Origin of the sequence: Providencia sp. PROV189 (assembly GCF_028480065.1) — a bacterium.
In the GTDB taxonomy this organism is placed as follows: domain Bacteria; phylum Pseudomonadota; class Gammaproteobacteria; order Enterobacterales; family Enterobacteriaceae; genus Providencia; species Providencia stuartii.
Genome location: NZ_JAMPOG010000006.1, coordinates 1 through 57,671, shown reverse-complemented (window position 1 = coordinate 57,671; position 57,671 = coordinate 1). Strand labels below are relative to the sequence as shown.

Below are 57,671 nucleotides of genomic sequence, written 5' to 3'. Positions count from 1 at the left end.
TTCGTGTGGCGACAGAGTTCTCTGAAACTGCCGAAGCGACACTGAAATCCAGTTCAAAAATTAAAGATGACGAGCAGATTTTGGACTTAGGTGATGAGTCTGCTGAGCGTCTGGCTGAAATTTTGAAAAATGCCAAAACCATTCTGTGGAATGGCCCTGTTGGTGTCTTTGAATTCCCTAACTTCCGTAAAGGAACAGAAATCGTTGCTCGTGCTATCGCCGATAGTGAAGCTTTCTCTATCGCGGGTGGTGGTGACACATTAGCGGCTATCGATCTGTTTGGTATCGCGGATAAAATTTCATACATCTCAACTGGCGGCGGTGCTTTCCTTGAGTTTGTTGAAGGTAAAAAGCTGCCAGCGGTTGTGATGCTGGAAGAACGTGCTAAAGCGTAATTAATTTGTCATGAACAACAGGCTGCCGATGCAGCCTGTTTAACACAGGACCTTTTCAAATGTCTAAAATTTTTGATTTTGTAAAACCGGGTGTTCTCACAGGTGATGATGTACAAAAAGTTTTCGCAGTTGCCAAAGAAAATAACTTTGCATTGCCAGCGGTGAACTGTGTCGGTACAGACTCAATTAATGCCGTACTTGAAGCGGCAGCGAAAGTACGTGCTCCAGTTATTGTTCAGTTTTCTAACGGCGGTGCTGCTTTTATCGCAGGTAAAGGCTTAAAAGCGGAAGGCCAACAAGCGGCTATTTTAGGTTCCATTTCAGGTGCTCAACACGTCCATCAAATGGCTGAGCATTATGGTGTTCCTGTGATCCTGCATACTGACCACTGTGCACGTAAATTGCTGCCATGGATTGATGGTTTGCTAGACGCAGGTGAAAAACACTATGCGAAAACCGGTAAGCCTCTGTTCTCTTCACACATGATTGACTTGTCTGAAGAAACTCTGGAAGAAAATATCGAGATCTGTGCTAAATATCTGGCTCGTATGGCGAAAATCGATATGACGCTGGAAATCGAACTGGGTTGTACTGGTGGTGAAGAAGACGGTGTTGATAACACCGGTATGGATAGCTCTGCGCTGTACACTCAACCAGAAGACGTTGCTTACGCGTATGAGAAACTGAGCGCAATCAGCCCTCGTTTCACTATCGCCGCTTCTTTCGGTAACGTTCACGGTGTTTATAAGCCAGGTAACGTACAGTTAACACCAAAAATTCTACGTAATTCACAGGACTATGTTTCTGAGAAATTTAACCTGCCTCACAACAGCCTAGACTTTGTTTTCCACGGAGGTTCTGGTTCAAGCGCTGCTGAAATCAAAGAAGCTGTTAGCTACGGTGTTATCAAAATGAACATCGATACAGATACTCAGTGGGCAACTTGGGAAGGTATCCTGAACTACTACAAAAAGAACGAAGGTTATCTGCAAGGTCAGTTGGGTAACCCAGAAGGTGATGACAAGCCTAACAAAAAATACTATGACCCACGCGTATGGCTGCGTAAAGGTCAAGAATCCATGGTTGTTCGTTTAGAGCAAGCGTTCAAAGAACTGAACTGCGTTGACGTTCTATAATTGTGCTTAGGCTTGGTTAACCAAGCTAATCGCTAAATCAATCCCTCAGTAGGGTTATCTTACTGGGGGATTTTTGTATTTTTGAGCACTGAAACTAAATGTATAACAAGCTAAGATGGAAGTTATTATTTTTTATTTGTTATAAAGGAGATATTTGAGTGAGTCGATCGATCCAGAATTTTTTAATCGCTATTGTTGGTGTCTTATCAATAGGTTGTTCAGTGGCAGGTAACAACGATAGGCTCGTCTATAAATTTGAAAATGATGAGTTTATTTTAGAAAAAGAGTGTGTTTCTGTACTTCAATTGGGACATTCACAGTTAAAAAATGACTATGTTTTGAATATTGAGATCAATAGAACACCTAAATGTTCGGAAAGATTTAATTCTCTTCTGAGTAAAAATATTGGTAAAAAGGTATCTCTTTACTTCGGTGTAAATAAAATTTCTCAAACGTATATCGCAGGGGAAATACAATCTGAAAATGGATATAGACAGGCATTTTCGGATAAAAAAGTAATAAATAATATTTTAGAAAGTTATGGACGAAATGCTAAAAACTAAAAGAAATCACGTTGTACTTCTTTTAGTTTTATATAGTTAAATAATGAATTATTTAGGGAAGCTTATACTGACCGTGATAGGTACTGAATGTGATTTTATGCGTATACTTGCAGTTCCACCACCAGTAGCTTCAATAAGATAAGCTCCTGGTCCCACTGTATTAACCGTTTTCATTCCACTAGATATTGGATATTTAATCTCCACATCAAATGATGACTCTAAGTTTGATGAATTATTAAAATTAACTGTATACGAATGGGGAGTATTGGTAATTTCATTTGGCATACTTGTGAGGAGATCTTTCCACGCACTCCATATCCCTGGCATTGCAATAATACCTGTTGACTGTATAGGCCCTGAATAACCACATGGACCTTGTCTTTCCCTTGCGACTCTGGCTCTATCTAAACTCGCCATAATAATGCTTTTTTTCATATTCCTGAATTGCGCAAATCTTTGACTGTAAATTCTTAAAGCACCCGTCTTATCACCACTATTGATCGCTTTAATTAATTCTTGAAAATTTTTCTCTTTAAGGTACGGACAATTCTTTTCACCACAAACAAGACAAATATTGTTCTTTAATGCATCCTTGACTTCAGGCGGCAAGCTTGCTGGGATGAAGTCATGATTAACTTGTACATCATTGAACTCCCATGCTTTTGAATGTGGATCCCAGTGTGTATCAGGTATATGAGGTATACCACTATTACAATTATAGGGGTCGTAGTTAGGCCGAATAGGGTGTCTTTTCATTTTAATTTCCTTTTATTTATTCCATTAACTATTTAAATTTATTAGATATTATTTTCAATAAACAAATAAAATAGTAGCCATGAAATTGCATAGAGTAAATAAACGAAATTTGTTTATATGTCATAGGAAAGTGTAATCGTAATGACGTTTACGATGCAGCAAAAAAGCATTTATAACGAGCTTGGTGTTCCTTGGTGGAAACGGAGCTGCCATTGGTTGTGATGATTTTTGCTCCAAATCGATGAACGTAGTGTTTGTTTAATACGTATCTCATTATCAAGTTGAAAACTTAAATAGGTGATGAGCACTGTATTCGCATCTATCTGTGCACATTGGAAATTTTCGGAGTGAATTTCCAATAAATTATTAGCTTGGGTGAGTGCTAAAAGTGTCTCTGTTTTATCGGCGCTCACACCAGAGCGGCAAAATTCTAAAAACGCTGGGTGCAGAATATTTTCAAGAAATTCTAAATTATCTCTATTTGAATAATGATGTAGCTTTTTTTCTAGCGTGATTAGGTGATCAAAGAGTTTCTGCATATCATGTTCTTTATCAAAGTTGTTCAAGCTGTCTTGCCAACCGTTCTGCTAACACCTTAATCGAGTCGGAACTATCGTGGACATGCATCGCTATTTCCATCTCTTCGGCGGCGGGGAAACCTTCTTGCTCCGTCAGGATCCGGTGTTGTGGTAACTTAGCGCGTAACGGCAGTAAGCTGATGCCAAGGCCATCGGTAATGGCGCTTTGAATACCTGCAAGGCTTGAACAGGTGTAAGTTATATGCCAAGGGCGCTGTTCAATATCCAGTAAGCGGAACATATCGTTACGATACAAGCCATTTTCAGGGAAAACAATCAAAGGCAAAGAATCGGCATTTAAATACTCATTATTGGCGCTCGTTAGCCAACATAACGGCTCCGGCCAGCGATAATCACTCTTAAATTCCCCCTTGCGCTGCTTAACGATAATCAAATCAAGCGCTCCTTGCTGGTAGTGTTGATATAACTGGCGACTAAGACCACTTGTGACCTCTAAACGAATATTGGGGTGTTCATGCATAAAAGCGGCGAGAGTCGGGGTTACTTGCCCTGAAGCAAAATCTTCCGGAAAACCTAAGCGCAGCGTTTGGATCACCGCATTTCCCGTGATTTTCATAAAAAACATATCGTTGAGCGCGATGATCTTCTTTGCATAACTGAAAAGTACTTCGCCGGTTTCCGTCAGTGTGAGCATACGATGACTACGGATAAATAAAGGCTGCCCAACCAAAGCCTCTAAGCGTTGGATTTGCTGGCTTAGCGTGGATTGAGTTGAGTTTAAATGTTGTGAAGCGACGGTGAAATTACCGGTTTCTGCCACAGTAATAAAGGTCTTAAGTAGAATAAAATTCAGCAATGTATTCATTTTATAGATACCTGACATTTAAATATTTAATTTTTAAATAGCATATATTTTCAGTAGATTAAATAGACGACAAAGGAGGAGCACAATGAAAAAATGGTGTTTAACGACCAAGTGGTTAGCTTATATGTTAGGTATTCTTAGTATGTCACTGATATTAATGGCCAAATCATTTGCACAAGTAGACTCATCGTCGTTGGTGACTCTTGCTGAAAAAGGGGATCTTTCTGGGGTGACTCAAGCCCTTAAGCAAGGTGCAAATATTGAACAGCGTGATTTACGTTTACGTACTCCTTTAATGGCAGCGACACATGCCAATCAAATCGAAGTGGCTCGCTTTCTAATCGAGCAGGGGGCTAACGTCAATGCCCGTGATGCAATCCAAGATTCACCTTATCTGTATGCGGGGGCCAGAGGGCTACAAGAAATTTTAGAGATGACACTAGAAAATGGTGCAGATCTAGCAAGTACTAACCGCTATGGGGGAACCGCATTGATCCCCGCTGCTGAACGCGGTCACGTGAAAACTGTGCAAACCCTAATTGATGCCGGTGTTAATGTTAACCATGTAAATAGACTTGGTTGGACGGCATTAATAGAAGCTATCATACTCGGTGATGGCAGCGAAAAATATGCCACGATTGTGACGCAACTTATCAAAGGCGGTGCTGATGTTAATTTAGCAGATGCGTCAGGCAATTCTCCATTGACGTTGGCAAAGCAGAAAGGATATAGCAACTTGGTTGAAATCCTTGAACGTTCAGGAGCGAAATAATGCAAGATAAACAATTTTTACAACAAGCTATTTCACTGGCTAAAGAGAATGTCAAAGCAGGTGGACGGCCATTTGGCGCCGTGATTGTGCGTGATGGCGCAGTGGTTGCAACAGGTGTTAATCAGATGCTTGAGCTGAACGATCCAACGGCTCACGCAGAGCTAATGGCGTTACGTCAAGCAGGCGAAATCTTAAAACGCACTCGGTTAGAAGATTGTGTGGTATATGCGAGTGGTCAGCCATGCCCAATGTGTTTAGCTGCGATGCGTATGGCGGGGATTTCGCGGATTGTTTATGCGTATTCAAATCAAGATGCAGAGCCATTTGGTTTATCGACAGAGGCCATCGCCCAATCACTGAGAGTCGAGCCACAGCAACAACGTGGGCTGACTTTTATTCAATTAAAACCCGAAAATGAGGCTCAATCCGCGCTTTATACTTTCTGGCGGGAACAACAACATTAATGGCTGGGCATAAAACTGCTTCATTAGGTTTGGTTATGACCATCGTATTAGTCGGGATCAATTTACGGCCCTTTATCACGGGGCCAGGTCCACTGATCGAGGGGATTATCCAAACTACGGGGATGACTTACCAAAGCATTTCATTACTGACGCTGTTACCGATGCTATTAATGGGGGTTGGCGCTTTAATTGTTCCTGCCTTGAACCAAAGGCTAGGTGAGCGAGTTGGGCTTAGCCTTGCGATGTTATTGTTGCTTATCGGCTCTTTATCGCGTCTATTTGTGACTAATGGAGAGCAGCTCTTAATCACCGCTTTTATTTGTGGTGTGGGAGCTGCGTATATTCAAGCGGTATTTCCGGGACTAATTAAATTACGTTTCCCACAAAAAATGGCCGCGATGACGGGGCTATACTCCGCGATGTTAATGGCGGGTGGGGCGATGGGGGCACAGTTGACCCCGATGCTTGCCAATATTTCTTGTAACGAAATGGCACAATCATGTACAACAGCCTCAGGACATTGGCAAATTGCTTTAGCATGGATGGCATTACCCGCTTTATTTGCACTAATCGCCGTTGTCGTTAATATCGATTCATCAGCCACGCATCAAAACCATGGGCGAGGATCGGTTTTTGTCTTTTTAGCGAAGCCGAGGGCTTGGCTACTCATGGTTGGTTTTGGCCTTGTTAATGCAGGATATGGAACGGTAGTCACATGGTTAGCGCCATTTTTTATTGAGCAAGGTATGAGCAGTGCTGATAGTGGTTCACTGGTTGCCTTACTGAGCGTGTTTCAAGCCTTCTCTGCTTTGTTAATTCCCATTCTTGCTTCTCACAATATTGACCGTCGATTTTGGCTGATTGTGACATTATGTAGCCAAATGATCGGGTTTACAGGGTTAGTGTTTTTCCCTCAGTTATTCGCTTTTTTGTGGGTTTGTTTAATCGGTATTGGGTTAGGTGGGTGTTTTGCATTGAGTATTATTGCTTCTCTTGATCATCTTCCGCACCCTGTGAGTGCGGGGGCATTAACCTCCTTGATGCAAGCTGGCGGGTTTATTATCGCGGCCTTTGGGCCTCTATTTGCTGCTTGGTTACATGAGGTAAGCCAAAGTTTTGCTTTGGTTTGGATAGCGCATATTTTGATGATCTTGATAACCTTGTTGTTATTTTTACGTCTTAATCCAAAGCATTACGCCAGATTATTCAATCTAAAATAATTGGCATTGCACAATTTGCAAATGATAATGATTGTTATTTTCTTGTTTATTTGACAAGATAGTCAGCACATCGCCTTTGTTTCGAAAAAAATCATGCAGCAACGTTCTGAAGATAAACTTAATCAAGCGCATTCTAACCGCGAAGATTATACTGTTGGGCCTTTTGTGCGCATCAGTCGCGGTGAGTTTGTGATCCCACATGATCTGGGGATTAATGAAGAACAACAGGCAGGCCTGAAGTTAGTGGCCATACATCAAGGCGCAATGGGTTGTCGTAGCAGCTCTGGACATAATGTCGAGGTTAATTCACCCTCATTGATACTCTCTGGCAGCCAGAAAAATTACCAGCTATGCAACCTGTTTCGCGCCTGCCAACCGATGAAATATACGATGATCGATATTTCACCTGAATGGTTGGAACAACATCAATTAAAGTTACCTGAAAGCTGCTATCATCCAAGTAAAGCTCAATTATTACATTTTTCAATTCCTGCAAGTGTACTAGCAATGACACAGCAGCTATTTGCCTGTCCTACTCATCCATCATTACATCAGCTCTACTTATGCGCTAAAGTGACTGAAATTACAGCGTTATGCTTAGATCACTTTTTACATGAGCCATCGCAAATAGCGCCTAAATTGCGTCAACGTGATATTGATAATTTGCAGATAGCGAAATCTATCTTAATGCAGGAGTTAGAATCCCCGCCTAGCTTGGATGAATTAGCGAAGCGTGTTGGTATGAATACTCGTAAGTTAACGCAAGGGTTTCGCCAACTGTTTGGTAATAGTATTTACGGTTGGTTGCAAGAGTATCGATTGGAAACGGCTTATCAGCTATTGAGCGTCCATGATGCGAATATTTCTACCGTAGCTTATCAGGTTGGCTATACTCCCGCTCACTTCTCCGTCGCTTTTCGTAAGCGCTTTGGCATCTCACCAAATCAACTCAAAAAACGTTAGTTATTGCCGGATAGCGATAGACAAAATCCGGCATTCGAAAGTATCCCACCCCATTAATTGCTAAATTGATAACAATTATCATTTAACTTTTTAGGGTAGAAAATGTTGTCCGTTCATAATGCTAAGCGCTTAAAAGGGCTAAAACTTGCCCCTTGCGCACTGTTTTTAGCAACTGCTCCATGGGCTTTATCAGCAGGGGCAGAACAAAGCTCGCAACCTAAGCATGATGTCATGCAAGTAACAACGACCTCCAGTGCTGATGACGATTATGTGGAGCCTGGCGTCACAACATTAGGCAAAATAGCCCTAAAACCAAGAGAAGTTGCACAATCTGTCAGTGTTATTGACCGCGAGCAAATCGAAAAGCAGAACCTACAAACCCTTGACGATGTTATGCAAAGAGCCACAGGGGTGACGAGTGCCCCTTACGTCAAGTTAACGACCGCCTACTATGTACGTGGCTTCCAAATTGACTCCTTTGAAATTGATGGTGTGCCAGCGTTGCTCGGTAATATGGCGAGTTCACCGCAAGATATGGCGGTGTATGAGCGTGTTGAGATCTTACGTGGCTCCAATGGGCTACTTCATGGAATGGGAAACCCTGCTGCGACGGTCAATATGGTTCGCAAACATGCACCAAAGGAAGATATGGCGAAACTCAGCTTAACAGCGGGGAGTTGGAACCGTTATCGCGGTGAAGCGGATGTTGGTGGATTACTCAATGAATCAGGCAGTGTGCGTGGGCGATTTGTGATGGCGTGGGAGGATAAGGATTTCTTCTATGATGTATCCGATCAAAAAACACGTTTAATGTACGCGACGGTTGATGCGGATCTCACCCCTGATACTTTATTACGTGTTGGTGCACAATATCAAACTATCGATTCAGTCACCAATATGGCTGGCGTACCTATGGGGAAAGATGGTCGTGATTTGCATCTTCCGCGTAAAACCTACCTTGATGTGGATTGGGACCGTTTTAAATGGGATACCACACGCACCTTTGCTGCGATTGAGCACCAGATCAATGATGATTGGCAATACAAACTCAATACTGAATATCAACATGTTAATGCTCGCCTAATTTATGCAGGTGCATGGGGCAATATCGACCCTGAAACTGGGGATGGCGCCATGCTAATGGGGGGCGCTTATAAATTCCGCAATGAACAAATCAGTCTTGATACAAGCTTGAATGGTAAGGTTGAAGGCTGGGGGCAGAAGCATGATGTGATTATGGGGGTTAATTACTCGCATGCGAGTGAAAAGCAGTATAGCGCGGAATTTGACCCTTCACTGAATGTTCCCGTGAACGTCTATCGCTGGGATCCACACAGCGTACCAAAGCCTAATGTCGGGCCTTATAGCTCTCCAGGTGCAACGAAAACAACTCAAAAAGGCGTTTATGGTATGGGGCGCATTAAGGTTGTAGAGCCTGTCACGGTGATCATTGGGGCTCGCGATAGCTGGTGGGAATTGAAATCGCCAACGTCTAAATTTACTGAAAATGGCCGGATCACCCCTTATGGCGGTGTGATTTGGGATTTTGCAAAAGATTGGTCTTGGTATAGCAGCTATTCAACCGTTTATCAGCCTCAAACCGCGAAAACCTGGAGTGGTAAAATGCTGAAACCCGTTGAAGGGCAAACGCTAGAGACGGGGATTAAAGCGGGATTACTCAACGGTAGCTTGAACTTATCAGGGGCTATCTATCAGATAGATATCAAAAACAATCCTCAAGTTGACCCTGATCACCCGACGGGAGGCTTTGATAATTACTTTATTAGTGGGGGCAAAGTACGTAGCCAAGGTTTTGAATTAGAAGGTGTTGGCTATATTACGCCATTTTGGGATGTCTCTGTCGGCTACACCTATACAGACACCAAATATCGCGATGATAGCCAAAACAAAGGTAATGCCTACAACACGTTAACGCCTCGTCATATGTTACGTGTATGGACCAACTACGATCTTCCTTGGGATGAACGTAAATGGAGCATTGGGGGCGGTATGCAAGCACAAAGTGCTTATAGTACCACCAACGGCAATGTCACTTTACGTCAAGGGGGTTATGCACTCTTTAATACGCGTTTGGGGTATCAAATTGACGAAACGTGGAGCGCAGCGGTCAATGTGAATAACTTATTCGATCGCCGCTATTATTCAGGTCTTTTCTCTCCACAATGGAATAACCGTTACGGCGAACCTCGTAACGTGATGTTGACTGTAAAGGCTGATTTTTAATGAAATTAGTCAGTGCGATTTCCATCATTGGCACTTTAATAGGGGGAGTTGTTCTCTCCCTATTATTCGTTCGCATTTACCCTTCGGATGATCTTCTAAACCGCTTGTATGGAGCAGTTTTTCTTGCCGTTTTTTGCACCATGGGGATGTTTGTCTACAGCTTTACCGCGAGTAGCTGGCGACAAATGTTATTACGCAGTTACGGATGGTGGCCGCTTCCTCTATTGTGGTTATTGCTGTGGGGGGGAGGACAATGAAAGTCCCACTGACGCGCAGAATGTCCGATCTACATCGTAGTGCGGGTGCATTTTTGGGCGTTTTTTTATTTGTGATTATGCTAAGTGGCACTTGGAGCTTAGGAAGTGATGCTTTACGTCTTTGGTGGAATAAAGCGCCCCTTTCAGGAGAACTCCTGCCGCTATCACAATTACTAACGTTACAGCCAGAGGCTGCATTGGTGCAGTTACCTCAATCAGCCAATCCTACCATCACTTTTTGCCTTGGGATGGGGCAGTGCGATAACAGCTATAGTGCCATTACGGGCCAAGCTTTAGCGCAGAATACTCCTGCAATGTGGCTGGTCACATTGCATAAAAACCTATTTATTGATTTTCCAGGACGTATTCTGATTAGCCTATTTGGTTTTGCGTTGGCAGTACTGTTAATTAGCGGCTTTATTATCAACCGCCGCAAGCTAGCTTCGATGATGCGCCTACCACGTCGGCTGAATTTACGCTTATTTATTCATGATCTGCATAATTGGCTGGGATTATGGTGCTATCCATGGCTAATTTTATTTGCTGTGACAGGGGCGCTTTCAGGGTTAGGTGCGTTAGGAACCGTTGGCTTGGCATCAAGTGTAAGCCCTGATAATCCACAGTTGGTCATGCAGCAATTGATGGGGGGCTTTCGTAAGGTTGATAACCACCAAGTAGTTCTACGCGAGCATCAACCAGAGCAAGTATTCGAGTGGCTTAAACAAACTTATCCCTCTTTTACGCCACAAACCTTGATGCGCCAAGGCGATTCATTGGTGATTGGTGGAGTACACGCGGGGCAACCGGGTAGTGCCAACTTTGAGCAATATCGTTTTGATTTGAATGAAGGGCGGCTTGTTGGTGTTCGAGACTCCTCTGATCACGCTTTCTGGACTCGTGCTTTTATCAGTATTCAACCACTGCATTATGGTCAGTATCAATGGCTACCAAACGTCGAAACGCTATTTAGCGTTTTGCATTTTATCGCGGGATTTAGTGGCTGTGCCTTGGTAGCGAGTGGGTTGGCAATGTGGTGTTGGCGGCATGCTGCCTCGCGGATTGCCGGGGGGATCGTTGGATGCTGTGGTGGACTGTTGCTGTCAGTAAGCGCATTGCTGGTTGTGATGTCTCTGTCATTAACATTGCCAATAAGTGCTTTTTTCCTGTGCTGGGGAGGCATTTTTATCCTCTGTCTAGTGATTAAAAATGCTCGCAAGATGCTGATTTTAATTGCTGCTTTATCAACTTTACTCTTTTTCATCGCATTTATTTTCTCGTTATGGCAGCAGCCTGCTGGCTTTAACCGTATTGATGTCATGCTGCTATTTTGTGGCTTGTTTTTGTTATTAACACTTGGATGTGTGGCTAAGTTATCTGCGACACAAAAAAGTGGTCGGAGTGGATATGAAAGATCTGTTACAGAATAAACAACTGGTGATGACCTTAGGATTGTTATACCTCGCTCAAGGTATACCGATGGGGATTGCGATGGATGCTCTACCTACCTTTTTACGACATGATGGTGGTGAGTTAAAGGTACTCGCATTTTTGCCACTTGTGGGCTTACCTTGGGTAGTAAAATTTTTATGGGCATCTTTTGTTGATAACCATTGGGGAAAACGGTTAGGACGTCGTAAGAGCTGGATTATTCCTATGCAGGTTATCGTGACACTCACCATGTTTGCACTTAGCTTTATTGGTTTCTCTGTGGAAAATGCACTGGCTTGTGTTGTATTGCTATTTATTGCTTCTTTAGCGAGTGCGACACAAGATATTGCCACCGACGGTATGGCGGCAGAGCAAGTCAGCGGCTCAATGCTATCAAAAATCAATGCCGTGCAGATAGCGGGCGTGATGGCTGGCTTTTTTATTGGTGGTGCAGGGCTGATGATTATGAGTGAGTCATTGGGTCAGCATATGGCATTAGCGATTTTGGCTTGTGTGCCGTTGTTAAGTCTGTTTTTTATTTCGTTGTGCCCATTAAAAACATCACAAGCCATTCAGGAAGATGAAAAAGCGAGCTTATTAAAAACCTTTAAGCGTCAAGGTGCACCTCGTCTACTGCTGCTAACCTTACTTTCTGCGGTGACCGCCGTTTCTGGTTTTGGTTTGGCAAAATTATTCTTAAATGATACAGGTTGGTCGCTGGCTCAGATTGGGAAAATGGGAATGGCGGGTGGCATGGTCACGTTAGTGTTAGGTTGTGGGGGCGGCGCTTGGTTGATTGGTAAAATCGGCGTCTGGCGCGCATTCTCATTTGGCCTATTATTCGCATTACTCTCATCGCTATTATGGACATTCCAGTCGATGAGCGGCGTATCAATGGCATTAGTGGCTACCTGTATCACACTTGGTTCATTATCTTCCGGTGTCACTTCTGTGGCGATTATGACCGCAGGTATGCAATTCGCTTCTCGCTATACGCAAGCAGGAACGGATATGACAGCAGTACAGAGTACTCGTGATATTGGTGAATTGGCTAGCTCAATGATGCTGGTGGGGCTAACGGCGGCGGTAGGCTATTCTGGCGGGTTTATGCTAGGGGCTGGTATTGCGTTTGTTGCATTGTTAGTCACCTTTTCTCACTATCGTTATATGAAAAAAATCGAAGCTTAATTGTCATCTTCCTGCCCACTCCTTGGGCAGGAATTGTTATTTAAAAGCGATAAGTAAAATCAACTGAAACCGTTCTACCTGGCGCAGGCATCAAGCTAAGCGCCATTGGATCAACATAGTATTCATTAGTGAGGTTAGTGACGGTAAGGTTGATATCCGCATTAGGGTTGAACTGATAATTAGCGTAAGCATCATAAGTCACGGTTGATAAATAAATTAACTGGGTTCCCGTCATCCCAACGGTATTCCATGAACGGTTTAACTTATGAGTAGGACCGCTATTATAGATACGGCGAACGCCAATATCTAAGTTGCGTTCATCAAGTAGCCTCACCCCAAGTGTTGTATTGATGCTGTATTTGGGTGGGTTAGTGATATTAACTAACGAGGTGCCAAAACCACCATTCACACAGTTTGGGGTATTAGGATCGCCATAAGCGTACTGACGAAAACGCTCAGCAGTTTTCGTATCACACGTTGTGGCTTCTAAATAGTAGTTACCCGATACATCAGCATAGAAGCGACCTTGATCATAAGCTAAGCTATATTCAATACCGGATGTTTTATAAAGATCCACATTCTCTATGAACCAAGAAGCGTTATTTGGGTGATAGCCTCGAGTGATCATGTCATGTAAGTCACTCTTAAACCAGGATACCTTAGCGGCAAGTTTATCTTCTTCGGTAAATAGTGAGTTTTGTACAGTTGATGCACCGATTTCAAGAACTTTGTTTTTCTCTGGTTTTAAATCAGCAGACGGCATTGAGGTCCAGTTGCCTAAAGTTGACTCAAAGATAGTTGGGTTCTTAACGGCTTCACTGTATTTAACATAGATTTGACTATTGTCATCAAGGTGAAATGCCAGCCCTACCTGTGGGCTGAAATCGCTTCCTTTCCGCTCAATAGGTTTGGTGTAAGCGTATTCTGTGGTGACTTCTTTTTTCAGATAACCTTTTTCCCCTCTTGGGTCAGGGTCATAACCATCAAAGTCATACTTTTCGCCAAGCGTTGTGTTTGCGTATGGGGTTTTCTTTAAAGAGTCTAATGTGTAGTTTCCTTGTTCATCAGGCCACCACTCCATATACCAGCTTTCAGGCCATTTGGTGAAATATTCACCGTTTTTCTTTAGGCGAGCAAACGTGTACTCTTGAGTGCGAGATTTCGCCGCATAAGCGGTGCTGTTTCTATCTCTAACATGATATTCGGTATAACGCCCTCCAACTTGAACTGTTAACCAATTCACGGGTTTATATTCTAGGGAGCTTGATAAGCTATACTCTTTGCGAACACCACTACGCAAGAAATAGTTTTTTTGCAGATTTTCTTTTAGGACAGGAGAATTAGGGCCGGTATCTTCATACTGGAAAGCACCACCAATTGTTAAATTAAACTCACCAAGACGATTTTCGAACGTTGAGCGGTTGGTTAAATTCACGCCATATCTATCCGCTTTAATATCGGATAATAGCCCTTGTTTGTACTCTTCACTTTGTGGGTCTGGACGCTGCTCAGTACTTTGATCGAAAACAGGAACGTTACCGATATTTGCATTGTACATACGGCTGACTGAGTGGGTATACCACAATTCAGAGGTCAAATTGACCCAATCATTATCCGGATCAAAATTGTGCTTTGCTGATAATGAATCAATGGTAATTTTACTCGGGATAAATTGATTAGATTCCCCTTTGCTATTGGGGGTTGTAATCATCGATGGCATGATTTCACCCCATTTAGCGTCATAACGGCGATAAATTAACTCGAGCTTTTGGGTATCAGTAAGCTCGCCAGCCCCTTTGACTAACCAAGATTAACTACGGCTATGGGTATCAAGAACCTCTTTTCCAGCAGGATAGGCGTCAATCACCGCGGCTGTTGTCATCCCCGTGCCACCCGTTGACGAATAATGGGCGTCACGATAGCGTTTCGCGCCGTTTTTACCTGCAAAATAGTTACCTTGATTACGGTAGGCGTAAGCTGCAAGTAATTGATAGCGATCCTGATCTGTTGCGATAGCGACACTACCAAAGCGGCTATTCATATTCGGCCACGGATTGGCGTCATTACTCTCTTTGGTTTTAGTATAAAAACCGGATCGTTCTGAGACCGTGTTATTGGCAAGCCCCCCTCTTAAACGTACCCCAAAAGTTTCACCTTTCGGAATAACATCGGCAGGTTGTAAGGTTGTGACCCGCACCGCTCCTCCGATAGCTCCCGCGCCATCTGTCGCAAGGGTAGGACCTTTGTCGATGGTAACATGGCTAATCAAGTCGGGGTCTAAATAGCTGCGTTGCTGTACACCAGCGTAACCACGGTAAACATCAATGGATTGCTGCGTACCGTCGACAATAACGGGAACGCGGCTTTGGCCTTGTAAACCGCGAATATTGACATCTAACGCTCCGCCATTACGAATATCCCCAAGATGGACGCCACTGACGCCACGTAGAAAATCGGCAGCTGAATTACCTCGGAATCTCTCAACGGTTTTGCCATCAATATAGGACGAGGAGCCAAGCTGCAAATAAGGATATTCAGCATCTAGCTCCTTTTGTGATTTTGCGGAAACTTTGAGAGGGCCTAGCTGTGTTGGTTCTTGAGTTGCACTCTGTGCAGTCATCATGCCGCTTGCCATAAACGGACTCACACCAATCATTAATTGAAGAAGCCGAGTGACAGGCTTCATAGTGTCATTTTTCATAGCCATTATTGTTAAAGATCAATCGGTAATGAGATTGTAAATAATAATTATTATCATTCAATAAAATAACTAAGCATTAACAATAAAAGATAGATTTGTACTAATGTATTGATTTAGAAAAATTATAAACATGACTAATTTGTATTTAGGCAGTCAATATAATTACATAGTGTTTGTTGGGATATTGAAAAAAAGAAGGGTGACTGTATCGGTAGGAACATATTGCTTAGAAAGGACTTTCTTAGCGTTGGATCAAAAAGAGGGGCTATATCGCATAGCCCCTCTAAGCATATTGATGGTTTAATCCGTTATGCGGTTACTGCTAATGTCTGGTGCATAACTGGGTGGAATTTACGTTTGAAGTAAATTAACCCGTGACCTTCTTCTCTCACGATAATCTGCTTCATTTCAACCAAATAAACAGAATGCGTACCAATGTCTTGCACTTGGGTTATTTCACCCTCTAGGTTAGCAAGTGCATCTTTCAATAATGGTTGTTGCAAAATACCTTTATCCCAGATGCTCCAAGCAAAGCGCTCTTCCATTGTAGAGCCTTTCATTCCCGCGAAGTGGCACGCCATCTCTTCTTGTTCATGGTTAAGGATATTGACACACAGGCGGCCATTTTCTTGAAAGACCGCATTCATAGCGCTGTTGCGGTTAACACACACCATCAAAGTGGGTGGCGTGTCCGTGACTGAACAGACTGCTGTTGCAGTAATACCGCAGCAACCTGCTGTGCCATCCGTGGTGACTATGTTAACTGCTGCACCAAGACTTGCCATCGCATCTCTGAAACGCAGGCGATGTTCATTTTCTAAAGACATATTGACCTCCTGCTGCCGATTATTTCAGCAGCGAATCTAACTTATTAATATCGTTGTTGTTATGCAGGTGTGGGCGTTTCCAACCATGCTGATCGTAATCAGACAGGCAGCGGTCAACCATATCTGTCATTGCTTTCATATTACCCGAACCATAAGCATGGCGTAGACATTGCAGACGAATTTCGTCCTGACTACCCGCATAGTTGATTTCATAAAGCTCATGACGTCCGCCAAACTCGCTTCCAATCGCATCCCACATTAGCTTTAACACCTTGATACGTTCTACATGATCCATACCGTTAGAGCCACGCACATATTTTGCCAGATACTTATCGATTTCTGGGTTGTTCATGTCTTTCACACTGGATGGTAGATATATCAAACCACTGGTGACATTACTTTCTATGATATTCTTGATTTTCGTATAGGCCATTGGTGCCATTACGCGATAAGTTTGGATTGCTTGCGTATCTGGCAGATAGGCTCCGCCTTCCCAAGCCTTCGCTTCCGAAGTCATTGCATCGGTAAGTGACCAGAATAAATTACGCCATGCGACCACTTCACCTAAGTCTGCTTGTACACCACGGAAGTCGACAACTCCAGTACATTCAAGGCTTTTTTGCAGTAAGCCTGTAATGAAATCCAATTTAACCGCTAAACGCACGCAGGCTTGTAATGGGAACAAGCGAGCGAAACCACCTTGTACAGCCCAATTACGCGCTCTATCAAAATCACGATAAATTAATACGTTTTCCCATGGGATCAACACATGATCCATGACTAATATCGCATCATTTTCATCAAAACGGCTTGATAGTGGGTAGTCAAAAGGTGCGCCTGTTACGCCAGCAACTAATTCGTATGATGCGCGTGAAATTAGTTTCACACCATCAGCGTCCATTGGTGCGACGAACATCAGTGCAAAATCAGGGTTATCCCCCATCACTTGTGCAGAGCCGAAACCGATAAAGTTGTAGTGAGTTAGGGCGGAGTTAGTGGCAACCACTTTTGCGCCGCTGACGATAATACCTGCATCAGTTTCTTTTTCCAGCTTGATATAGACATCTTTTACTTCATCAGCAGGTTTATGGCGATCGATTGGTGGATTAACAATCGCATGGTTAAAATAAAGCCCACTTTCTTGAATACGTTTATACCAATTACGCGCGTTATCAGCGAATTGGCCGTAATATTCTGGGTTAGCCCCTAAACAACTGGCGAATGCCGCCTTATAGTCTGGAGTGCGTCCCATCCATCCATAGCTTTGGCGTGACCAATCAGCGATGGCGTCACGTTGTTGGCGCAGTTCATCGGCGCTGGTGGCGAAACGGAAGAATTTGTGTGTATAGCCGCCGTTTCCGGTATCTGTTCCCCAGCAAAGGCTGTCATGAGTTGCTTTATCATGGAGTGCATCATATAACTGTCCTATTGAAGCGGCTGAATTACGAAATGCTGGGTGAGTGGTGACATCTTTAACACGCTCACCATAGATATAAATTTCACGGCCATCTTGTAGGCTTTTTAAATATTCTTGGCTGTTAAATGGGCGTTTGGCATCTGAGCGAAAATCTTCTGGTTTCATGTCTACCTCGTTATCTCACAAACAGCGCCGGCGCATCATAGGGTACATATTTTCGCTGGCATCTGGATTATGTTAATTTTATGTTTATTTTGTGTTTCTTAATTGAAGCTTTTTATTTAAAAATAAGAAAGAGACTTTAGAAAGGATCGCTGGTACTTTTCGTTGAAAAAGAGAGTTTATGATAAGAATGTGATCACGGTAGTATTTTTAATATTAACAAATGATCGATGTACTATAAAAATAATCATTTAATTCAATAAATTAAAATTTATTAACTACTTAATGAGTTTAAATTTTACAGGATTTTTTGATAAAAAAACTACCAATAAAAATTGCTTTATCAGTGATTTTTAAAAGAAAAAGTACTTTTCCTAGGAAGAAAAAAAGGTGTGCTGATCTTTCTCTATCGAGAACCGATGACAATAATAAAGTTAACAAAAAGTTGCATTGCAAGACGTTGTCGGTGCTAAAACTTCTCTTAGGTTAAGCGTACTACAATAGCGAAGATTGAGTTTTCGATATGTAGCACGCTGAGTTCCAGTAAGAGAAGCGCTAGGCGATATGGTTTTTTTTCAATAAAAGATCTATCGATTCATTGATTAAGTTACCAATGTGCAAGTAGTTATCCATATTTCTATCGCCATTTCGAAAACAGATTTTAGATTTTATTTCTGAATACGAACCTAAAATACTCGTTGGCTGCTCTGTACTATGTCCTTTTTGGGTGACAAATTGATGGTTTATAGGGAAGCTTATCAAGGAGGCTGAAATAAAGTTATCGGGGCATTTTGTTGAAGAAACGATCAGCAAGTTTAAGGACATCGAGGCGAGCTGGGCAAACAGTTCCTCTGAGCTATCCACCGTGACTATTAAGTTAATATTAGGGTCACTTGCTAAGACGGCTTCTGTAATGTAGGAGGCAAAATACTCTGGTAATGAATCAGAAATGCCAATATGAAAAGTTTTTATATTATTATTTGTAGATTGCTGTGCAATGGCTTTAATTTCTTCTATCTCTTTTAAAATAATCTTGCTGTGCTCTAAGATTTGTAGACCCAAAGGTGTAAAGTTAACCCGACGGGTGGTTCTTTCTAGCAGAAAACAGCCGAGTGTGTTTTCTAGTTTACCAATCTGAATACTTAAGGTTGGTTGAGCTACATTGCAATATTGAGCCGCTTTTTTAAAGTTAAGAAACTTACCTAATGCGTTTAAATACTCGAAATCTCTAATATTCATTTTGTTGCCTCTGCTGTGGTTTAAAAATCAAATTTCGTTGTTATTGTCCATTGCTTACATGACTGAGAATGAGTACTAATAAAAATTAAACAAAAATCATTAAAGTAATGGGATAATAAAACATCTGTTTTCAATGAAGTCAGTTTTACTTAGCTGATGACTAAACTCATTCATAATGAAATCTCGAATTAATCCATCATTGTTAAGGTATTACATAGGAGATATCATTATCAGATAAGTTTATTCAGACAGAGGTAAAATATTTCTCAATACGACCCATACTTTTTTAATAAAAAAGAATTAACATGATTAATTGTAATCTTCTTATTCTGTTAGCAATAAAAATCCAATCCTGATTTTTAAAGTTGTTATATCTATTTGAATAACAAACAAATATAAAAAATAAAGAACAAGATCTCGCATTAGGCATATAACTAAAAATCAGACTAGCGATTGGATTTTGTTGATTCATAAAATCTACCCTATAAATAGGCGTTATGATTAAACAGTTTCTACCGAATCTTTCAACCAGCGATGAAACTGTGAGCCAAATGTTTGATGCTGACGACTATATTCAAAGAACGCTTTCATATACCCCATTTTATCGCCACAATCATGAGAACGCCCCTTTATGTGATAACCTTCGATAGCATGGGTTTTCAGAAGCATGGATAATGCATCCGTCAGTTGGATTTCATTACTCTTACCAATAGGTGTTTTTGCCAGCAATGGCCAAATCTCTTTACTTAAAACATAACGGCCAACAATAGCTAAGTTTGATGGCGCACTCTCTTTATGTGGTTTCTCTACAATCGCATAGATATTATTAAACTCTCCGCTATGAGTAACCTCATTATGGCAATCTACAATCCCGTAATTTTCGACATGCTCGATATTGACTTGTTCAATTAATATTTGGCTTTTTCCTGTCGAGTAAAAGCGGTCAATCATTGCGGGTAAATTATCAGATGCGTAATTACAAGCATATTCATTAATAATGACGTCTGGTAAAACAACAATAAAATCATTATCACCAATAAAAGGCTGAGCACATAATATCGCATGGCCTAGACCGCTTGCACAGCCTTGTCTAACATGCATAATTTTTAAATTTTCAGGGCAAATACCATTTATTTCATTGAGTAATTGCTCTTTCCCTTTTTGTTCTAATAACGATTTTAATTCAAAAGAGGTATCAAAATGATTTTCAATTGAATTTTTAGATGAATGAGTAACAAATATAATTTCATTGATACCCGCCATATAACATTCTTTTATTATGTATTGTATAATAGGTTTATCTACAAGAGGTAACATCTCCTTAGGTATCGCTTTTGTTGCTGGTAGCATGCGAGTACCTAACCCCGCAACAGGTATGACAGCTTTCAACATATATAATCCTTGATAAATAAAATATTTATTATAATCTTTACTTGTTGAGTGTAGTTTTCAACTAAGTACGGTTTTAAATTTTATTAGTTAAAACAGCTATATAGTTAAACCTAAATACATTTCTTTATTTGATTTCCTCCTTGTTTTTTCGCATGGTATAAGGCTATATCGGCATTTTTTACTAAACTCCCTAAACGCTCACCATCACGCGGGTATTGTGCAATGCCGACACTAATATTGATATTCGATACTTCTCCTTCTAAATGGCAATATGAATAAGTCCCCATAAAGTGAACCAGCTCCCAAAAGATAGATTCTGCATGATGATGTATGTCATTCACCATTAACACAAATTCATCGCCACCTAATCGAGCAAAAATAACCTCACTCGGTAAGTGCTTTTTTACATTTTTAGTGAACTGTTTTAATAGTCGATCACCATAACCATGACCAAAGGTATCGTTTATTTTTTTAAATTTATCAATGTCAATAAGCGCCAAATAGCATTCTGTTTTACTATTTTTGGCTAATTTAAGAGCTTCTTTGCCTTTTCTATAAAAACCATATCTGTTTAATAGTCCAGTTAGAGGGTCATGGTATACTTGGAAAGAGAGTTTATTCTTAGCTGCTATTAGCCTTGTTACTTCAGATAAAATAAGACAGTAATGATAGGCATTGTTGCTATTTTCTTCTATCTCCATTAATCTAGCTATAAAAAATATTTTTTTATTTTCTTTAGTTATAAAAATAATATCTTCAGTGTTACTATAATTAGAAATAAAATCAAGACTGTTTTTTTCTAAAATCAACTGATTATTTATTATGCTTGGCTTATATCCAATAACATCTGCACGATTGTAGTTGTAAGTTTCTAAGAAACGTTGACTAACATATGAAACTCTTCCATATATATCAATTAATAAAAAAAGACAGGTTTGACCAATGATTAAGTCCAATGAGATTTTTTCATTTTTTATTGATAACTCTTTGGTTTTATTAATCATGATAATTTATATTTGATGAATCTATTTAAATAAAGCATAACGAAATATGAAAATATCTTCAGTTGCATTTTCATTCCACAATACAGGCACTGATTTATTACCACCTTGCGATGTTAACCACTGAGTATATAAGCCTTCTAAAATACTAGCGCTAGCTCGACGCCATTTTTTATTGACCGATTTAGGCGCGTGAGGCCACGCACAATGCATAATAAGCAATTCACTATTTGCGGGTGCCATTTTAACAAACCCCCAATTGAACACTTCTAGAACAGTATTAATATTTTTTTCTAATTGACTTAATGTACTTGAATTCTCAATAGTGTGTAATTCACCAAGCTGTTGCCCAATTCGCCGTAGCGTTTTACAGCCTTCATTAGTTTCACCTGACGAAAACTCATAAAATAAAAAATTAATTAAATCATGCCAGCCTGTTTTATAACCACGTTGTAAGTAACTATCTTGGTCAAACATCATTTTTATTTTCCTAGTATATCTTTGTCGAATAAATATTTAAAGTAAATATTAGCTTTTGTCTCATCATAATTACCAAAAGTATTATAACTAACATTCGCTCCAATAAATGAAGATGGTGATATTTTATAGTTAGTCTCTACGCCAAAAGAATAACTTATGCCATTTTTACTGCTCTTTTTATAGTGAGTATCTATATATTCATCATTATCTGTGTAACTGTTTAATTCATCTTGTAGTTGTCTATCTGTAGGGTAATAATCTGCACTTTCAGTCGTGTACGATTGATATCCAACAGTGGAGTTTAATTTTACTGATAAATTATCTAATTTTTGCTCATAAGAAATAGGCAATGAAACTGCAATATATTTCTGTGGGCTGAAATACCCTGCATGCCCTAATGTATAATAATTAAGGTTTTTATCAAATCCCATATAATGAATATTAGCGCCTAATTTTAGAGTTTTATTATTTTCATTTATTCCATAAATATAAGAGCCAGCATTGAGATCAACAGATTGGTTATTAGGAACGTGGGTACCAATATACTTATTAGCGGCAACTTTGGCATAAGTACCATAATGGCTATTATCCCATGCGTATTGTGCTGACAGCGTATTGCGTGTCACGGCTCCCCATGTTCTACCTGTTACACTATCTTTAAGCCCACTGTATGAAAGTTGGCTATCAGTTACCGCTCGCCGTTCGGCTGCTAAAGTTAATTGGCTATGTGGTGAGGTGTTAATTGACCATTCAGCTCCGCCAACTAAGGAAACAATTAAGCCATCACTATTGGTATGCCCGAAATCCAATTGAAAGTTATCGCCTTTCAATAAAATATTTGATTCTAAGCCTTGAATTGAACGGCTATTAATTTCATCGGCATGTACATTAGCGCGTGAAGCACTTTCGACTAGGCTACGGCGATTGGCTCTCGTTAACGCTCCACTGCCCACAAGGCTGGCATTTTCAGCGGGAGTTTTGCCTGAACTAATAACCGAAGGGGATACGCTCAGCGCTAACTTAATATTATCAAGCAGTGGAAGAGAGAGTGTGAGGGTCTCTTTGATTTCGGTAAATTTGCTTAATCCTGACTCCCCTGAGTGGCTGTTTACCTGAATGGTATTATTCAATGCGACAGATGTTTTTTGCTGTAAATCTGTAAGCATCATTTCAATATGGTCTAACTGGGCCTTTTGGCGAGGATTGTGCTGAGTGTGCATGAGTATTTGCCCAGCTAATGGGTGATTTACTGGTAAATAAGTTGGCTGTTCTTGCGGCTGAATTAATCCCCATTGTGCTGTTTTTAATAATTTGAGTGCTTGGGTATTATGACCTTCCAGCTCAGCAAGGCGAGCCGACAAAATCAGGTAATCGGTTTTGTTGGTTGCCTTGATCTCTGCAAAATATTTTCTTGCTGCCACACTGTCGTCATTGTTAATTGCTAGATCAACTAAGCCTATTAATGCATCCTGATTTTTAGGGGAAATAGCTAATAGGTATTGATAAACATCACTCGCTTGCTCGGGTTGATCATTTGATTGATAAACTCGGGCAACAGCTAATAAGAGTTGGCTATTATTCGGATCATTTTTTATTTCTGGCGCTAATATTTCCCAAGCTTCGTTGAGATGACCTTTTTCGCGAAATAAATCGGCTTGTTCGCTGAGGTAGCCCGCTCTAATGTGATTTAACTCTTTTTCGCTGGTTGTGGCGAGTAAAGCCGGGGAGTTCATCAAGCTCTCTGCTTCTGCAAAGTATCCTAAGCGGCGTAAGATAAGGATTTGCTGTGTATAATCTTTTAGGCTTCCTTGTGGTTCAACGGATAGGTTTTGATGGATCACATTTAGCGCCATTTGACTATCACCCGCATCTATATATAGCTGAGCAAGGCGGCCAATATCGGCTGGGTTCTGAGGTAATGATTTAATATTTATTTTTAGGGTATTTAATGCTGCATTGTGATTTCCACTATCAATGTAGTGTTGGGCAATATCAATTTGTTGATTAAATTTAGCGCGATGTTTAAGCTCTGTTATTTCTGCCGTTTGTGATCCACTAGGAATTTTATGAATTAAATTCAATACATCCTTCCAGTGATTTTGCTCGCTTGCCAAAATGATCGCGCTATGCCAAGTTGCAGGTGAAGGATAGGTTGCAACCAAATTATTCATCACTGCATTTGCTTTATGATGATCACCTTTTTTAAGTAGCAGTCTGGCGTAATCGAGGTGCAGCCAAGCATTTTGAGGATCTTTATTAATGGCTTGTGTGAGAATATTTTCCGCTTCATTCACTAAGCCATTATTAAGTGCTTTTTCTGCATTTTTTCGGTATTGCTCACTGAAATTTATTTTTTGCTGATAATCATAGCGCTCAGTAGGAGAGAAGGTTTGTAATAATAGCTCTAATTCTTGATATTTTTTTTGTTCGTTAAATAACCAGACTAGCTGCTCTTTTACTGTTTTATTATTAGGGTAGTTTTGATGAAGCGTCCGATATAACGACTCTGCGCTAGCATAGTCTTTTTTATCACGATAGGTTTGTGCTAGTAATAAATTGAGAGCAAGTTGCTGCTGTGGGTCACTCACACTGGTACTTTTAAGTAAGCTAATCGCGTGATCAAATTGCTGATTACGCGCTAATTGTTTAACTCTATCTAGTTGCGAATAGTAGTTAATATTTTTGATATCTTTTAACCATTGGGCTCTTTTATGATCCGTTGTGTTATTAGCCGCTTCACTTAATAACTTCTCTGCTTCTTGATAGTTTTTTTGACGGAGCGCCACGTAACCCAGACCCGCAGTGGCATCGATATTTTTAGGATCATTTGTTAGCGCTTGTGTGAATTTTTGCTTTGCTTGTTCAAGGCTACCTCTATTTAATAGCGTAAATCCAGCACGAATATCACTGTTACCAATGCGATTGTTATAGTGTTCCATTACAAGGCTATCATTTGGTGATAAATTCATAACATGCTGGTAAGCGGGCAGATCTTTTTCATCGGGTTGTAACCACAGTAGTGCTTGCTTCAATGAATTGACCACCGCCTTATCTTTATTTTCGATCTGGATGAGCTTTTGAATTCCCTCTCGCCTTGTTTTCTCTTGATAGGTTAATACCGTTGCAAGAATACGCTGTACCTTCTCATCTGATGGTGTTTGCTGTGCTATTTTTCTTAGCTCAGCGATTGCTTTTTCTAGGTGTTTTTTACTGCCAGCGAGTGTTTCATAATATTCAATCGCTAAGTCACCACTAGGTGGATTATGCGTAAATAATTTGTCATACGCCTGTATTGCTTGTTCAATCTGACCTTGTGTTGCAAATTCTCGGGCTTTTTTGAGTATCTCATCGGAACGATTTTCACGGGGCGAAAACTGGGCTAATTGTGAAAGCCGCTGATCGTCTGGGGCATATTTTTTGAGTTTATTAACCCAGAGAGCCGCTTCTTGTTTTTTACCTTGCTGAATTTTGTAATATGACATTAGATATAATGCTTCAATATTATATTGCTCAATGGCAAAAACTTTACTCAGCGCATCGTAAGCAAGGTCATAGTTAGATTTACTGTGCCAATAATTGGCTTTTTCTAATAGAACTTTAATGGCTGTTTCATTTTCTAATGATCGAGCTAACGTCGATAGTGGGTATGTACCACAGAGCAAAGTAATAAATACTTTTATTAATAAGCTATTTTTCATTTTATTTTTTCATCCTTGATAGACGTTTGGATTCATGGTTTTTTAATCTTTTAAACAAATACAAACTCATAAGGAATAAGGTGGTAAATAACATAGCCATTAATAGAAATAAATGTTGGCTAAAAAACCAAAGGACTAATGTGTGTAGCGGTAATTCGCCTGATAAAAATGATGCATTAACTCGCAGAACCTTAACATCATCAAAATCATTAAATAGCAAGATATCACCCGATTCGAGTTGTTGTCTTCCAGGCTTATCAATATCATCATGGAGTTTTTTCAGTTGTTCACTGTTAGTCGCAGTTAAAATGGTCACGACTTTGTTGCTAGACCAAGGTGATGGGAAACTGAGTAACCCTCGCCATTTTTGTGAATTTATTAAAATATTGTTTGCTTCTTCAAATTGATTTTTCCATTCTCCGAGTAGAAGCAGTTTCAGTTTCTGCAATAGAGAAGGGGGAATGACTTGTAATTGCCCATAACTATAATGATAAGAGGTATCTTTTATTAGTGGCTTGAATGCTGCGATCTCTTTTAATTTAGAGATTGCAATAATATTCGAACTCGTGAGTTTTAAATTATTTTGTGGTTTTGTTGTATCAGTGAGTATGGTGACCTGACTAACCGGAAAGCCAGTAATGCGTCCTGCTTTTTCCATTAAATGAAGCATTAATGCGATTTCTTCTTTAGCTGGATTTTTGGTTAATAAAATGACGGTATCTGATAAATCGGCATATTTCGTAAATGGGAATAGGCCATTTAAAAACCAAGCCGTATTTGGTAGCTCCCCAAAATTGGAAATATTACTGAGATCAAATGTAGAGCTAGACAATATTTGATTAACAATCTCACCATTATTACGGATATTACAAGGCGTTTCTTGATGCGGTGTGATATTAAAATAAAAGCTTAGTCTGTTTTCACCAAATAAGCTTGCGCTATCAAGATAAAGTGTTGTGCTGTTGTCGTGGTTATTAGTAAAAAACTCCGTGATTGGACTAATAATGCTGTGTTTTTGAGCAGAAATATTTTTTAAAAATTGATAGTTCAATGCGATAGTTAACATCGAATGCTTCATATCAATCCAATTTTTACCATCAAACGTATAGTCTATTTTCACGGGGATTTTGTTCCCTGATAACATGAATACATCAGGTGGAAGGCGAAAAATAATGTTTTTCTCTTCATTCCAAAACAAGCGGGATTGCAGGGCGTCGCGACTTTTAATTATTTGGCTGAAAGTGATTATTTTTTTCGCCGAAAGCCAGTTAGGGGCATCATAAGCTTGCCGTTTTTGTACATGATAGTTGGCGATAGCCATATCGCTGCTGTCAGGTAAATCAGGTGTAAAGAGTTGGTAAGCGGCCTGACGCAGCTCATGTGCATGACGTCCACTAATGACCAAGATTTTGTATTTCTCGTTTACAGGGTTATCTATAATTCTGATATTTGGGCCTTTAGCCTGATTAAAGGAGATCCCTGAAATGGTCTCATCCGCCATTGTGAATAAAACAGCATGCTTTTCCGGTAATTCATCAAGATAAACATTGAAATGGTTCCCTTTTTCCCCACTTTTGATGCCAAAAATAGAGGCTACAATGGCAGAGGCCATTAAGGTATCTGGGGTCGGTGAAGCGGCATAGATAAAAGCAAGTTCATTGCTATTCATTTTTAAAGGATCTAAAAATGGCCGAGGAAAATCCATGAGTGATTTACGCGTATTCATTAATACCCCTTTTAATGCCATTGAGGTTAAAGGGGAAATCTCAAGATTAAGATCTTTTAAGTCTGGGCGCTGGCATGTCCACTCATTATTAATGATGTCATCATTACTAATGATCTGAAAGTTTAAATTGTTCTTTGAAGAGAGAATGGCGTTTGGTACTTTTAAAGTAAAAGTCGATTTATTTTCATGAAGTTGAGATAACGGTATCGAACCTAAAGACTGATCATTTAGCGTTATTTGTAAATTATCCTTTTCGATATTTTCAGTTTCTTTGATTGAAATGATTAAGCGTATTTCTGCATTTATAACAATAAAATCATAGGGCAAAGTAAAACTAATACCAGATTGGAGTTTATCACTACTTAAGGTCAGGCCGTTTATGAGGCCAATTTTTTTCAAGGTAATTTCTTCAGCGGTAGTGTCTATAACATCGCTATTTTTTATTAGCCCATTATTTAATATAAAGTCTAATGGCGCAGAAACTTTTTTCTGTGTATCCACTCTCTCTACGGCAAATGCGGCCGTATGACTTATTAATAACGCGTAAGCGATAAATATTAATTTCAGGCGGTTAAACATGATGCTGCTCTTTACTATTTTGTTTTGAAAGCAAAATGGAATTATCCGTGGCCTTCTTATCTTTACGGATAATGAACAATTCAAATGCACATTGCAGCACGTCGATAAATGACCTTAATGGTTTGTCGTTTGCATGTTTAGGTTTAAACCAAGCATCTGCTCGAGTTAATACAACACGTACAACATCACGTCGAATAGCATGAGTTAAGTGAGCAAATTCCATTCTTAATTGCTTATTATCAATCCATGCTTGCTGGATCGGGATAAATGCTCTTTCTTTGCCTATACCAATGGCAATTTGTGTAATAAATGTCTGTGTAACATTATGCTCAAATGGGAAGTTAAGTCTTGCCCCACTCATGGAGAGATCAATGGATTGAGTTTCTATAACGCTATTATCAGAAAAATAAACGGTCACAGGGATTGATGCAGGAACCCTCGTGGCTCGACGTAACTGTTTGGTCTCTTTTGCTACCGATATAGAAGCGAGGACAATCAGTAAGCTATAAATACCCCATATAAGGTTAATCACAATGACACCGTCATCAATATAATGATATAGACCCATAATCCATTTGAATAAGGCAATCCCAATTGCGGCGACTAAAAGTACGGCGACAATAAGGAGCGGGCGAACGGCCGTGTGATCAAAATAGTTTTTATCTGTTAAATCACCTTTATCAGTAACATTAAATTTACCGAGTTTTGGCGATATTAAGCTCATCAATGTTGGGAGTATTAAATGAAAAGCCATCACTGTTTCATAAATTTCCCCCCAGAAAGAATAGCGATAGCTACCGACAAGTTTTGAATTGACATAGTTAGAAGTAATCAAATGAGGTAGCGCATAAGAAAATATGAGTGTTGCGGATGATGAGATAATATTTAAATCAAATAGAATAAAAACCAAAGGGGATAAGAGGAAAATCGCTCGAGGTAGCCCATACTGAAAATGTAGCATGGCATTTAAATAACAGATACGTTGTGTAAATGTCAGACCTTTACCTAATAGCGGGTTATCGACGCGAAAAATCTGTGTCATGCCTCGTGCCCAACGTATACGTTGGTTAATGTGCAAAGTTAAGCGTTCAGTCGCTAAACCCGCTGAAAGAGGAATATCTAAGAAAGCGGTATTCCATCCCTTACGCTGCAATTTAAGGGCTGTATGGGCATCTTCGGTAACCGTTTCTACCGCAAATCCATTTGTCTCTTTTAAGGCACTACGGCGAATTACCGCACAAGAGCCACAGAAAAACGCGGCATTCCAATTATCGTTACCTTGCTGCACTGGACCATAAAATAGCGCACCTTCATGCGGCGCTCTTTTAGCCGCACTTAAATTACGTTCAAAGGGATCTTTAGAGTAAAAATAATGGGGGGTTTGGATCAAAGCGAGTTTTTCATCGACTAAAAATGCCCCTACTGTTGCTTGTAAAAATACGCGTGTCGCTACATGGTCACAATCAAAAATACAAATCAGTTCACCATGCGTTTTTGTTAATGCATGATTAAGGTTTCCTGCTTTTGCATGGTTATTATCAGGGCGGATCATATAGCCAACTTGAATATCTTCAGCTAACTGGCGAAACGCATCTCGCTTCCCATCATCTAATATATAAATTTTTAATTTATCTTTAGGATATTCGATACACTGTGCAGCAAGCGCTGTATCTTTGACGATATCAATACTTTCATTATAGGTTGGAATAAATAGATCAACCGTTGGCCATAATGAAGTATCTTTCGGTAAGGGGGCGATCGTTCTTTTTAATGGCCAACAGGTTTGAATATAACCGAATAATAGAATAGCTAATGAATATAGTTCCGCAATAAATAGTAATGATCCTAAAATCAGCTCAATATAAGAATCAAAATAAAGGGTCGTTGTTGCCCGCCACCAGATATAACGAGAAGTACAAAGTAGTGATATTAATATCAAGGCAAGCTGTAGTTTTTTATTTTTAAATATTCCAATAAAGAATGTAAATACAATTAACACGCCTCCTAATAGAAACTGTTTATCACTATCTAGAGGAATGATAATTAATAAAATAAATAAGAATAACAAAAGTATAGACGTAACGATTTTGAGTGTTTTTTGCATGTCACTAACTCATAATGAGGTTTTATTATACTATAGGTAAATGAGTATTTTATTTTTTACTAATACTTGAAAAGAGTTCACTCAGTATAACAAGTTGCTCCGTATGAGAAGCTGAGTCCGCTGTATTATGGTAGTGATTATTTTTATAATTAAGGAAATGAGAAAACTCATTAATTGTTGAGTAAGACTCATTTGGTTGGGTTGGCTGGGGCTGAGTCGTTGATTCAGAAACCACTTCAATTTTCTCAGGTAATGGGAGTTCTTGCTTAATAGCCATATTAGATAATGGCTGTTCATCCTTGGATTGAGTGGTTTCTTCAATTTCAAGGAAAGAAAAATTATCCATTTTAAGCTGACGGCTTAATGAATTTAAATCATCGTACATAGTTAACCTTCACCCTGAGAATAACAAACACCATTACACGTAGAATGAGTGATTTTTACCATGGTCTTTTAGGTAAATCATCTTATTTTGATATAATATTTAGTTATAGAATTAAGTAAAAATACCTAATTGATTAATATGTAAATAATCTATAGAGATACGTTATATAACATCCTGATTTAATTTTAAAATATGATGTAATTGTGAAATTTGAATAAATAGTAATTGTTAATTTATTTCATTTTAATAGTTATTATTAATAAATAAAAATGACAATGAAAAATAGAAAATACGCATTGATTATTACTTATAGATATTAGTAATGAACAATTTATAAATAAAGCAGTTTATTAAACATTTTTATTATGGTTATTGCGATAAATAGCAGAGAAACGCGTTAATAGACAGCGTTAAAATTTTCAATAACCACGTGTCATGATTAAGTTTAACTATCATAGATTAGTGGATATTTTTATCTCGCCATTGGCTAGGGGAATCCCCAACTAAACGGTTAAAGAAGCGTGCAAAGTAAGCCGGATCTTTAAATCCAAGTTGGTAGGCTATTTCTGATACAGGGCTGTCACAAAACAATAGCATACGTTTCGCTTCTCGTAATATGCGGTCAAAAATCAGGCGCTTGGGTGGACGGTTAGCGAAACGTCGGCACATATCTTTGAGTCGAGATTCGGTAACACCCAGTTTGTCTGCATATTCGGGAACAGAAAGGTGCTCATGGTAGTGTGAATCAATAAGCTGGTTAAAACGTTGGAATAGGCGATGTTCTCCTCTTACACCACTAACTGGGTGGTCATCAAGGGGAATTGAGCGTAATAGGAAAGTAAATAGCGCTTGAGCTAAAGAGGATAATACCTGATCGCGTCCGGCGTAGCTATTGGCCGATTCGCGAGCCATTAGTGCCCAATAGTGATTAAAAGTTTCAAGGTCATCGGGTTTATCAGCAACGGACAAACAAATCGCAGGAATAGAGACTAAATCAGGGTTAGCAGGGTAAAGTGATTCTAATAAAGGGATGATTAAATCTTGGCGAACGGTCAGCACGTGCCCATCTGTATCTTCTTGAGTAAAAAAGGCATGAGGAACAGAAGGCGGCGTTAGAATAAATAAAGGGGCTTGGACTGAATAACGTAGGTCATCAAGTTGTAATGTGATATGACCTGTTTCAAGGTAGTGCAACTGAAAAAAGCCATCATGTCGATGTGCTTGCATATCACGGCCAAAAAAGGCGGCCATATTACCGAATGTTTGGTAATGAACATCATCATTCCCTTGTGTTTCATCATAATCTTTACTGATATCAATATTGGTTATTAATGATGACACCACATTCTCCCTTTACTCTGTTGGTTTCGAGCCGCAATACAGAGGATTGCGGCTCGACTATTTTGTTATCTTTGAATATTACGGTGTTGCTCTAGGACGTGAGCTCTTCATGGGGATAAATGCGACTAATAGCGCCCCAACGACCAACAACCCAGCGACAAAGTACAGCCCTGAATTGAAGCTACCTGTTTGGTCTTTTAGCCAACCAATCAGTAGTGGGCTGACCGCTGAACCAATATTACCTGTTGCGTTGATAACAGCAATACCAACAGCACGAGCACGTAAACTGATGGATTGGTCTGGCGTGGTCCAGAATACAGCCATTGCGGTAAATGAACCTGTCGATGCCATAATGATACCAATTAATTGGATGACAGGATGATGTGTCAGTGCCGCTAATACCCAACCTGCCGCTGCAAATAGGTAGGGGAGTGCGGTGTGCATTTTACGTTCTTGTAATCTGTCAGAACGCCGGCTCCAATACACCATACCAAGTATAGTACAGAACTGAGGGATAGCCGTCAGTAGGCCTATCATGGCGTTACTACTGCCTTCATTAAAGCTCTGCATAATTTGTGGCGTCCAGATATTAATGGCACTGAGCGTATTGGTCAGGCAGAAATAGGCCACGGTATACATTAAGACAACAGGGGTAAAAATCTCTTTCCATAAGCTAGTATTCTGTAATGCTGTATGGCTTTTCGAACCGTGCGGCTGAACCAATTCTAACTTATCTTGCTCCATCATTTCTTGAAGACTCTCTTTGTCTTCTTTCGTTAGCCATTTTGCTTTATCTGGCGAATCATCAAGGTAGAACCAGACCAGCACGCCTAAGATCACTGAAGGGAAACCTTCCAGCAGGAACAGCCACTGCCAGCCTTTTAGGTTTAAAATACCATCCATTTCGAGGATGTAACCCGATGCTAGGGAACCAAATGCCATTGTGACAGGCATGGCCACCATAAATAAAGCGTTAGCACGGGCGCGGAAATAAGCAGGAAACCAGTAAGTTAAATAAACTAGGATACCCGGTAAAAAGCCAGCTTCGGCGACGCCGACTAGCATCCGCAAAATATAGAGGCTTGTCGGGCCTGTTGCGAACATTGTGGCTGTTGAGGCGATGCCCCACAGTACCATGATGGTGGCAATCCAACGGCGGGCGCCCACAATACCCAACATAATATTGCTAGGTATCCCAAAAATAACATAGGTTGCATAAAATAGTGTGGCAGCAAGGCCAAACATCGTTGATGTCAGACCAATGTCTTTCCCCATAGTCAGACCCGCAAAACCGATATTGATGCGGTCAAGGAAAGAAAAAACAAATAATACAAATAAAAAGACAATTAGGCGGCGAAATAATTTTTTAATTACGCGTTGTTGTGGTTCAGTTAAATTTTTATGCTGTTCAGCAGGATTTTTTTCAGCAACATTGGATAAATTGCTCATTTTGTAATTCCCTCATTTATATGCATTTAATGCTATTATGGGTACAAAAAGCTCTTAGGCAGCCATATAACATGTCTGCCCCGTAGGTACAGGGTTGTTAATGTTGTTTTCCCTTAGCCACCAGATTGATATTTGTAGGGTAATTGGTTTGCCATATTCCAAGTTGTTTCATTATTCGCTCTTGCTCATCTATCCGAGTCACACAATAATCCATGCTCCTCGGCGATTTTTGCTTAGCGCTTAGAGACAAACTCGAAGTATTTACAACCGAAAGATCGAGTTATCTTAATGGCTTTGGGTGTTTACTACTGTATTGCAAATCACTAATACACACTGGGTGTGTTAGATGTCACTTCAGAAACGGTATTGCCAAAGCGAGCCGCTAATGCTTCTGCGCTACGCGCTAGCAATGTTGTATCCACACCAACCGCAACAAATAGTGCACCTAATTTTAAATAATGTTCAGCGACGTCTGGCGCTGCCATTAAAATACCAGGGGCAATACCCGCAGCACGAATTTGGACAATAGCCTTTTCGATGACTGCCTTCACTTCGGGATGATTTGGATTACCTGAATAGCCCATGTCTGCACTGAGATCAGCTGGCCCAATAAAGACGCCATCGATCCCTTCGACTTGTAATATTTCCGAAAGATTATTGATAGCTTCACGGGTTTCGACTTGCACAATGACACACATCTCATCATTGGCCCGTTGCAGATAATTAGGAATACGATTCCAACGTGATGCACGTGCTAGAGCGCTCCCCACACCGCGGATCCCCGCCGGAGGGTAACGTGTGGCGCGAACAGCTTGCTGTGCTTGCTCTGCATTTTGCACCATAGGCAGTAATAATGTTTGTGCCCCAATATCCAATAACTGTTTAATAATGACAGGATCATTCCAAGGTGGACGTACAACCGGCTGCGATGGATAAGGTGCGATTGCCTGTAATTGAGTTAATATTGTTTGTACATTATTAGGAGCGTGTTCACCATCAATCAGTAGCCAGTCAAAACCTGCTCCAGCCACCAATTCAGCACTATATGAGCTGCATAGCCCCAGCCATAAACCGATTTGTGGTCGACCTTCTTTTAGTGCATGTTTAAATTTATTTTGTAGGATATCCACGATGATCTCCTTATACGAAGCGGCAACTGACGGAACCCATCACGCCGTAGTCCACATGAAATACATCCCCTTTACGAGCAGGAACCGGTCGAGTAAATGAGCCACCTAAAATGATTTGGCCAGCTTCTAGTTGGACGTTGTGTGGCGCGAGTTTATTTGCCAGCCAAGCAACCCCGTTTGCAGGGTGGTTAAGTACCGCAGCCGCGACGCCAGACTCTTCAATAACACCGTTACGGTACAGCAATGCACTGATCCATCGTAAATCAAGGTCGCGAGGTTTGATTGGTCTCCCCCCTAAGATCACCGCCGCATTCGCCGCATTATCTGAAATGGTATCGAATACTTTGCGTGGGCGCTTTGTTTCAGGATCAATACCGTGGCAACGGGCATCAATAAGCTCAAGTGCCGGTATGACATAATCAGTTGCGTTATAAACATCAAACAGGGTGCAGTTTGGGCCACTTAAGGGTTTTGCTAAAACAAATGCTAGCTCAACTTCAATACGTGGAACGATAAAACGATCTGTTGGAATTTCACAACCATCGTCAAAAAACATATCGTCGAGAAGTGCACCGTAGTCAGGTTCATCAATTTGAGAACTAGCCTGCATAGCTTTCGATGTTAAGCCAATTTTATGGCCTTTCAGTGAACGACCTTCAGCGATTTTTAGGCCAACCCATTCACGTTGAATAGCGTATGCGTCTTCAATGGTGATTTGTGGATGATCCAATGAAATCTGACGGATCTGTTCACGTGTTTTCTCGGCCTGATTAAGGCGCTGTGCAACTTGCGATATGACATCTTTTTGTAACATGCGAGTATTGCTCCTGTTGAACTCTGCTTATCACGCAAGAAACGTTGGGCGCTTTCTAACCCGCACTGCCAGATGGCAGTGCGCTAATCTGTAAAGGTCAAATTAGTTTGTAGATAGCCCACCGAAGCAGAGATATTTCACTTCCAGATAGTCTTCAATTCCGTAACGTGAACCTTCACGCCCCAGCCCTGACTGCTTAATGCCACCAAATGGGGCAACTTCATTTGAGATAATGCCTTCATTGATACCGACCATGCCGCTTTCGAGTGCTTCTGCAACACGGTAGATGCGGCCGATATCTCTAGAATAGAAATAGGAAGCCAGACCAAATTCGGTATCATTTGCTAAATCAATGGCTTCTTGTTCATCGCGGAACTTAAACAGAGGCGCCAATGGACCAAAAGTCTCTTCTTTGGCGACGATCATAGATTCAGTGACGTCTGCTAATACGGTTGGCTCGAAGAACAATCCGCCTAATGAAGCAGGTTTACCGCCTGCCAGTACGCGTGCGCCTTTAGAAACCGCATCTGCAATATGCTCGGTGACTTTATCAACCGCAGCTTGGTTAATCAGAGGGCCTTGTTGTGAATCGGCTTGAGTTGCTGGGCCGATTTTTAGCTCAGTGACTGCTTTTGCTAAGCGTTTAGCAAATTCATCATAGACGCCTTCTTGAACTAAAATACGGTTAGCACAAACACAGGTTTGCCCGCTGTTGCGGAATTTAGCCGCTAATGCGCCCTGTACGGCGGCATCAAGGTCGGCATCGTCAAACACGATAAAAGGCGCATTGCCACCGAGCTCCAATGATAGCTTTTTCACTGTATCGGCACATTGCGCCATCAGTAATTTGCCAACGCGTGTGGAGCCAGTGAAAGTCAGTTTACGAACAACAGGACTTGATGTGAGTACACCACCAATGGCTTTTGCATCTGTACCTGGCACGATGTTGAACACCCCTGCTGGGATACCAGCTTCTTCACCTAATGCGGCTAGTGCTAATGCTGATAATGGGGTCTCAGCCGCAGGTTTCAGTACCATCGTACATCCTGCCGCCAGTGCTGGGCCAACCTTACGGGTGATCATGGCATTTGGGAAGTTCCATGGCGTAATCGCAGCGACCACACCCACAGGCTGTTTAATCGTCACTAAGCGGCGACCAGGAAGTGGAGATGGGATTGTTTCGCCATAAACGCGTTTACCTTCCTCGGCAAACCACTCAATAAAGCTTGCACCATAGGCGATTTCACCCATTGATTCTGTGATGGATTTGCCTTGCTCCCAACTGAGTAGCTCTGCAAGCTCTTTTTGGTTTTCCATCATCAATTGGAACCACTTATTAAGAATTTGGCTACGCTCTTTGGCACTTTTAGCACGCCAAGCGGGTAGGGCTTTTTCCGCAGCATCAATCGCTTGTTGGGTTTGTGCTGCACCTACATTACTGACTTTTGCAATGACTTCACCGTTCGCAGGGTTAGTGACATCGAATTGACTATTGTCGTTGGCGTTAACCCATTGACCGTTGATATAAGCCTGCTGGCGGAATAAGGTAGAATTGACATTGATACTCATTTTTCTTTTTTCTCCGAAGGCACTGAGACTAACTGTGAGCGGACATTTTTAGCCGAGAAACGTTGGCTTGTGAAACTTAATCCGGCACAGACAGCCATAACCAGTGCCATAGCAAATGGGGATTCATCCTGTAGTACAGAAACTGCAACACTTGCCAGCGCCGCCAATGCAAATTGAATCGAAATAGCAAGCGCACTGGCGCTACCGGCAATTTTTCCTCGATGCTGCAATAACAGTGATAAGCTATTTGTACCGATAGCATTGACCATCGATAAAAACAGCACCACCAGAATAACAATAATAGGCAGGCTTTGCTGGTAGAAAATGAGTAGTAATAGCCCAAACAGTAATTGCGCACCACTTTGTAGGCAGAGTATGCGAGTTAAACTGTATACTTTGAGCAGTCTGACATTCAGTAGTAATACCACTATCATCCCGAGAATATTACAGCCGAATAATAAACCGTAGTGCTGCTCCGATACGCCAAAATAGTTGATATAAACAAAGGGAGAGCCGCTGATAAAGGCAAACATACCCGCAAAAGAGAATGCCATCGTACCGATAATACTCAGTGCTTCTCTATCGCTTAAAACTTGAGCGTAATTTTGAAACGCGACACTGAGTAAATTTTTAGATTCTTTCTGTGGTGTCAAGGTTTCAGGAAGCAAGAAGAAAATACAACTTGCAGAACAAAGACCTATCAGTGCAAGAAGATAGAAGATCGCTTGCCACTGAAAGTGAATTAATAAAAAGCCACCGAGTAGGGGAGCCAGTAAGGGCGCTATCATAGTGACTAACGTCATCAAAGATAAAACTTTAGGCAGTTCACCTGTTGGGTAAACGTCTCGAGCAATGGCTCGTGCCATGACAATGGCGGCTCCACTACCGAAGGCTTGTAACGCACGAAAAGCAATTAATGCGTCAGCCGAAGAGGCTTGCGCGCACAGTAAACTTGCGAGCGTAAAAATAGTTAGGCCACTTAACAGCATCTTACGGCGACCAAGAATGTCGCTGAGTGGCCCATAAAACAACATGCCAATACAGAAGCCAGCAAAGAATGCGCCGAGTGTATACTGCATCTGCCCTTGGCTCGCCTGGAGGTCATTTCCCATTTGCGGCAGAGCAGGCAGATACATATCTATCGATAATGGCCCAAATGCAACCAGTGACCCTAATAATGGGATCAAGTAGCGAGGGATCTGTTTATCGAATGGCGTCGGCATCAGGCTTCCTTATTTAAATAAAGCGTGAACATTGTTTTGTTTGTAATTCAACACGGGATCAAGCTCTTCCATGGTAAATGATAGAGCGAGATACCTATCACTCATTAACTGAGCAAAGTGTTCTTTGATGAGGGTAAATAGCATCTCACCTGTTTTTTGACGATCTTCAAGAGAACGCCCTGAACCAATTTTGAGTGTCATATGGACAAAGGCGTAATCATGTTTACCATCAGCCATCTGCCAAGTATCTAACCAAATAGCACGGCTACGAATGCCGCCTAAAGGAAAAATACCAGTTCCTGCTAATGCACTATTTACCTTGGAAAATAGCTCAGGCAAATTCGCTTGTTCACGGATATTGTCGGTACACTCAGCAATAAAATGCGGCATGACGACTCCTTACGCACTGACTTTTTGTTTATCGGTGATATAGCTTGGCAACGGGAAAATAGCGTTAATTTGTCCGGTACCTGAACTGGCGAACAAATCGGTCAGCACTTCAACTTTTTCTGCATATTTATCCCAACCTAGCATGCCTAATAGCATCACCGTATCGTGCATATGACCTTCGCCATAACAGTAGTCAGCGTATTCCGGCAGCATCTTACAGAACTCACTAAAACGGCCTTCACGCCACAATTTGACGACACGCTTATCCATTTGCTCATCAAATTCACGGGTATAATTGTTCATCCCTTCTTCTGCACGATGGTCATCAATAAAGCGATGCGATAATGAGCCACTCGCGAGTACAGCAACCGTGCCATCATATTTTTCGATGGCTGTGAGTACGGCTTCGCCTAATTTACGGCTGTCTTCAAAACTGTGAGAGGTGCAAAATGCAGAAATAGAGATCACTTTAAAGTGGCGATCACTATTCATATAGCGCATAGGAACTAAGGTGGCATATTCTAACGTTAGGCTTGGGATTTCGTGGGATTGAGCACGAACGCCTAGTTTACGGGCTTCTTCACCGATCATGCGACCAAGCTCGGAGTTACCATCATATTCATATTCCATATCACGAATAAAATGAGGGAGTTCGTTACTCGTATAGATCCCTTTAAAGTGATCGGCACAGTTGATGTGATATGCACTGTTAACTAACCAGTGAGTATCAAAAACAATAATAGTATCAACACCAAGTTCGCGGCAGCGGCGGCTGATCTCTTTATGACCGTCAATGGCGGATTGGCGGCAGCCATGATGTTTGCCGGGTAATTCTGACAAGTACATGGATGGAACATGCGTTATTTTTGCCGCAAGTGCTAATTTACCCATAAGTTTTTACCTCCCCCGTGATATTTCGAGCTGTAGCGTGTGAGTGATTTTTCGCTACAGCCCGAATTATTTAGGGCATAAGTTAGATTAAATATTTATTATTGAATTTCCAATAAACTAAATATCTCAATAAATTAAACACCCCAACGAGGAATGTTGTGATCCCCGAAGGAAATACAAACGTTCTTCATTTCTGCAAAAACTTCAAAGCTATATTCACCGCCTTCACGACCAACACCAGAGGCTTTAACGCCACCAAATGGTTGACGTAAATCACGTACGTTTTGTGTATTAACAAACACCATACCGGCTTCAATGTTGCGTGATAAGCGAAGGATCTTGCTGACATCTTGTGTCCAAATATAAGATGCGAGACCATACTCAACATCATTTGCCATACGTAGGCCATCTTCTTCTGACTTGAATGGGATCAAGCAGGCAACTGGCCCAAAGATCTCTTCTTGCGCAACACGCATACGGTTATCGACATCTGCTAATACGGTCGGGCGTAAGAAGTTACCATTTTTCAGATGTGCAGGTAGGTCGGTTGGCTTGTCTGGGCCACCAGCCAGTAATGTTGCCCCTTCTTCTACACCAAGGCGAATATAGCCGGATACCTTGTTCCAATGCTGTTCACTGATCAGTGCACCAACTTGTGTTTTTGGATCCGTTGGGTCGCCGACAATTAGGCGATTAGCGCGCTCAGCGAAGCGCTTAACAAATTCAGGGTAGATACTTTTTTGGATGAAAATACGAGAACCGGCAGTACAACGTTCACCATTAATTGAGAAAATGGTAAACAGAGCCGCATCTAATGCACGTTCGATATCGGCATCTTCAAATATCAGAACAGGGGATTTGCCGCCAAGTTCCATCGAATATTTTTTCAGACCCGCGTTTTGCATGATCACGCGGCCTGTTGCTGTTCCACCAGTAAAGGAAACGGCACGAACGTCATGGTGTTTGACTAGAGCGTCACCTGCTGTGCTGCCGTAACCTTGCACAACGTTAAGTACGCCAGCAGGGATCCCCGCTTCTAATGCCAGCTCACCTAAACGGTTTGCTGATAATGGTGACAGTTCAGACATTTTTAAAACAGCGGTGTTACCTAGGGCTAAACAAGGTGCTGTTTTCCATGTTGCCGTCATGAATGGCACGTTCCAAGGGGAGATCAGTGCACAGACACCAACAGGTTGGATCAGGGTGTAGTTCATCATTTTGTCGTCAACAGGGTAGGTACGACCATTCATCTGTTGGCAGACTTCGGCAAAAAACTCAAAGTTATGTGAAGCACGAGGGATCAACACATTTTTGGTTTGATGAATTGGCAAACCTGTATCCTGAGTTTCCATTTCTGCAATTTCAGGGACGTTTTGGTCGATCAATTCACCAAGACGGCGCATCAAACGAGCACGCTCTTTCATTGGCGTATTAGCCCATTTAGGGAATGCCTCTTTGGCTGCCGCAACGGCTTGATTTATTTCATCTTGACCACCAGAAGCCACTTCAGCGAGTACTTCACCTGTTGCAGGGTTGGTGGTTTGGAAATATTCTTTGCTGGCAACATTTTTGCCATTGATCCAATGGTTAATCTTAGTCATTACACTCGTTCCTCATATTCTTTTTCGCTGACAATATAGTTAATCAGCCGGCCTACACCCTCAACTTCAACGATCACTTCATCACCAGGTACGACATCAGAAAGGCCTTTTGGTGTTCCTGTTGCGATCATGTCACCCGGTTGCAGTGTCATAAAATCACTGAGATAGGAAATTAAAAATGGGATATTGAAAATGAGATCAGCAGTGGTTCCTTTCTGGCGCAACTCACCGTTTACATAGGTATATAGCGCAAGGTTATGGGGATCTTTAACCTGATCTTTATCGATAACCCATGGACCGATAGGCGTTAAAGTGTCACGGCTTTTAACACGCAGGTTGGGGCGATAGTAATTTTCTAAATAGTCACGGATCGCATAATCATTACATACGGTGTAGCCTGCAACATAATCCATCGCATCTTCTTGTGATACTTTGTATGCCGCTTTACCAATGACCACAACAAGCTCTGACTCATAATGCATATAGTCAACATTATCGGGGCGCACTGAAACTTGGCGATGGCCTGTTAATGTGTTATCTGCTTTGATAAAAATCAGAGGCTCTTCAGGTGGCTTGAAATCAAGTTCAGTAGCATGGTCGGCATAATTTAAGCCCAGTGCGAACAGTGTGCCTCTAACAGGAGGTAACCATTCAACATTAGCATCATCGCCTGCAATAACTTGGCCATTTGGTAATGTGATTTGCTCGTTTTCACCAACCGTAACGGAATACTCAGTACCTTGGTAACGAATTTTTGCGTGTTTCATTATTGTCCTCCTGCCACAACAACGTTATTGCTTAGGCTCGGAAAGCCTTCTGCTTGAACAGTGACTTCATCACCAGGCTGAATGGTGACGCGTTGATGAGGCGTGCCCATCAGTATCACATCACCCGCTTTTAACGTGGCAAATTCACTAAGTGCGGCAACTAACTCACTGGCATCACGAACCAGATCTTTTGTAGACCAACGGTCAGCTTCTTTACCATTGATGAGGGTGATAATGTCGACAGGGGCAGTTAATGTTGTTTCAACCATTTCCCCAATAGGGCAGAAACTATCACAGCATTTTGCTTTGATAGCAGGACGATAAAATGAGTCTTCAGGTAGGCTGACTTCATTTGCTAATGCAAAGCCCGCAATATAATTTTTGGCTTCTGACTGGCTGACTTTACGTGCATCTTTACCAATAACCAGTGCTAGCGTTGCACCACTTTGCACCACTTCACCGGCAGGGTGCAAAATAGGCTCCCCTGAATTGATCCGAGTATTACGCGGCTTTATAAACCACACAGGTGTTTTTGGTGGGGTTTTATAAGGGGCTTGCCCGAATGCCTCATGCCAGTGAGCCACTTGGCTTTGATGATTGAGGGCAACGGCAAATACAGTGCCTTTCATTGACAACTCCTTATTAGGAAAACGATGATTTCGAATGATTGTTAATATATTAATAATGTATAAAGTGGTAATTGGCAATAGGCTAGAGAAATTGTTAATTTTAATTGTGATCTCTTTAACATATTCAGAAGGTTTTTATGTAACCTATTGATATTCAGTATTCTGATATTTTTTTTGAATTTTTATTGTAACTTTTTATTAACTTTTTGGTTTGCTGTTGAATTGTTTACTCATTAATATTTTGGGGTTTTTCTTTGTGATTGTTATTTTACCGTGCTAACCTTGGTTTTAAGTGGATAGAATAGGCTATCACTAAAGGTAAATTTGCGGTGTAAAGACGCAATAGATTGTGTAATACCAATTTAATTGGTATTAAATAAACATTTTAGAGTGGTGAGTTTTAAACTTATGCATGAATCATTGACAATTGCATTATTACAGGCAAGAGAGACCGCTATGGGGTTCTTTCGCCCTATTTTAAAGTCATACAATTTGACTGAACAGCAATGGCGTATTATCCGAGTACTTGCCGATAAACGCTCTATTGATTTCCATGAGTTATCAGTTCAAACCTGTATTCTTCGTCCAAGTTTGACAGGGATTTTGACACGTATGGAGCGGGAAGGGTTAATTTTTCGCTTAAAGCCACTCAATGATCAGCGTAAGCTCTATGTTTCTCTGACGCCTAGTGGTCAAACATTGTACGATAAAGCACGTCAAGAAGTGGAAGAGGGCTATCAAAAAATTGAGCAGGCATTTTCTCAGGAGAAAATGCAACAATTAACCGCACTGCTGGATGAATTAATTGCTTTAGAAAGCCCTGATTACAGCCATATTGCGGATAAAAAAGAGAGCGCTTAGGGCGAATTTCGCATGTCGTGGGCAATAAATAAATTGCCCCCTAATCAGCAACATTCTGATTAGGGGGCTTTTCGTTGTTTACTTACCTAGTAGATGTAGGAAGTGAATATGTTTTTCGTACTGGTCGAGAATATCATGGATGACCTGTTCTTTGGTCCAGCCCATAACATCATAGTCTTGCCCACCTTCTTTAAGGTGAACCTCTGCACGATAATATTTCTGCTCTTCGCTTTTTTCATCATCGCTCTCTGTTCCCATGCCAGAAAGGGCAAAAGAAGGTTGGACATAGTAGCGCAAGCGAACTTCATATAGGAAGTTCATATCCTCACCTAAATCGACCTCGAAGCCAATCCTATCATCTTTATCATTATAGATATGGCAAGTCGTATTCTGCTTCTCAAGCTCCTCTGAGACCATTTCCATCGATGGATGAACAACCTCACCGAGAAAACGTTTTACTTGGTTACGTTTTGGGAAATACGCGATATTACGTAAGCGTCGTTGCCATGGAATTGGATTGCGGCTCGCTGTCGGAGCAATTGTGGCTAATTGTTGGCTATCACGTTTATAAGCATCAATACGCAATGCTTTAAATAAGCCATAAATTGCTGCTAATAGTACCATCGCAAACGGTAAGGCGCTGGCAATAGTTAAGGTTTGTAGTGCTTGTAAGCCACCTGCAAGTAATAATGTGATAGCAACGACACCCATTAAGCCAGCCCAGAAAATACGCTGCCAAACTGGGGTATTTGAATCACCACCCGATGCTAAAGTATCAACAACCATTGCCCCAGAGTCAGCCGAAGTGACAAAGAAGACGACCACCATCAGCATAGCAAAAAATGACAGTACGGTAGAGAAAGGGAAGTAGGTTAAAAATTCAAACAGGGCGAGTGAAACATCTGATTGCACTGTTTCTGCCAGTTTAACGGCATCTTGGTTTTTAATCAGGTTAATGGCGGAATTACCGAAGAACGTCATCCACATCAAGGTAAAGCCAGCAGGAACAAATAGAACGCCAGTGACGAACTCACGAATAGTACGTCCACGTGAAATTCGCGCGATAAACATCCCAACAAATGGCGACCAAGAGAGCCACCAACCCCAATAAAGTAATGTCCAACCACCTAACCAATCACTGGATTTAGGCTCATAGGCATACAAGTTAAAGGTTTTGTTGACTATCTCGGATAGATAACCACCTGTGTTTTCAACAAATGATTTCAGTAATAAAACGGTTGGCCCTAAGATCAACACCAGCAGCATCAATATAAAGGCTAAACCTAAGTTTAATTCAGAAAGAATGCGGATCCCTTTATCTAGGCCTGAAACCACAGACAGCGTCGCAAGGCCAGTAAAGACAACGATCAGAATAACTTGTACGGTTGGGCTAACAGGCAGACCAAACAGGTGATTCATCCCTGCATTAACCTGCAATACGCCAAAGCCTAATGATGTCGCAACCCCAAAAACAGTACCGACAACCGCGAAAATATCGACAAAGTGGCCAATAGGGCCATAAATACGATCACCAATAATAGGATACAGTGCGGAGCGGAGGGTCAGCGGTAACCCATGGCGGTAGCTAAAAAAGGCTAAAATCAGCGCCACAATGGCGTAAATCGCCCAAGCGTGTAAGCCCCAATGGAAGAAGGTCAAACGCATTGCCTCTTTCGCGGCTTCAACCGTTTGCGGATCACCGACTGGTGGGTTGAGGTAGTGCATTACAGGCTCTGCAACACCAAAGAACATTAACCCTATCCCCATACCTGCGGAAAACAGCATGGCAAACCAAGACACATAGCTAAAATTAGGTTGTGCGTGATCGGGGCCGAGTTTTATCTGTCCATAACGAGAGAGTCCCAGATAAGTCACACTCAAAAGAATGATAGCGACGGCTAGAATATAGAACCAGCTAGCATTATTGAATAGGTTTTGTTGAAGATGACTTAGATGAGATTCTGCTACTTCCGGCATGATGGCGGCAAAACCAACAATAACCATAATCACAAGTGCAGAGGTATAAAATACCGGGGGACTAATTTTTGAGCGATTTTTTTTAGAATCAGTATCGTTTTGACTCATAACAACCTTCTTTGATTTATTTTATTTTTGACATACCAATAATCTGTTGGGTATGCAACGCGCTGTCCTTCTTAATGAAACAATGAAATTGCGAAAGGGTTCCCAGTGGGGAAACAGTAGAAAGAACAATAATGAAACAGTTTGCAGAGATAGCGATAAAAACGGTTATTGCGCCCGTTGCTATCAAATGTTTTTTTAGCTGTTATTACTCCATTTGCGAAAAAACCGGCGGATATATTGCCATATATCGAGACTGGTTTCAAATAAACAGGAAAAACCTCTATGTTTTCATAAAAATATAGCCTTATAAATCACATTATTAACTATCATTGTTGTTATCTTTTTAACTATTTAACAAAAAGTTAGATAAAAAGCTTAGAAAGGTTAATTAAATTAACATTAATATTCGGATTTTAGGTAGAAATAAATATTGGTAGAGTTTCGGTGTTATTTAGGAATAGGGCATATTCACCGTAACTGACTATCTTTACTCCCTCGGCGATTATAACCACTAAATGTGGCACTTTTTTGATCGGCGGCATTTTGGCAAGTGATACAGAGCTGTACGCCAGGGAGTGCCTTGCGGCGGGCGAGAGGAATAGGCTCACCACATTCAACACAGTATTCAGCACTTTCGCCTGAATGGAGTTGACTGCGAGCCTTAGCGATAGCGTCATCAAGAGTGGCATCAATTTGTTCTTGAACCGCATTTTCGTTAGCCCAACCATTTGCCATAATCACCTCGTACAAAAAAGCATCACTTTATTGATCATAAGGGGTGATATGGAAAATTCAAGGCGTTAGAACTTAAATTAACGGTAGAACCATATAGATATGATCCATACCATCTTCGTCATACATTTCGCCTTGTGTGTGATAGCCTAATGTTTCGTAAAAGGCGATTGCGGTATGTTGTGCAGATAGTCCTACAGCATGAAATTGGTTCTCGATAGCGTACTGCTCAACAAATTTCATTAACTTACGTCCAAAGCCTTTGCCTCGATATTGTTTAAGTACCGCGACTCTGCCCACTTTTATCACTTTGTCGGCTTGTAAAATACAACGTAGTACAGCAACAGGGCTATTTTCTAGGTATAGCACCACATGTAATGCATCATCATCATATACATCTACATCGATTTCAGCAGGAAAGCCTTGTTCATGGGTAAAAACTTGTTGGCGAAGCGCTAAAGCGTGATTAACGATTTTAGGATCAGTATACCCAAGGCTATATCTCACTTGCATGTTGTCTCCAATTTATAAGGTAACGTGTTTATATTATTTCGGTTTTAAATTGTTATACCAGAATTGAGGGGGAACAGGACATGGTTTTGTGTGCTTTACTTTCTCAGCATAAAAATATAAAAAAAGCAGGCCAGCGTAGACCTGCTTTGAGAATAAACCGAGTTATCTAGCACAGATAGTTATTTGTTTTCTGCTTTTAATTCTTCAGTTTTATTTTTGGCATCAGTCGCTAGTTCATCTGCTTTATTGATTGAGTCTGTTTTCACTTCTTGGCTTTTTTCTGCTATTTTATCATTTGTTTCTGATAGCTTATTTTTTGCCGATTCAGTTAATTCATCTGATTTTTTATCAGCCGCATCTTTTAGCTCTTTAGCTTTATCAGATAGCTCATCTGCCTTAGCTGAAGCTTGTTTTTCAAGTTCGTTAGCTTTCTCTGTGGCACTATTTTTAAATTCAGAGATTTTTTGCTCGCTAGCCTTTTTTAATTCATCGGCTTTCTCTGTAGCGCTCTCTTTAAGCTCAGCCGCTTTTTGCTCGCTAGCTTCTTTCAATTCATTAGCTTTCTCTGTGGCGTTCTCTTTAAGCTCAGCTGCTTTTTGTTCGCTAGCTTCTTTTACTTCTTTAGCCTTATCTGCAATTTCATCCGCTTTTTCTGAAGCTTGTTTTTGAAGGTCATTCGCTTTTGCTTCTGCACTATCCTTAAGTTCGGCTGCTTTTTGCTCACCAGCATCTTTTAATTGCTCCACTTTTTCTTCAGTTTGTTTCATCGTTTGATCTGTCTTTGATGAATCATCACAACCTGCCGCCATAGCGATAATACCTGCTAGAATAAGAGAACTTAATATTTTCTTTTTCATAAATATTTCCTTTAGCATGATGTAAGTGGATACGGATCTGCTATCAATAGCATGTTATAAATATAACTCATATTTTTAATAATTAAAAATCAGTTGTCTCTGAAAGTTACCTGAAATAAAAAGGTAGCATTATCAGCAAAATAGTGATTTTAATGCTTGATATCAATATTTAACTTAATAAAAAAGACGAGCTTTATTATTTCGCTATAATTAATCTTGGATATTAGCAAAAAAATAATATGCTGGTTTCTTTAACTAAAATTCATAAAAACGTGAGTATACGAAAGGAAGTCTTATATGAGTTATTACTATATGCTTGTTGTAGTCAAGTTTATCATTGGTTTTGCCATTGTTCTTACTCATATGAATTTGTCTGGGAAAACGCAGCTGTCACAGATGACACCTATTGATTTTATTGGGAATTTTGTGTTAGGTGGAATTATTGGTGGTGTGATTTATAGCGATACAATCCCATTATATCAGTACATCACTTTACTCTTTATAGGTGTGTTTTTTATATCAGGGCTAAACTATTTAACTAAAAAATTTAACTTTATTCGCAACGTGACTATCGGCAATCCTATCCCTATTATTAGTAAAGGAAACTTTATTATGGAAAATATATTAGAAAAAGGGAATAAAATTGATATTTTGAATATATCCTCAAGAATTCATGCACAAGGGGTTCATTCATTCCAAGAAATCTATTATGCCCAGATTGAACCAGATGGGCAATTAACGGTTATTTGTGATCCAACAAATATGCCATCAGTGATTATTATGAAAGATGGTGTTGTTAGGCTAAATGAATTGCAATCGATAGAAAAAGACGAAGAGTGGTTAAATAAACAGATGGTTAAACATGGGATCGATAAGCCCGAATCTGTTTTTCTTGCTGAGTTTTGGCAAGGCGAAGTCAAATTTATTCGGCAAGATGGCAAAATTCAGTAACTATCACGTTTCTTAATAAAAAGATGAAGAGCCGCTAAAGGCTCTTCGTCTTAGGTAGAAGATGCTTTACTGACAAATTATTTTTTCAAATCATCATACAGCATCAAAGAGGATTTATTCTCAGGGTCACCAATGTAACGCGGCTGTGGTTGGTATTCGTCACTAAATAGGCTTTTCTGAGGAGTGTAGCCTTTGTAGTTAAAGCCCGCGAGATCAGACCATGAGTAGATAAAATCCATGGTGCTATAAGGCCTATCGGTTTTACTGTTCAAATTAAAATTATGGCTTTGTAACCATTCAGGAGATTGCCATACTAGGAATGGAACATTGTAGATCACACGACTTGGTTTACCTTCACTACGACCTAAAGTTTCATGAGGAGGTGTATCAAAGACATCTTCACCATGATCAGAGAAAAAGACTAAAAAGCCATTTTCTTTTGATGAATCAAAATCTTTAATTAATGTGGAAACAATATAATCATTGTAGTGTTGTGCGTTGTCGTAAGCATTGTAATCTTCGACTTGGCTCTCTTTGAGGTTACTTGGCACCAGACTATCTTTACCTTTAAAGATGGCTTTATCTTCAGGGTAACGGAACTCATATCGCATATGGGTTCCAAGTAGGTGAACAACAATAAATTTTTTCTCAGCAGGGTCGGCCAGAGCTTCTTTAAACGGGGCTAGCACAACTTCATCGTAAATACGTGAACTTTGGGCCATATCGTTATTTAAGTAATATTGTTTATCTGTTTGTCGAGAAAAAGCGGTTAATAGCGTATTACGCTCCGTCATTGTCTGTTGGTTTGTGATCCAAAAAGTTTTAAATCCAGCTTGCTTCATCATATTCATGATTGAAGGGCGCGAATTAAATAACTCGGGCTCAGTTTGAGAGGCAAACGTGAGAATTTGCTGGAGCGCCTCTATTGTATAAGGACGAGAGGTCACGACATCGTTAAATACAGACAAATTATCGGGATACTGTTGTTTTAGCTGCTCAAGCTCTGGTGTTGTTGGGCGTTTATAACCATATAAGCTCATCCTATCGCGACTTGTTGATTCACCAATGACCAAAACAAAAGTTCTCGGCGTATTGCCATTAGCATCGATAAAGTTTTCTAATGGCGGGATCTTACTGTTATCACGGATCAGTTCTTCCATATTGGCTAACTGGTTTTTATAGAGAAAATAGCCACTAACAAATTGCCAAGGCGCAGCATAGGCAAGTTTACTATTCACATAAGACATGACATTGGCGAACGGCCTATCTTGTTTAATTCCTTTATTATAATAAGGCACGCCAAATAAGATGATTAGCACGAGCAAAGAGACACCACATCTCGCTGACACTGGCATGGTCACTGGTTTTAGTCGTGACCATAAGAAAATCGCGACCAAAGTATAAATCAATATAACCGCGATAACCTTAAAGCTAATGTATTGCCTTAAAAATTCACCTGCTTCATTTGTATTTGTTTCAAACATCACAAACATGACGCTTTGTGAGATCTGATGCCCATAGACGACAAAATAAGCGAGTGCAATGACAGATGAAAGCCAAAGAATGATACCGATAATGCCGGCAACTAATTTGATCCTTCTAGGGAAAAAGAGCGCAGGGATTAACCAGAGTGTGCTGTACAGTAAAGAGTCTCTTAATCCGACGGTGTTACTTTGTCCTGTAACAACAACATAGATTTGGAGCAATGATGAGAAATACCAGAAATAGATGAGCAACCACAGTAAAGCTGTCCAGCTAAATCTCTTTGCTTGCGTAGAATTAACCATAATTTATTGAACTCTTATTCTTAAGTCATGTTAGGTAATAAGAAAAAACGCCAAAAATCGATTTTTAGATATTATCTTAGAAATTAAGTTCAATAAAATAAACAACTAATAATTGATGAGATTTGGTTGATATTTGGTTTAATTTTACACAGGAAATAAAGTCAAATTAAGATAGCTTCAGTTTGATAGTTAGGCTTTTTTTATATTTTATTTCTCCTAAGTATAAAAATGGAACTGTATCAGTTGATATAGGGATATGTCGGTTATACCAATAAAATCAACCGAAGAACGGCATTCTAACTAACATCAATGACCAACATGTGTTATATAGACTTTATGTAATCTTATCTGAGCAGAGGGTGAAGGAAAAATGTCAGATAACGCGTTTATTGCTTTTCTGAAATCATCCTTATTTATCCGTTTAATCATCTCAATACTTATCATTTTTGATGGTTTTATGATTATTAAGCCTATATTGGGGGCTTATACTGACTATATTGATTGGCGAGCGAATGGGTTTAGTGAGTGGCTTAAATCTCTCGGCTTTATGAAGTTGCTTGATATCCCTCGTTTTTTGTTAGGAATTTCATTGATATTTTTATCTTTTTTCATGCTTAATGGCGCCCGAATTGCATGGGTGTTTTCACTGCTTTTACTGGCCATTATTTCGTTTGTTGATTTAAAAATTGCAACGGAAAACCTTCATCAAGGTTATTTTTCGCTGGTCCTTTTTTTGGCGTTGAGCTTTTTTTGGAAGCGTTATCATCATCACAGCTTAACCAGTGCGGGATTTGTGGCGATAACTTGTATCATTGCATTATTGCTTTATTCCATTTTTGGCACACTCTATATTGGTAATGAATTTCTACCTGTCGTTAAAGATGGAACCACGGCATTTTATTTCGCGTTAGTTTGTATGACGACCGTCGGTTTCGGCGATATAGTGCCAGTCTCTACAGATGCTCGGGTATTTACTGTTACGGTCATTATTCTTGGTATTACAATTTTTACAACATCAGTGGTTTATGTTGTAGGGCTGTTAGCTAAAGGAACAAAGGAAATTGTTCGCAAGAGGTTTTCTTATATGAAAAATCATTATGTTGTAATTGGTAGTACGCCAATGGCGGTAAGCATGTATGAAGGGTTAAAAAATCGCGAACTGCCAGTTGCGGTGATCTGCCAAGAAAGTCATCGCGCACATTATCCTGAGAAAGATAATATCGTCACTGGTGACCCTACAGATACAGCGCTATTAGCCGAATCGAATGTTAAACAGGCAAAATATGTATTAGTGATGACAGATAGCGACGCCTTAAGTACTTTTGTTCTCTTAGGGATAAAACAACTTGCTGGTGAAGGTGTAAAAACGGTGGTATTGGTTAACCAAGAAAGCAATATAGATAAAATTCGCCTGCTTAACCCCGACATGCTGTTTTCATTATCTTCTTTAGGAGGCGAAGTTTTGATGAAAGTGCTTTGCGGTGAAACAATATCAAATGACAGTATTAGTGATATTCTGTTAAATAAAGTGGCGAAAAACGAATAACAGGAATAAAACACTATGTTAACTGCCGAGCAAATCAGTTGTCAGCGGCAAAACAGGATGCTTTTTCAAAAGCTGGATTTCACCGTATTGCCCGGCCAAATTTTACAAGTTGAAGGGCCTAATGGTGCGGGTAAAACGACCTTATTACGTATGGTGGCTGGGCTGTTAAAACCCGATGAAGGGGATATTTTGTGGGAGCAATATTCGATTCATCAGTTAAAAGAAGATTTTACTCGTCAATTACTTTACTTAGGGCACAAGCCAGCCGTTAAATCACTACTCACTCCTTATGAGAACCTACAGTTTTATTATCAGATGCAGCATCGCCATCCTGCCGGGGATAGTTTGTGGTCGGCTCTCGAAGAAGTGTCACTCATTGGCTATGAAGATGTTCCTGTTGGTCAGTTATCAGCGGGGCAACAAAGGCGAGTGAATCTTGCAAGGTTATGGTTAAGTGAAGCTCCTTTGTGGGTGTTGGATGAGCCTTTTACTGCTATTGATGTCGCAGGCGTGAAACGTCTTACCGAACGCTTTCATCAGCATGCTGAACAAGGTGGGATCATTCTTTTTACTTCTCATCAAGCTATGTCGGGGCATTTTGGATCCTTAAAACTGACGGGCGGATATGAATAATGTTTTGGCTAGTGATTAAAAGAGAACTAAAAATAGCATTTAGAAGTTTTTCTGAATTGGTAAACCCATTATGGTTCTTCTTAATTGTTATTACGTTATTTCCATTGAGCATAGGGCCTGAGCCTCAGTTATTAGCACGTATCGCTGTTGGCATTTTTTGGGTAGCCGCGGTGCTTTCTTCTTTATTATCGCTCGAACGTCTCTTTAAAGATGACTATCTGGATGGTTCGTTAGAACAACTGTTGCTCGCACCGCATCCACTATTTTTAACGGTATTAGCTAAAGTGATTGCTCACTGGCTGGTAACTGGAGTGCCGCTAATTTTACTTTCACCAATAGCAGCTTTAATGCTCTCTTTTGACGCGAATACCCTTTCTGTACTTGCAGGTACTTTGTTGCTAGGTACACCGATCCTGAGCTTTATTGGTGCAATAGGGGCTGCTTTAACGGTATCTCTGAAAAAAGGGGGAGTACTCGTGAGTTTACTGGTGCTGCCGCTGTATATTCCTGTGCTCATTTATGCAACGGGAACAATGGAAGCGTATAGTTTTAATATGCCTTTGGGGAGTTATTTTGCGATTCTAGCTGCATTGTTAGTGGGGAGCGTGACATTTTCGCCTATCGCAATTGCCGCAGCATTAAAAATTAATATCAGTCATAATTAAACACGGTACCCAAAAACATCACTAAGGCGGTTGCACTATTTTTCAATCAGCTCCATCGTTAAAAGCAAATTAGAGTCGGGGGATAGCAATCTTCATCGTGATAAGCATAAAGCCAGAAGTGAGATTCAATGCTGGCTTTATGCTTTTTAATTATGCGGCGAGTGAAATAGTAGGTATCTATAGATCAGTATGTAATCTATTTAATTAGGCACCAAAGTTGGGGCCAATGATATCAATCGCATCCGTACAAATTGCATCAACTCCCCAGTTTAAAAGTCGCGAAGCACGCGCAGGGTCATTAACGGTATAAACTAAAATGTATAAGCCAGCCTCTTTTAAGCGTTTTACGCGTTTTTCATCCAATAATGTATGATCTAAATGGATGGAGACACAATCAAGCTGTGTTGTAAGGGTTTGCCAATCATCTCGCCATTCATCTAATAATAACCCTCTCGGTAGTTCAGGAGCGTATTGTTGAGCCGAAATTAGTGCTTCAATTGAGAAAGATGAAATCAATGGGGCTGTTTGTCCTTGCCACAGTTGACGAGCTGCAAGCGCAACAATTTGACCTGTTTTAGCTTCCAAGCCTGTCGTTGGTTTGATCTCAATATTTGCCATCATTCCATGTTGCTGACAACGTTTTGCGACCTCAGAGAGTAAAGGCAGCCGCTCTTTGGCGAATTCTGGACCATACCAGCTTCCAGCATCGATATTTGATAATTGCTCCCAATTTAATTCCCCTGCAATACCATGACCATCACTGGTGCGCTCAAGAGTATCATCATGTAATAAAAAGATTTGATCATCATGGGAAAGTTTGGCATCAAACTCGATCATGGTATGTCCATATTTTGCGCCAATATCAATGGCTGCGAGTGTATTTTCAGGAGCGAGTCTGCCACCACCACGATGGGCAACAATTTTAGGATAAGGCCAAGAATTCATAATGTTGTCTATTTTCCTATTAAAGAAATACAACGGCTTTTTAAAGCGGTGTGACCAGTATTATAGCCGAATGTCACATTATATTACTCTTTAGCTGCTGTAAATGAAGATTAGCTCTAGAGGTAAGTTATCTATTTACAGAAAAGCGGGTGTTTATGAGAAAAGAATTTTCAAAAAAACGATATAAAAGCCTATATTTGTTTTTTTATTGGTATTTTAATTTTATTTATTACTCCAATAATGATTATCTGAAAATGTGATCTTGGCGCCTTTACCGAAATTGTTTCGTTTTGTAGGATACTTAACTTAAATTTAAGTATCGCGGTTGGATACATTGATACATCGAACAACTTATTTATCTGGTTGCTTATTGCTGGTTATTGTCGAGGTTTAATCGTGATTTTCTACTATTAGCCATGACTCATTCGCGATGAATGGTTTTTATCAATAGTAGTTTGTGGCGCGGTATGATCCTCAAACGGAGCATGTATGTCCACTCAAAACTCAAGTAAATCCGCTAACCCACCTCCAGTCAAAATGACACCAGCTGGCAGGGCTTATGTGGAACAAGAACGCCGTACCGCGAAGCGAGATCCCTTCTTGAAAGCATGGTATAACGGGGAATTAAACTCTGGTTTGGTGTTTAACTGTCGTATCGATGGGCTTCCCGATGACACCTTTCAGGTTACCGAATTTGATCTACAAGAGGGGTTGTCAGAACTATTTACTTTAACTCTTCATGCGGTCAGCTCCCTACTTGATGTGGATTTCCATGATATATTAGGCGGGGCTTCTTCCTTGACTGTGAAGCGGGATGGGATAAAAATTCGTGAGGTACAAGGCTTATTGGCAAGCGCCGAGAATCTGAATACCGATGGAGTGAAAACATGGTATAAATTTGTTATACGCCCAGAAATGTGGGTGATGACTCTCAAGCAAGACAGCCGTATTTTCCAAGATACCACCGTACCAAAGATATTAGAAACCTTGCTGAATGAATCGCACATTAAACACGATAAATTGTTTTATCATCCCGAAGAGCACCTTGAACGCCCGTACATTACCCAAAAGCGTGAAACGATGTATGATTTTTGGTGCCGCCTCGCCGCCGAAGAAGGGATTACCTTTTGGTTTGAGGAAGGCCCGAAACTGTTTTACAGCGACCGCCATTTAGGAATGACGGCAGGGATTACCCTCACTTATAACCCGCAAGCCGATACTGATACTACCGACAGTACTGCTACTACATGGCGCTATGCCGAGCAGCTGTGCAGCGATATTCGTATTGATAAAGATTACAATCAACAGCGACCTTCTCACCCGCTCAGCCATCAAGTCGTTGGTGACGTGCACCACCAACACGAAGTGTTCGAAAGTTATGGTCGCTTCCAAGAAGACGCGGAAGGGGAAACGTTCAATCAAATTCGTTATGAACAATCGCAAAATAACCGTCAAATGGGGCACGCCAGCACCAACTGTTTTGCCTTGCACCCCGGTAAGATGTTTACTTTAACCAATCACCCCAATGAGCGTATGAATAAGCGTTGGCAGGTGGTCAGGGTATCACATCACGGCGTACAACCCCTTGCCGACAACAGTGGCGGCGAAGGAACGCAGTTGTCCAACAGTGTGTCGTTTATCCCAGAGACGCAAGAGTGGCGACCGCCGTATCGTTATAAACCGACTGCTGATGGTGATGAGTTAGCGACAGTTGTGGGGCCTCCGGGAGAGGAAATCTATACCAACAGCAAAGGGGAAGTGGTGGTCTATTTCCATTGGGATAGACGCGGCACGCCCGACCACGGCGCCTCCTGCTGGGTGCCAGTGTCACACGGCTGGAGTGGCAATGGCTATGGGTTTATGAGTATTCCTCACGTCGGGCAACAGGTTTTAGTCAGTTACCTGAATGGGGATATTGATAGGCCGATTGTCACGGGGTGCACCTACAATGGACGCAATAAACCACCGTTAAATTTACCCAACGAAAAAACGCGTACCACCTTTAAAACTTGTACTCATAAAGGCGAAGGGTTTAATGAATTGCGTTTTGAAGACAAAGCCGGATACGAAGAAATCTATTTTCACGCACAGCGTGATATGAATGTGCACATTCAAAACGATAATCACACTCATATTCAGCGGGACAGCAAACAGCGCATTGACCAACATCGCTACGCTGAGATTGCGGGTGATGACCACCTCCATGTCAAAGGCACGCAAAAAGCGTTAACCGAAGGCGATGTTTTTCAGCAAGTGCTGGGGGCTTACCATCAGCAAGTGGATGGTGCATTGGTCAGTGAAAGCGGACAAGAAACCCATCTGAGCAGCCAAGGCAAAGTGGTGATTGAAGCCGCCACCGAAATCACGCTTAAAGTCGGTGGCAGCTTTGTGCGCATCACCCCGAGCAACGTGTTTACCTCGGGCAATGTGGCGATTGGTGACAGTGGAGGCGGCTCAGGGCAAGCGGTCAATCTTCAGCTCCCTGACGGGGTGGCTCCGTTTGCACCTCCGCCATACCCCATCAAACCGTACTGTGCGATGCAAGCTCAAGCCACTGGCAGTTGGGTGATTAAACCCAACGGAGGCAATGCATGAGACCGACGCCTTGGACAACGTGGTTGAGTGAGCCTCACCGTGACCCGGTGTATTTACTGCTCAATACCTTGGCGCAGCCCAACCCGACGGATGTGCTGTTTGCCAACGATTGGATTGAACAGGCGTTTCCGCTGTATAACGGCACCCCCTTGGCCCATTTAATCGCACAAAGTCCGTGGTTGGTGAAATTGAAACCGAGCGCCGCCGTCCCACTCGGGCAGCTGCTTGACCGCAAAGGCTTCAGTGACCCCAGTTGGGGCTGGGCTTACCGCAGCCCGATGGCGTGGGACGCGCAGTTACACCATTGGCAACAACGTCAATTAGTGAAACTGGATGGCGAAATGGTGGTATTACGCTTAATGGACAGCCGCATCGCCAATATCTTGATACCCAGCATGCGCGAAGCGGATTGGTATGTGTTGATGAACCCGGTGCATGAAGTGATGCTGGATACTGACACACAACCTGTCTGCCTGATATCGCCCGCCCGTGACCGTCCGCCGCTGATACCCGAGCTGAAAGTGCACCCGTTTACCTTGGGTGAGCATTTACAAACGGCGTGGGAGAACTCTGAAACGTGCATCCAACTGATGGCAGAAAACCTCGCTTGTGAATTGTGGGAGAACCAACCTGATAACGCACTGGCGCTCGACACCCCTGTAGGGCAATTGCACGAACGCTTGGTCGGTTGGTTGCATATCTCCCCCATATTAGCCGGTAACGTCGCCACACGCACCCTCGCCCAGTTTACCGACTATGCCCAACAATTGGGCTGGATACCCTCGACAACGGAGCCGTCATGAGTCAAAAAACAGAATCTTGCATTATCTGTGACAACTACCGATTTTGGATTAACCTGCAATTGGTGGATGATAAAGGACAACCATTAATTGGCGTGGCTTATACTTTATCCGAACGTGGCACAGGGCGCACCTTAGCGGGCAGCAGTGATACGCAAGGGCTAATACACGCCGAAGGCATGACGGCACGCCCGTATACTTTAACCCTTGAGCCGCAGTCACTGGCGGATGCACTGACCACCCTATCTCCTCCGACGGCGATTCAAGGCAAAGATAAATCGTTGAAAGATTTTTGTCGCGAACAGGGCTATTCACTCAGTGAACAGCACCGCGCGGGTGAATTTAACACCGGATTGCCCGAGACCGTTCACCGTATGACGGCAGGGCAAATCAGCC

50 protein-coding genes and 1 pseudogene (1 of these 51 running past the window's edge) are annotated in these 57,671 nt (G+C 41.1%); 19 read left to right on the top strand and 32 right to left on the bottom strand.

Annotated elements, in window-relative coordinates; genetic code table 11:
- The 3 genes from pgk to PR833_RS05770 all read left to right on the top strand — a co-directional run.
- Window positions 1–395 carry the end of a phosphoglycerate kinase gene (gene pgk, locus PR833_RS05780; protein WP_004927258.1) on the top strand. 769 nt of this gene lie to the left of the window's left edge, so only the last 395 of its 1,164 coding nucleotides appear in the window; its start codon lies off the left edge, out of view; the stop codon is at window positions 393–395.
- A gap of 59 nt (window positions 396–454) precedes the next feature.
- Window positions 455–1,531 (top strand): class II fructose-bisphosphate aldolase, encoded by a 1,077-nt coding sequence (fbaA, locus tag PR833_RS05775; RefSeq protein ID WP_004927260.1) that lies wholly within the window; start codon window positions 455–457, stop codon window positions 1,529–1,531.
- A gap of 158 nt (window positions 1,532–1,689) precedes the next feature.
- Window positions 1,690–2,094, top strand: coding sequence for a hypothetical protein (locus tag PR833_RS05770; protein WP_272525958.1), 405 nt, complete (start codon window positions 1,690–1,692; stop codon window positions 2,092–2,094).
- 48 nt (window positions 2,095–2,142) lie between these two features.
- On the opposite strand, the gene PR833_RS05765 is transcribed toward PR833_RS05770, so the two are convergent.
- From PR833_RS05765 to PR833_RS05755, 3 genes are all read right to left on the bottom strand, one after another.
- Complete coding sequence (locus PR833_RS05765; protein WP_004927264.1) at window positions 2,143–2,850, bottom strand: colicin Z family toxin; 708 nt, start codon at window positions 2,848–2,850, stop codon at window positions 2,143–2,145.
- A 170-nt stretch (window positions 2,851–3,020) separates the two neighbouring features.
- Window positions 3,021–3,389 (bottom strand): nuclear transport factor 2 family protein, encoded by a 369-nt coding sequence (locus PR833_RS05760; protein WP_223854846.1) that lies wholly within the window; start codon window positions 3,387–3,389, stop codon window positions 3,021–3,023.
- Between the two features lie 13 nt (window positions 3,390–3,402).
- The gene (locus tag PR833_RS05755; RefSeq protein WP_272525957.1) at window positions 3,403–4,254 is read right to left on the bottom strand and encodes a LysR substrate-binding domain-containing protein; all 852 of its coding nucleotides are present in this window, start codon (window positions 4,252–4,254) and stop codon (window positions 3,403–3,405) included.
- A gap of 85 nt (window positions 4,255–4,339) precedes the next feature.
- Between PR833_RS05755 and PR833_RS05750 the strand changes: the two genes are divergently transcribed.
- From PR833_RS05750 to PR833_RS05715, 8 genes are all read left to right on the top strand, one after another.
- On the top strand, window positions 4,340–5,026 hold the full coding sequence (locus PR833_RS05750; RefSeq protein ID WP_014656752.1) for an ankyrin repeat domain-containing protein: 687 nt from the start codon (window positions 4,340–4,342) through the stop codon (window positions 5,024–5,026).
- Entirely contained in the window at window positions 5,026–5,490 is a 465-nt protein-coding gene (locus PR833_RS05745) for a nucleoside deaminase (RefSeq protein ID WP_272525956.1), read from the top strand. Before PR833_RS05750 ends, PR833_RS05745 begins: the two co-directional genes overlap by 1 nt.
- On the top strand, window positions 5,490–6,710 hold the full coding sequence (locus PR833_RS05740) for a cyanate transporter (RefSeq protein WP_076914467.1): 1,221 nt from the start codon (window positions 5,490–5,492) through the stop codon (window positions 6,708–6,710). The genes PR833_RS05745 and PR833_RS05740 overlap by 1 nt, the downstream gene beginning before the upstream one ends.
- A 93-nt stretch (window positions 6,711–6,803) precedes the next feature.
- Window positions 6,804–7,673, top strand: coding sequence for a helix-turn-helix domain-containing protein (locus PR833_RS05735; protein ID WP_004927282.1), 870 nt, complete (start codon window positions 6,804–6,806; stop codon window positions 7,671–7,673).
- Between the two features lie 102 nt (window positions 7,674–7,775).
- The gene (locus tag PR833_RS05730) at window positions 7,776–9,917 is read left to right on the top strand and encodes a TonB-dependent siderophore receptor (RefSeq protein ID WP_076914466.1); all 2,142 of its coding nucleotides are present in this window, start codon (window positions 7,776–7,778) and stop codon (window positions 9,915–9,917) included.
- Entirely contained in the window at window positions 9,917–10,174 is a 258-nt protein-coding gene (locus PR833_RS05725) for a hypothetical protein (RefSeq protein ID WP_014656748.1), read from the top strand. Before PR833_RS05730 ends, PR833_RS05725 begins: the two co-directional genes overlap by 1 nt.
- Window positions 10,171–11,601 carry a PepSY-associated TM helix domain-containing protein gene (locus tag PR833_RS05720; RefSeq protein WP_088499039.1) on the top strand — a complete coding sequence of 477 codons (1,431 nt, stop codon included), beginning with the start codon at window positions 10,171–10,173 and terminating at the stop codon, window positions 11,599–11,601. Before PR833_RS05725 ends, PR833_RS05720 begins: the two co-directional genes overlap by 4 nt.
- A complete protein-coding gene (locus PR833_RS05715; RefSeq protein ID WP_036941737.1) occupies window positions 11,579–12,790 on the top strand; it encodes a RhtX/FptX family siderophore transporter in 1,212 nt (403 codons plus the stop codon). Before PR833_RS05720 ends, PR833_RS05715 begins: the two co-directional genes overlap by 23 nt.
- Before the next feature lie 40 nt (window positions 12,791–12,830).
- Here the strand turns inward: PR833_RS05715 and PR833_RS05710 are convergent, their stop codons facing one another.
- The 23 genes from PR833_RS05710 to PR833_RS05600 all read right to left on the bottom strand — a co-directional run bounded on the left by PR833_RS05710 (window position 12,831) and on the right by PR833_RS05600 (window position 42,305).
- On the bottom strand, window positions 12,831–14,510 hold the full coding sequence (locus tag PR833_RS05710; RefSeq protein WP_232006143.1) for a TonB-dependent receptor domain-containing protein: 1,680 nt from the start codon (window positions 14,508–14,510) through the stop codon (window positions 12,831–12,833).
- A gap of 90 nt (window positions 14,511–14,600) precedes the next feature.
- Window positions 14,601–15,491, bottom strand: a complete 891-nt coding sequence (locus PR833_RS05705) for a TonB-dependent receptor plug domain-containing protein (RefSeq protein WP_272525955.1) — start codon at window positions 15,489–15,491, stop codon at window positions 14,601–14,603.
- Window positions 15,492–15,799: 308 nt separating this feature from the next.
- Window positions 15,800–16,318: a 4-hydroxyphenylacetate 3-monooxygenase, reductase component gene (hpaC, locus tag PR833_RS05700; protein ID WP_004927299.1), complete on the bottom strand. Its 519-nt coding sequence runs from the start codon at window positions 16,316–16,318 to the stop codon at window positions 15,800–15,802.
- Between the two features lie 19 nt (window positions 16,319–16,337).
- A complete protein-coding gene (gene hpaB / locus PR833_RS05695; protein ID WP_004927302.1) occupies window positions 16,338–17,900 on the bottom strand; it encodes a 4-hydroxyphenylacetate 3-monooxygenase, oxygenase component in 1,563 nt (520 codons plus the stop codon).
- 552 nt (window positions 17,901–18,452) lie between these two features.
- On the bottom strand, window positions 18,453–19,136 hold the full coding sequence (locus tag PR833_RS05690; RefSeq protein WP_004927309.1) for a LysR family transcriptional regulator: 684 nt from the start codon (window positions 19,134–19,136) through the stop codon (window positions 18,453–18,455).
- A 501-nt stretch (window positions 19,137–19,637) separates the two neighbouring features.
- Window positions 19,638–20,528: a UTP--glucose-1-phosphate uridylyltransferase GalU gene (gene galU, locus PR833_RS05685; RefSeq protein WP_004927318.1), complete on the bottom strand. Its 891-nt coding sequence runs from the start codon at window positions 20,526–20,528 to the stop codon at window positions 19,638–19,640.
- Window positions 20,529–20,638: 110 nt separating this feature from the next.
- Window positions 20,639–21,532: a sensor domain-containing diguanylate cyclase gene (locus PR833_RS05680; RefSeq protein ID WP_272525954.1), complete on the bottom strand. Its 894-nt coding sequence runs from the start codon at window positions 21,530–21,532 to the stop codon at window positions 20,639–20,641.
- A 21-nt stretch (window positions 21,533–21,553) separates the two neighbouring features.
- On the bottom strand, window positions 21,554–22,009 hold the full coding sequence (gene bcsD, locus PR833_RS05675) for a cellulose biosynthesis protein BcsD (protein WP_004927325.1): 456 nt from the start codon (window positions 22,007–22,009) through the stop codon (window positions 21,554–21,556).
- Window positions 22,010–22,011: 2 nt separating this feature from the next.
- On the bottom strand, window positions 22,012–25,707 hold the full coding sequence (locus PR833_RS05670) for a cellulose synthase subunit BcsC-related outer membrane protein (protein ID WP_272525953.1): 3,696 nt from the start codon (window positions 25,705–25,707) through the stop codon (window positions 22,012–22,014).
- A 1-nt stretch (window position 25,708) separates the two neighbouring features.
- Window positions 25,709–28,012 (bottom strand): cellulose biosynthesis cyclic di-GMP-binding regulatory protein BcsB, encoded by a 2,304-nt coding sequence (locus tag PR833_RS05665; RefSeq protein ID WP_272525952.1) that lies wholly within the window; start codon window positions 28,010–28,012, stop codon window positions 25,709–25,711.
- Window positions 28,005–30,116: a UDP-forming cellulose synthase catalytic subunit gene (gene bcsA / locus PR833_RS05660; RefSeq protein WP_014656739.1), complete on the bottom strand. Its 2,112-nt coding sequence runs from the start codon at window positions 30,114–30,116 to the stop codon at window positions 28,005–28,007. The genes PR833_RS05665 and bcsA overlap by 8 nt, the downstream gene beginning before the upstream one ends.
- 49 nt (window positions 30,117–30,165) lie before the next feature.
- On the bottom strand, window positions 30,166–30,501 hold the full coding sequence (locus PR833_RS05655; protein ID WP_004927336.1) for a hypothetical protein: 336 nt from the start codon (window positions 30,499–30,501) through the stop codon (window positions 30,166–30,168).
- A 459-nt stretch (window positions 30,502–30,960) separates the two neighbouring features.
- Window positions 30,961–31,845: a 4-hydroxyphenylacetate catabolism regulatory protein HpaA gene (gene hpaA, locus PR833_RS05650; protein WP_004927338.1), complete on the bottom strand. Its 885-nt coding sequence runs from the start codon at window positions 31,843–31,845 to the stop codon at window positions 30,961–30,963.
- Window positions 31,846–31,920: 75 nt separating this feature from the next.
- The gene (gene hpaX / locus PR833_RS05645; RefSeq protein WP_004927339.1) at window positions 31,921–33,291 is read right to left on the bottom strand and encodes a 4-hydroxyphenylacetate permease; all 1,371 of its coding nucleotides are present in this window, start codon (window positions 33,289–33,291) and stop codon (window positions 31,921–31,923) included.
- A gap of 323 nt (window positions 33,292–33,614) precedes the next feature.
- A complete protein-coding gene (hpaI, locus tag PR833_RS05640) occupies window positions 33,615–34,421 on the bottom strand; it encodes a 4-hydroxy-2-oxoheptanedioate aldolase (protein WP_014656738.1) in 807 nt (268 codons plus the stop codon).
- A 10-nt stretch (window positions 34,422–34,431) separates the two neighbouring features.
- Entirely contained in the window at window positions 34,432–35,235 is an 804-nt protein-coding gene (hpaH, locus tag PR833_RS05635; RefSeq protein WP_004927346.1) for a 2-oxo-hept-4-ene-1,7-dioate hydratase, read from the bottom strand.
- A gap of 102 nt (window positions 35,236–35,337) precedes the next feature.
- A complete protein-coding gene (locus PR833_RS05630; RefSeq protein ID WP_004927350.1) occupies window positions 35,338–36,804 on the bottom strand; it encodes an NAD-dependent succinate-semialdehyde dehydrogenase in 1,467 nt (488 codons plus the stop codon).
- On the bottom strand, window positions 36,801–38,027 hold the full coding sequence (locus tag PR833_RS05625) for a Bcr/CflA family multidrug efflux MFS transporter (protein WP_004927355.1): 1,227 nt from the start codon (window positions 38,025–38,027) through the stop codon (window positions 36,801–36,803). The genes PR833_RS05630 and PR833_RS05625 overlap by 4 nt, the downstream gene beginning before the upstream one ends.
- A gap of 9 nt (window positions 38,028–38,036) precedes the next feature.
- The gene (locus PR833_RS05620) at window positions 38,037–38,417 is read right to left on the bottom strand and encodes a 5-carboxymethyl-2-hydroxymuconate Delta-isomerase (RefSeq protein WP_004927358.1); all 381 of its coding nucleotides are present in this window, start codon (window positions 38,415–38,417) and stop codon (window positions 38,037–38,039) included.
- A gap of 9 nt (window positions 38,418–38,426) precedes the next feature.
- A complete protein-coding gene (gene hpaD / locus PR833_RS05615; protein WP_004927362.1) occupies window positions 38,427–39,308 on the bottom strand; it encodes a 3,4-dihydroxyphenylacetate 2,3-dioxygenase in 882 nt (293 codons plus the stop codon).
- 134 nt (window positions 39,309–39,442) lie between these two features.
- Entirely contained in the window at window positions 39,443–40,909 is a 1,467-nt protein-coding gene (gene hpaE, locus PR833_RS05610; RefSeq protein WP_272525951.1) for a 5-carboxymethyl-2-hydroxymuconate semialdehyde dehydrogenase, read from the bottom strand.
- The gene (locus tag PR833_RS05605) at window positions 40,909–41,676 is read right to left on the bottom strand and encodes a fumarylacetoacetate hydrolase family protein (protein ID WP_004927367.1); all 768 of its coding nucleotides are present in this window, start codon (window positions 41,674–41,676) and stop codon (window positions 40,909–40,911) included. Before PR833_RS05605 ends, hpaE begins: the two co-directional genes overlap by 1 nt.
- Window positions 41,676–42,305 carry a fumarylacetoacetate hydrolase family protein gene (locus PR833_RS05600; protein ID WP_004927370.1) on the bottom strand — a complete coding sequence of 210 codons (630 nt, stop codon included), beginning with the start codon at window positions 42,303–42,305 and terminating at the stop codon, window positions 41,676–41,678. The genes PR833_RS05605 and PR833_RS05600 overlap by 1 nt, the downstream gene beginning before the upstream one ends.
- Before the next feature lie 408 nt (window positions 42,306–42,713).
- Between PR833_RS05600 and hpaR the strand changes: the two genes are divergently transcribed.
- Entirely contained in the window at window positions 42,714–43,166 is a 453-nt protein-coding gene (hpaR, locus tag PR833_RS05595) for a homoprotocatechuate degradation operon regulator HpaR (RefSeq protein ID WP_004927374.1), read from the top strand.
- Between the two features lie 78 nt (window positions 43,167–43,244).
- Here hpaR and PR833_RS05590 read toward each other — a convergent pair whose 3' ends face one another.
- The 4 genes from PR833_RS05590 to PR833_RS05575 all read right to left on the bottom strand — a co-directional run bounded on the left by PR833_RS05590 (window position 43,245) and on the right by PR833_RS05575 (window position 47,353).
- Window positions 43,245–45,251 (bottom strand): BCCT family transporter, encoded by a 2,007-nt coding sequence (locus PR833_RS05590; RefSeq protein WP_014656736.1) that lies wholly within the window; start codon window positions 45,249–45,251, stop codon window positions 43,245–43,247.
- A gap of 468 nt (window positions 45,252–45,719) precedes the next feature.
- Window positions 45,720–45,986 (bottom strand): DksA/TraR family C4-type zinc finger protein, encoded by a 267-nt coding sequence (locus PR833_RS05585; RefSeq protein WP_004927380.1) that lies wholly within the window; start codon window positions 45,984–45,986, stop codon window positions 45,720–45,722.
- A 72-nt stretch (window positions 45,987–46,058) separates the two neighbouring features.
- A complete protein-coding gene (locus PR833_RS05580) occupies window positions 46,059–46,496 on the bottom strand; it encodes a GNAT family N-acetyltransferase (protein ID WP_154598485.1) in 438 nt (145 codons plus the stop codon).
- A gap of 179 nt (window positions 46,497–46,675) precedes the next feature.
- The gene (locus PR833_RS05575; protein WP_036941715.1) at window positions 46,676–47,353 is read right to left on the bottom strand and encodes a hypothetical protein; all 678 of its coding nucleotides are present in this window, start codon (window positions 47,351–47,353) and stop codon (window positions 46,676–46,678) included.
- A 297-nt stretch (window positions 47,354–47,650) separates the two neighbouring features.
- On the opposite strand from PR833_RS05575, the gene PR833_RS05570 reads away from it, so the two are divergent.
- Complete coding sequence (locus PR833_RS05570) at window positions 47,651–48,304, top strand: DUF421 domain-containing protein (protein WP_014656734.1); 654 nt, start codon at window positions 47,651–47,653, stop codon at window positions 48,302–48,304.
- A gap of 77 nt (window positions 48,305–48,381) precedes the next feature.
- On the opposite strand, the gene PR833_RS05565 is transcribed toward PR833_RS05570, so the two are convergent.
- The gene (locus PR833_RS05565) at window positions 48,382–50,091 is read right to left on the bottom strand and encodes a phosphoethanolamine transferase CptA (protein ID WP_004927389.1); all 1,710 of its coding nucleotides are present in this window, start codon (window positions 50,089–50,091) and stop codon (window positions 48,382–48,384) included.
- A gap of 370 nt (window positions 50,092–50,461) precedes the next feature.
- Between PR833_RS05565 and PR833_RS05560 the strand changes: the two genes are divergently transcribed.
- The 3 genes from PR833_RS05560 to ccmB are packed head-to-tail and all read left to right on the top strand — an operon-like array spanning window position 50,462 to window position 52,935.
- Entirely contained in the window at window positions 50,462–51,637 is a 1,176-nt protein-coding gene (locus PR833_RS05560) for an ion channel (protein WP_004927391.1), read from the top strand.
- 15 nt (window positions 51,638–51,652) lie between these two features.
- The gene (ccmA, locus tag PR833_RS05555) at window positions 51,653–52,270 is read left to right on the top strand and encodes a cytochrome c biogenesis heme-transporting ATPase CcmA (protein ID WP_014656733.1); all 618 of its coding nucleotides are present in this window, start codon (window positions 51,653–51,655) and stop codon (window positions 52,268–52,270) included.
- On the top strand, window positions 52,270–52,935 hold the full coding sequence (gene ccmB, locus PR833_RS05550) for a heme exporter protein CcmB (RefSeq protein WP_004927397.1): 666 nt from the start codon (window positions 52,270–52,272) through the stop codon (window positions 52,933–52,935). The genes ccmA and ccmB overlap by 1 nt, the downstream gene beginning before the upstream one ends.
- 204 nt (window positions 52,936–53,139) lie before the next feature.
- Here the strand turns inward: ccmB and ugpQ are convergent, their stop codons facing one another.
- Window positions 53,140–53,880 carry a glycerophosphodiester phosphodiesterase gene (ugpQ, locus tag PR833_RS05545; protein WP_004927402.1) on the bottom strand — a complete coding sequence of 247 codons (741 nt, stop codon included), beginning with the start codon at window positions 53,878–53,880 and terminating at the stop codon, window positions 53,140–53,142.
- A 489-nt stretch (window positions 53,881–54,369) separates the two neighbouring features.
- On the opposite strand from ugpQ, the gene PR833_RS05540 reads away from it, so the two are divergent.
- The 3 genes and pseudogenes from PR833_RS05540 to PR833_RS05530 form a co-directional block, all read left to right on the top strand.
- Entirely contained in the window at window positions 54,370–56,475 is a 2,106-nt protein-coding gene (locus PR833_RS05540) for a type VI secretion system Vgr family protein (protein ID WP_249890696.1), read from the top strand.
- Entirely contained in the window at window positions 56,472–57,278 is an 807-nt protein-coding gene (locus PR833_RS05535; protein WP_004927410.1) for a DUF4123 domain-containing protein, read from the top strand. The genes PR833_RS05540 and PR833_RS05535 overlap by 4 nt, the downstream gene beginning before the upstream one ends.
- Window positions 57,275–57,671: pseudogene (locus PR833_RS05530) on the top strand (S-type pyocin domain-containing protein); the annotation flags it as partial. The gene PR833_RS05535 and the pseudogene PR833_RS05530, both read left to right, overlap by 4 nt.

Coding starts and splice junctions, on each gene's coding strand:
- fbaA (WP_004927260.1), top strand. CDS start 455: ATGTCTAAAATTTTTGATTTTGTAAAACCGGGTGTTCTCACAGGTGAT.
- PR833_RS05765 (WP_004927264.1), bottom strand. CDS start 2,850: ATGAAAAGACACCCTATTCGGCCTAACTACGACCCCTATAATTGTAAT.
- PR833_RS05760 (WP_223854846.1), bottom strand. CDS start 3,389: ATGCAGAAACTCTTTGATCACCTAATCACGCTAGAAAAAAAGCTACAT.
- PR833_RS05755 (WP_272525957.1), bottom strand. CDS start 4,254: ATGAATACATTGCTGAATTTTATTCTACTTAAGACCTTTATTACTGTG.
- PR833_RS05750 (WP_014656752.1), top strand. CDS start 4,340: ATGAAAAAATGGTGTTTAACGACCAAGTGGTTAGCTTATATGTTAGGT.
- PR833_RS05745 (WP_272525956.1), top strand. CDS start 5,026: ATGCAAGATAAACAATTTTTACAACAAGCTATTTCACTGGCTAAAGAG.
- PR833_RS05740 (WP_076914467.1), top strand. CDS start 5,490: ATGGCTGGGCATAAAACTGCTTCATTAGGTTTGGTTATGACCATCGTA.
- PR833_RS05735 (WP_004927282.1), top strand. CDS start 6,804: ATGCAGCAACGTTCTGAAGATAAACTTAATCAAGCGCATTCTAACCGC.
- PR833_RS05730 (WP_076914466.1), top strand. CDS start 7,776: ATGTTGTCCGTTCATAATGCTAAGCGCTTAAAAGGGCTAAAACTTGCC.
- PR833_RS05725 (WP_014656748.1), top strand. CDS start 9,917: ATGAAATTAGTCAGTGCGATTTCCATCATTGGCACTTTAATAGGGGGA.
- PR833_RS05720 (WP_088499039.1), top strand. CDS start 10,171: ATGAAAGTCCCACTGACGCGCAGAATGTCCGATCTACATCGTAGTGCG.
- PR833_RS05715 (WP_036941737.1), top strand. CDS start 11,579: ATGAAAGATCTGTTACAGAATAAACAACTGGTGATGACCTTAGGATTG.
- PR833_RS05710 (WP_232006143.1), bottom strand. CDS start 14,510: ATGCCATCGATGATTACAACCCCCAATAGCAAAGGGGAATCTAATCAA.
- PR833_RS05705 (WP_272525955.1), bottom strand. CDS start 15,491: ATGAAAAATGACACTATGAAGCCTGTCACTCGGCTTCTTCAATTAATG.
- hpaC (WP_004927299.1), bottom strand. CDS start 16,318: ATGTCTTTAGAAAATGAACATCGCCTGCGTTTCAGAGATGCGATGGCA.
- hpaB (WP_004927302.1), bottom strand. CDS start 17,900: ATGAAACCAGAAGATTTTCGCTCAGATGCCAAACGCCCATTTAACAGC.
- PR833_RS05690 (WP_004927309.1), bottom strand. CDS start 19,136: ATGAATATTAGAGATTTCGAGTATTTAAACGCATTAGGTAAGTTTCTT.
- galU (WP_004927318.1), bottom strand. CDS start 20,528: ATGTTGAAAGCTGTCATACCTGTTGCGGGGTTAGGTACTCGCATGCTA.
- PR833_RS05680 (WP_272525954.1), bottom strand. CDS start 21,532: ATGATTAATAAAACCAAAGAGTTATCAATAAAAAATGAAAAAATCTCA.
- bcsD (WP_004927325.1), bottom strand. CDS start 22,009: ATGATGTTTGACCAAGATAGTTACTTACAACGTGGTTATAAAACAGGC.
- PR833_RS05670 (WP_272525953.1), bottom strand. CDS start 25,707: ATGAAAAATAGCTTATTAATAAAAGTATTTATTACTTTGCTCTGTGGT.
- PR833_RS05665 (WP_272525952.1), bottom strand. CDS start 28,012: ATGTTTAACCGCCTGAAATTAATATTTATCGCTTACGCGTTATTAATA.
- bcsA (WP_014656739.1), bottom strand. CDS start 30,116: ATGCAAAAAACACTCAAAATCGTTACGTCTATACTTTTGTTATTCTTA.
- PR833_RS05655 (WP_004927336.1), bottom strand. CDS start 30,501: ATGTACGATGATTTAAATTCATTAAGCCGTCAGCTTAAAATGGATAAT.
- hpaX (WP_004927339.1), bottom strand. CDS start 33,291: ATGAGCAATTTATCCAATGTTGCTGAAAAAAATCCTGCTGAACAGCAT.
- hpaH (WP_004927346.1), bottom strand. CDS start 35,235: ATGTTACAAAAAGATGTCATATCGCAAGTTGCACAGCGCCTTAATCAG.
- PR833_RS05630 (WP_004927350.1), bottom strand. CDS start 36,804: ATGAGTATCAATGTCAATTCTACCTTATTCCGCCAGCAGGCTTATATC.
- PR833_RS05625 (WP_004927355.1), bottom strand. CDS start 38,027: ATGCCGACGCCATTCGATAAACAGATCCCTCGCTACTTGATCCCATTA.
- PR833_RS05620 (WP_004927358.1), bottom strand. CDS start 38,417: ATGCCGCATTTTATTGCTGAGTGTACCGACAATATCCGTGAACAAGCG.
- hpaD (WP_004927362.1), bottom strand. CDS start 39,308: ATGGGTAAATTAGCACTTGCGGCAAAAATAACGCATGTTCCATCCATG.
- hpaE (WP_272525951.1), bottom strand. CDS start 40,909: ATGACTAAGATTAACCATTGGATCAATGGCAAAAATGTTGCCAGCAAA.
- PR833_RS05605 (WP_004927367.1), bottom strand. CDS start 41,676: ATGAAACACGCAAAAATTCGTTACCAAGGTACTGAGTATTCCGTTACG.
- PR833_RS05600 (WP_004927370.1), bottom strand. CDS start 42,305: ATGAAAGGCACTGTATTTGCCGTTGCCCTCAATCATCAAAGCCAAGTG.
- hpaR (WP_004927374.1), top strand. CDS start 42,714: ATGCATGAATCATTGACAATTGCATTATTACAGGCAAGAGAGACCGCT.
- PR833_RS05590 (WP_014656736.1), bottom strand. CDS start 45,251: ATGAGTCAAAACGATACTGATTCTAAAAAAAATCGCTCAAAAATTAGT.
- PR833_RS05585 (WP_004927380.1), bottom strand. CDS start 45,986: ATGGCAAATGGTTGGGCTAACGAAAATGCGGTTCAAGAACAAATTGAT.
- PR833_RS05580 (WP_154598485.1), bottom strand. CDS start 46,496: ATGCAAGTGAGATATAGCCTTGGGTATACTGATCCTAAAATCGTTAAT.
- PR833_RS05575 (WP_036941715.1), bottom strand. CDS start 47,353: ATGAAAAAGAAAATATTAAGTTCTCTTATTCTAGCAGGTATTATCGCT.
- PR833_RS05570 (WP_014656734.1), top strand. CDS start 47,651: ATGAGTTATTACTATATGCTTGTTGTAGTCAAGTTTATCATTGGTTTT.
- PR833_RS05565 (WP_004927389.1), bottom strand. CDS start 50,091: ATGGTTAATTCTACGCAAGCAAAGAGATTTAGCTGGACAGCTTTACTG.
- PR833_RS05560 (WP_004927391.1), top strand. CDS start 50,462: ATGTCAGATAACGCGTTTATTGCTTTTCTGAAATCATCCTTATTTATC.
- ccmA (WP_014656733.1), top strand. CDS start 51,653: ATGTTAACTGCCGAGCAAATCAGTTGTCAGCGGCAAAACAGGATGCTT.
- ccmB (WP_004927397.1), top strand. CDS start 52,270: ATGTTTTGGCTAGTGATTAAAAGAGAACTAAAAATAGCATTTAGAAGT.
- ugpQ (WP_004927402.1), bottom strand. CDS start 53,880: ATGAATTCTTGGCCTTATCCTAAAATTGTTGCCCATCGTGGTGGTGGC.
- PR833_RS05540 (WP_249890696.1), top strand. CDS start 54,370: ATGTCCACTCAAAACTCAAGTAAATCCGCTAACCCACCTCCAGTCAAA.
- PR833_RS05535 (WP_004927410.1), top strand. CDS start 56,472: ATGAGACCGACGCCTTGGACAACGTGGTTGAGTGAGCCTCACCGTGAC.